Genomic DNA, 48725 nt, shown 5'->3' with positions numbered 1-48725 from the left:
AGCGTTCATCCTGAGCCAGGATCAAACTCTCCAATAAAGTTAGTTTGTCTAGCATCTAAAATAAAAATTGACGTTTCACGTTGTTTGTTTCGTTCAGTTTTCAAAGAACTAAAAGCGGGTGAAGAGAATCGAACTCTCGACCAGAGCTTGGAAGGCTCTTGTTTTACCACTAAACTACACCCGCGTGGTCGGGAAGACAGGATTTGAACCTGCGACCCCCTGGTCCCAAACCAGGTGCTCTACCAAGCTGAGCCACTTCCCGTAATTGGCGCGCCCGAGAGGAGTCGAACCCCTAACCTCTTGATCCGTAGTCAAACGCTCTATCCAATTGAGCTACGGGCGCTTATTCATGATGTTTTTTCGTCGTTGTGTTTTGGCGACTCAATTATCTTATCATACTACATTTTCAAATGCAAGTACTTTTTAAAAGATTTTTTCGATGCGGCCGAGAGGACTTGAACCTCCACGGGGTTTCCCCCACTAGGCCCTCAACCTAGCGCGTCTGCCGTTCCGCCACGACCGCGCGGAAAAAACAAAAGTGAGCCATGAAGGACTCGAACCTTCGACCCTCTGATTAAAAGTCAGATGCTCTACCAACTGAGCTAATGGCTCGTAAATGGCTGGGCTAGCTGGATTCGAACCAGCGCATGACGGAGTCAAAGTCCGTTGCCTTACCGCTTGGCTATAGCCCATCGAAATGCTTATCTTATTTTCAAAGACAAATGTTATTGTACCATAATGACCAATAAAAAACAACTGCCAATTAGCAGAAGTTAAAATGGCGGTCCCGACCGGGGTCGAACCGGCGATCTCCTGCGTGACAGGCAGGCATGTTAACCACTACACCACGGGACCATTTAATCTTTACATTAATGTCATTTTACTTTTCATTATAATATTATGGTGGAGGATGACGGGATCGAACCGCCGACCCCCTGCTTGTAAGGCAGGTGCTCTCCCAGCTGAGCTAATCCTCCGAAGTGGTGACCCGTACGGGATTCGAACCCGTGTTACCGCCGTGAAAGGGCGGTGTCTTAACCACTTGACCAACGGGCCAATATGAATGGCAGAGAAGAAGGGATTCGAACCCTCGCACCGCGTTCGCGATCTACTCCCTTAGCAGGGGAGCCCCTTGAGCCACTTGGGTACTTCTCTGTATGGCTCCGCAGGTAGGACTCGAACCTACGACCGATCGGTTAACAGCCGATAGCTCTACCACTGAGCTACTGCGGAATAATAAAGACAATTTGTATCTTATAAAAATTCTCATCGTAAGTCAAGAAGTTTTTTCACAACATCTTGTACAAACGTGACATGTTTATAATATACTGGATTGCGTTTTCACTGTCAAGATGTTTTCTTTATCAAGATTAGTTTCCCTTTACACTTTCCGCAGACATATCTTTTTGTATTTATTTGACGCCTCCTTACATATTGAAGTGAGCATTCCATACATTCATACATATAAACCTTTTTTCCCTTCTCTTCATTTATCATTCGTTTACAAAAGCGTGGTGCATCAACTGCCTTTAATAATTCTCGAAAATCCTTATCCCGATGCTTATACCCTCTTCCCGCAATATGTAAGTGATAATGACAAAGTTCATGTTTAACAATCCCAACTAATTCTTCTTTCCCATACATTTCATAATATCGATAATTCAGTTCAATATTATGTGTATTCAACAGATAACGTCCACCAGTTGTACGCAACCTACTATTAAACATTGCTTTATGTAAAAACGGCATTCCGAAATATTGTAGTGATACTTCTTCCACTAGCCGCTGTATTTCTTGCTCATCCATTTTCATTCCTCCTAAACAAAAAAATATTTTTACACTTTTCTCCTCTCTTATACATATATTAAATAGTACATATACCCATCCTCATTCAAGAAGCGTGGTTTCTAAAAACATAGCAAAAATAGAAATCCACTCACCAACCTCTCATCAATAGTACTTTACATTTATGAGAGTAGGATTAAACAAGGAGGGATTCCTATGCCTACATGGCTCAAAAAACAAATGCAACGCGCATATTTTGAAAAAAACCGGTATCAAATTAAATTACTAAATGAATGCTGGTTTTATTATAGCAAAATACATCAAAGTTCCTAATCCATTACACGTTTTATCCTATAAAAAAAGAGCAGTTTCATCTGCTCTCTTCTCTTACTATTCAATCGGCAACATAGATAATGCAACGCGACCTTTTTTCGTATCAATATCATCTACCCATACTTTGACGATTTGTCCGACAGATACAACATCTAACGGATGCTTCACGTATTGTTTGCTTAGTTTAGAAATATGTACTAAACCATCTTGTTTCACACCTACATCAACAAAAGCACCGAAATCAACAACGTTACGAACTGTTCCTTCCAGTTCCATACCACGTTTTAAATCTTCTAACTTCAAAATCCCTTTTTTCAGAAGCGGTTTAGGCAACTCATCCCTCATGTCTCGCTCTGGACTAATGAGTGCATCTATAATATCAACTAATGTTGGTTCTCCAACTCCCGTTTCTTGCGACAACTTAGAAATCTCTACTTCTTCTAAACTCTTTTGTAATTGCGGTTGCCCTACGTCATCTTTCGATAATCCTAGACTCTTCAATAACAATTCAACATTTTTATATTGTTCTGGATGAATACCTGTACGGTCTAACGGATTTGCCCCTTCTAATATACGTAAGAAACCTATACATTGTTCATATGTCTTCGCACCTAGACGTGGTATTTTCTTTAAGTCTGTTCGTTTTGTAAATTTCCCTTCTTCTTCACGCTTTGCTACAATATTTTTCGCAACAGTTTTTGATAAGCCTGAAACATATTGCAGCAACGCAACTGAAGCTGTATTTACATTCACACCGACCTGGTTAACTGCTGTCTCTACTACAAACGTTAATGATTCATTTAATCTTTTTTGAGACACATCATGTTGATATTGTCCAACCCCAACTGATTTAGGATCAATCTTTACAAGTTCAGCAAGTGGATCTTGCAGACGTCTACCGATAGAAACCGCACTTCTTTCTTCAACCTGTAAATCTGGGAATTCCTCGCGGGCTAAATCAGAAGCCGAATACACACTCGCACCAGCTTCGTTCACAATAATATAGAAGACTTCTCGTTTCACATTTTGTAATACATCAACTATAAATTCTTCCGATTCTCTAGAAGCTGTACCATTCCCAATCGCAATCATTTCAACTTGATATTTATCTATAATAGAAAGAACTTTCGCTTTTGCATCTTCATATTTACGCACTGGTGGATGCGGATAAATAACATCAATATATAGAACTTTCCCCGTATCGTCTACGATAGCTAATTTACAACCCGTTCTATATGCAGGGTCTACAGCTAACACAACCTTTCCTTTCATTGGAGGTTGTAATAACAAATTACGTAAGTTCTCAGAGAAAATATGTATTGCTTGTTCCTCAGCTGTTTCTGTTAATTCTTTTCGAATCTCCCTTTCAATAGAGGATTGAATTAATCGTTTATAACCATCCTCAATTGCTAACTTTACATACTGTGCACTTTTTGAATCGTTATCACGAATTACTTTCTTATATAAGAAAGTTACTATCTCATCTACTGGCGGAACAACAGAAACTCTCAATATATCTTCTTTCTCACCGCGATTCATCGCTAATACACGATGCGGCACGACTTTCTGCAACGGTTCTTCATAATCGTAATACATTTCATATATATTTTTTTCATCTTTCTCTTCATCTTTTACAGCCGAAGACATAACACCTTTTCTAAAAGTAACATTCCGAATCCAACTACGATATGCTGCTTCATCTGAAACGATTTCTGCAATAATGTCTTGAGCACCTTGTAATGCCTCTTCTGCAGATTGCACTTCTTTCTCGGCATTTATAAACTCCATTGCCTTCTGATTCGGATCTTCTTTTGTATATAACAATAACCATTCAGCTAATGGCTCTAGTCCTTTTTCTTTTGCAATCGTTGCTTTCGTTCTTCTCTTCTCTTTATATGGACGATATAAATCTTCTACTTCTTGCAACTTTGTAGCTTTCACAATTTGCTGACGTAATTCTCCTGTCAGTTTCCCCTTCTCATCAATAAGACGAAGAACCTCTTCTTTTCTATCTTCAAGCTGCATTATATATTGCCATCTCTCTAAAATTGTACGAATTTGCACTTCATCTAAAGAGCCTGTCCATTCTTTTCGGTAACGAGCAATAAATGGAACTGTGTTACCTTCTTCTGTTAATTGAATAACATGACGAACTTGCTTTTCGGTAAAGCCTAATTCCTTCACTAACATTTTCATTAACGCTTGTCGATTATCTACCATTTCCATATACAACCGCAACCTCCTCTATAATAAAAAAAGTTGCCCTTCAAAGAGAGCAACTTAAACTGCCGATTTAAAAATCTATTAGTCCTAAACTAATTTGTAGCGCTTCATCTACACGAATCATCATCACTTCATCTAAGTGAGTGATTTTGTCCGTTAAGCGCTGCTTATCGATTGTTCGAATCTGCTCAAGTAAAATAACAGAATCTCTCTCAAAACCGTACTTTTTCGCATCAATTTCCACATGAGTGGGTAATTTCGCTTTTTGAATCTGTGCAGTAATAGCCGCTACAATCACCGTTGGACTAAAACGATTTCCGATGTCATTTTGAATGACAAGAACCGGACGAACGCCTCCTTGCTCAGAACCAACAACTGGGGAAAGGTCTGCAAAATACACGTCGCCGCGTTTTACAATCAAAATATTACCCCCCGCTAACTAAGCGTTCTACTGTATGAGCTGCTTCATACTCTGCTAAGAAAGCTTCAGATGCAATACCAAGATTAATTTTTCCCATTTCAATGTACCCACGTCGCATTGATTCATGTTGGTAGCGTTTCTTCGTCTTATGTTGACGCAATAACAGTTGTGTTGCCTGGCAAATTAGTTCATGGCGATTCTTATTCTCTTGTTTTCCAATTCCGTCCAATTCCGTTACCATTTGCTTTGGCAACCGAACCACGATTTCAGTAGTTACACTTGATTCGGACACAAAAATACACCTCCACCGTCAACTACACACCCAAATATATATATGACACCTATTGTAATAATACCATTGTATGGAGCCTGTTGCAAAGACTTCCTTATTCCTTGCTTATGTTTTCCAATTCACAAACAAAACATTCATATTCTTTTATTTTTTATCTCATTACAACAAGAAACGGAAGAGTTTCACGTTAAATTATGTTAAAAGTAATGATAAGTAAAAAGCTTCTCGTCAAAAAACGAACTTATTCTTAGCCAACGAAAAGTCCTCTCACATGACAAGAAGCAAATCATACTACCTTCTATATATCATTCAAATAATTGATTACTTCCACAACTTTACCGTTCCGTATAAATATTCTCGGCACACGGAAACTAATCGTTGTAATAATTTCATAATTAATAGTCCCTGAATATTCCGCAACCTCTGTAGCGCTAATATATTCATCTCCTTGCCTTCCAATGAGTGTAACTTTCGTACCAAGAGGCACTTTACAAGGAAGGTGAATCATGAATTGATCCATTGTTACTCGCCCTACAATCGGTACCCTTTTACCATTTACAAGCACTTCAAATCCTTGTAATCTTCTAAGCCAGCCATCTGCATAACCAATTGCAACGGTCGCAATCCATTCTTCCGTCTTCGTTCGATAAGTGACGTTATAACTAATTCCATCCCCTTTAATCACCTCTTTAATATGAGCAACTTTCGTATGCAATGATAGCGCTGGTTCTAATTTAAACGGTAAAAAAGGGCGTATTTCTACAGATGGAGATAACCCATACATCGCAATACCAATTCGTACTGCATTAAATGTAATCCCTTGAAAACGTAGCGTTGCAGCACTATTAGCTGTATGAACAAACTTAGGATCCACTCCGAATTCTTTCAACCAACTTAACTGCTCCAAAAATGTGTTATATTGCTTATCAAAGTAAGAAGTCTCCACCTCATCTGCCGTTGCAAAATGCGTATAAACTCCTTCCAATTCTAAGAATGGTGCACCTTCTAAGCTTTTTAAAAATCCTTTTAATTCTTTACGTTCACGTATTCCAATTCTCCCCATACCACTATCGAAATTAATATGGTATTTCATCGTAGACGAACCATCCCAAAGTTTGATTGCTTCATCTACCCATTCCTTTTGAAAAACAGTTAATGCTACATCATTTTCAGCAGCTACATTTATATCACGAGGAGGAGAAGGACCTAACACTAAAATCGGCGCAGTAATACCAGCTCTTCGAAGCACTAAAGCTTCATCTAAGAACGCAACTGCTAACCTTGTCGCCCCCGCTTCTAATGCTGTTTTAGCCACCGGTACATAATCGTGCCCATATGCATTCCCTTTAACAACGGCAAAAATTTCTACATCACTCGGGATAAATTCTTTAATATGTGTAACGTTGTTATAAATGGCATCTAAATCCACTTCCACCCAAGTGTCACGGTAAAATGGCGCTTCTTCCATAAACACACTTCCTTATACACGATATGCGAAGCTTATTCTTTTATATGCTTCTTTTATGAAATCCACCCTTCAAACTAAGAAAAGACGTGGTGCACATATATCACCACGTCTAAGAAGTTTACTTCACTTGCTTCTCTGTAACTGAACGAGCAACCATTAACAGCTCCTTCGGCTCTAAACCTTTAGACACGAGCATATATTCTACTCCGTTATGCGACCACGTTAAAGAGTCTTTCGTCAATGCTCCAATTGTAAAGCCAAGATCAACCAATTCCCCGCTCACACTTATCGCTGACGAAGCCTCTGCAACTTTTGCCTTTTCTTGTATTAAAGTAAAGGATTTCTTACTTCCAGTGTATGTGAGTATCGCACGCTTGCCACTGTCTGTCTTCAACTCTTTTTCATCTTTCAAAGTCATACCTTGCGGCGTATCACGCGGATACAAAATAGCAAATGGTTTGTCTTCTTTCGCTGTCGTTTGAACATCTACTTGCGCTCTAGACATATTTTGTTTCGTATCAAATGCACCTTTATCAAATTTCGCATCAAATTTCACTTTAGAGAAATCTACTTTCACAAGAACATTTTGATCATTATCCATTAACTTCACCGAAACTGGTGTTAAATCACTTTTCTTCAATGTAATCTCTTGTCTCGGCAACATGTTTTGATGCTGATAGTTTGTTTTTGTTTTAAAGATATAATACTTATCTGTTTTTTCAAAAGTAAGGTTTTTCTTATCCTGCAAAATATCCCTCACAAGAGATTCGTATAAATAAGCCTGGCTACTATTTTGCGGCCAATCACTTTGGAAACGGAAACTCTTATTAAGCGCTGGCGTTAATACAAATACACCTTCTTCATTCCTTAAAATAATTTGACTTTGATCTTTTTTCGCATTCTGCAAATTCACACGATAAAAAGAAGGTTCCTTATGCCATATTTCTACCTTATACTCCTGAGGCTCATTCCCTGTTTTAATAGATAATTTCGCTTCAGCTTGATAGCTTTTCAACCCTTTTACTTTCGCTTCTAAATCTCTCACAACATCATCTTGTTTCTTTTCCATACAACCGGCCAACACAAAAACGGTTAATAAACCGACAAGAACTAAAAACAGACGCCTTTTCATCACTTCAGCCCCTTTGCCCCTATAAATGAATGGAAGATGTACCTTCCTTATCGCTACCACAAATATATGAGACAAAGATATAAAATATGCAGACTAGCGTGACGAGCTTTCTAAAACAACTTGAGCAACAGCAAATTCCTTACTATGACTAATTGATAAATGAACAATATGCTCTGTACTTGTAATAAGAATCGGCTTCCCTCTATCATCATTTCTTACTTCAACATCTAAAAAACTCACTTCTTTCCCAATACCAGTTCCTACCGCTTTTGAATACGCCTCTTTCGCTGCAAATCTTCCAGCTACAAACTCTGTAAGGCGGCTTCCCTTCAGCCCCTTAGCAACATTACGTTCACTTTCAGTTAAAATACGTTCCATAAATTTAAGCTTTCCATCTATCATTTTTTCAATTCGATTCAATTCAATAATATCGATTCCAATCCCTACAATCATTTCAAAATCCCCTTCTTCTATTTAGCTTTCTTTTTTCATATTGTAAGAATAACAGAGAATCTTTCTGATGCAAAAGGAGTGATACTCACAATATGCTAATACCATCCGCCCGCATTTCCTTACAACCAATCGTCATCGCTTTACTTCTCGTACAATTAATCATGATTATATTAGGCGATTTTTTCCTCTTTCCTATGGCAGCTTCTAATGAATATATCGCTAAAGGAGAATGGTGGCGTCTCATAACTTCCCTACTCGTACATGTAGACTTACCACATTTTCTTTCTAATAGTATTTGTTTATTCGTCCTTGGCTCTTCTATTGAAAAACAACTAGGCCACTTTTCTTTCATCATTATTTTTTTCCTTTCTGGCATTCTCGGAAATATTTTCTCTTATCTTATTATGCCCCATGAATATATTCATACCGGGGCATCTGGTGGTATCTTCGGATTGCTAGGTGCACAGTTATTTCTAATGTATAGCCGCTATCGTTCTTCCAATCCAAGAGACATCGCTATTTTTTCAATCATGATATGTATATTACTACTATTCACTTTCTTCAATCCCTCTGCCAACCCTATCAGCCATTTAACAGGATTGATCATTGGTGGTATTTGCACCCCTTTATTAATAAAAAAACTCGATGGTGCAGAGCTCATTTAATATAAAAGCTCGCACCATCGATAATTTCCACATCTGTTTGTTCACTTAAATCCCTCATGAGTTGAAATAAAGACTCATCCTTCATCTTCGCTTCAATCATACAATCAATTTGCGGAACACTTCCCTTTATCTTTTTTAAAAAAGATAAAAAAGTATCTACATCAATAAAGTCCGCATGTGCTCTCGGGTCTTTTCCCTCTCTAGGACTAGAAATGTGCATTTTCACTGGTAACAAAGACGATTCCCACGTATGTACGACACGCGCCCAATCTTCATGCCAATCTTCTCGATCATGATTCATCATATGGTGATGTAAATCAAATACAACGGGAATGTCCAATTTTTCTCCTAAATATAATGTGTCCTCGAGCGTAAAAGTTGTATCATCATTTTCTAACATAATCATTTCCTGAATACCTCTTGGGACATTAGACCAATTCTCTATAAAACGCTCTAATGCAAGCTCTTTATCTTTATATCCGCCACCAACATGCATTACACATCGTTGCTTATGTTCAATCCCCATACCTTTTAATAATTTTCTATGCATCTGTAACGTCTTTACAGATTGTTTAAAAATATTCTCCTCGGGTGAATTAAGTACAACAAAATGATCTGGATGAAAATCAATACGCATATTCATTCGAATAGCGTAATCACCTAGCACTTTTAAATTTTCTTTTAAAGGGCGAATATAATTCCAATCTAACAACTCCTCATGATTCGCTAAAGGAATCAGCTTGGAACTAAGTCGAAAGAACGATATGTCATGTCCTTTATTATGTTTTAATAATCGTAAACAGTTTTCCAAATTCGAATTAGCAATTCTTTCAAGTTTACGAATCGCCGCTTCCCGATCATCTATTTTTTGAAACTGCGCGTACGTCATCGTTTGAGATGGAGATGCATTTTTCAAATGTACACTCATCGCGACATAGCCAAGCCTTACAAGCATGCGGCACCTCATTTCTACATAAGTTATTATGTAGTATGTACAATTACAAAAATAAAAAAAGAGAATGCCGGCAAAGGGCATTCTCTTTTTCATTATTAAGCTTGTGGCTTACGGCTATGATGTTTTCTTTCGCCGCGTCCGTTTGAAGATCCTGGGCGTCCTTGACCTTCGCCACGACGACCACGGTTGCCGCCATCACGATTGCGATCACGGTTACCGTCACGATTACGACCATCGCGATTGCGGTCACGGTTACGACCATCGCCACCGCGTCCATCACGACTACGATTACGGTTACCATCACGGTATCCGCCTCCGTTACCGCCGCGTTTTTTAGAACCGCCACCTCTTGCAACAACTGGTGGTTCTGATGTTAAAGCGATTGGAGTTGTATCTGGCTCTTTTGTCATCATTTTTAAAGCAGCAGCTACTACTGTTACAGAGTCGTTCTCTTCTAACATTTCTTCCGCAATACGCTTGTAGTATGCTAAGTTTTCATTTTCAATTGTGTTTTGAAGTTTTTCAGCGATTAAACGTTGTTGACCTTCTAGTGCCTCGTCAAGTGTTGGTGCATCCATGCGGTCCATTTTACGTTTTGTTGTACGCTCGATATTTTTTAATTGTCCAGATTCACGTGGTGTTACAAATAGCATTGCAATACCTTTTTTACCTGCACGACCAGTACGGCCAATACGGTGAACGTATGATTCTGGATCTTGTGGAATATCGAAGTTGTATACGTGTGTTACACCCGAAATATCAAGACCACGTGCAGCAACGTCTGTTGCAACAAGAACTTCAATAGAACCTTCTTTGAACTTACGTAATACAGACATACGTTTCGCCTGAGTTAAATCACCATGGATACCTTCCGCAGCATAACCACGTAAATTTAATGCTTCTGATAATTCATCAACACGACGCTTTGTACGACCGAATACAATCGCAAGCTCTGGAGATTGAATGTCTAATAAGCGTGTCAATACATCAAACTTTTTCTTTTCTTGCACTTCTAAATAGAACTGCTGAATGTTTGGCATTGTTACTTCTTTTGCTTTTACTTTAATGTGTTGAGGCTCAGTCATGAAACGCTCAGCAATACGACGGATTGGATCCGGCATTGTCGCTGAGAATAGTAATGTTTGGTGTGTTTCTGGCACATCTGTTAAAATTGCTTCAATATCTTCAATGAAGCCCATGTTTAACATTTCATCCGCTTCGTCAAGAACAACTGTCTCTACGTTTTGTAAGCGAAGTGTTTTACGGTTAATATGATCTAAAATACGACCCGGCGTACCAACAATAATGTGTGGGTGTTTTTTTAGAGCACGAATTTGGCGGTTAATATCTTGACCACCGTAAATTGGTAAGATACGAACGCGTTTATGTTTACCAATTTTGTATAGCTCTTCTCCAACTTGAATTGCTAATTCACGCGTTGGCGCGATAACAATACCTTGAACCGATTCTTTATGTGTATCCACTTTATCTAATAGTGGTAATCCGAATGCTGCTGTTTTCCCTGTACCTGTTTGTGCTTGCCCAATAATATCCTTACCTTGCAATGCATGTGGAATTGTTTCAGCTTGAATTGGCGTAGCCTCTTCAAAGCCCATACTTTCAACAGATTGCAGTAAAGAATCACTTAATCCTAATTCTCGAAATGTTGTCAATGTTACTTCTCCTTTTCTATCCTATACTTATCATTTAAAAAAAGGCGTTTTCCGAATTTGCGGAAAAGCCCTTTTCCTGAATGCTCACGTATATAAACGGGCGTATATTCTTCACGAAAATACTTCTAAACGTTATTACACTTTATCAATTATAAGTTTTGTATGTGTAAAAAGCAAACCCAACTGTTACCTTATTTTCATATTAAGAGTTTTTTTCTTCACTTTTATTTTTTTATATTTACTGTAAGCGCTTATTATAAGTTTCTTCTTTTTTCGTTGCTATCATCCCTATTTATATACACCAATTATTTCAACATCGTAATTACTTCTTCCAATTTCATACCGCGAGATGCTTTGACTAATACAACATCTTTCGCATCGACTACTGCTTGCAACTCTTTTACTAACTCTTCTTTATTATCATAAGCCTTTACACGTTCGTTAGGGAAATTAATTTTTGCTCCTTCAGCAATTTGAGCTCCTAATTGACCATATGTGAACACATAGGAGATTTTTGCTGGATCGATTAATTTACCTACCTCATAATGAAACTGTACTTCTTGATCTCCAAGCTCTAACATATCGCCGAGAACAACAATTTTTTTAGAGAATCCATCTAAACCATTCATTAGGTGGAATGCTGCTTCCATAGCTGTTGGACTTGCATTATAAGCATCGTTGATAATTGTTAATCCACTATTTGTTTTTACAATTTCCATACGCATGCCTGTCATTTGAAGTGTTACTAAACCTTCTTTCATCTCTTCCCACGTTACACCAAAATGTTTCGCAATTGCCATAGAAGCAAGCGTATTATACACATTGTGTTTCCCTAATACCGGTAGATAGAATGAAATGTTTTCTTCTCTATTCATTTTAAAGTGTGTCCCAGTTGCTTGTAACGTTACAGTCGTTGGATAGTAATCATTTGCTCTAGCATCACCAAACGTAACTGTTTCAGCTATTAAATTCATTTCAGGAACACGATTCGTTAATAATGGCTCATCTCCGTTATATACGAACACTCCACCTTCTTGTAATCCTGTCACAATTTCTAATTTCGCTTCAGCAATTGCCTCGCGAGAGCCTAAGTCCATTAAATGCGCTTCACCAATGTTCGTAATGATAGCTGCATTTGGACGAGCTAACTTAGATAAGAATTCAATTTCCCCACGGCTTGACATTCCCATTTCTAATACAGCTACTTCTGTATTTTCTTCTAAGTTTAAAATAGTAAGAGGTAGCCCGATATGATTATTGAAGTTTCCTTCTGTTTTTTGAACTTTGAATTTAGTCGCAAGAAGACTTGTTACAATATCTTTTGTAGATGTTTTACCGTTACTACCTGTCACACCAATCACTTTAACATCCAATTGGTCACGATAGTTTTTTGCTAACATTTGTAATGCTGATAGCGTGTCTTCTACAAAAATAACCGGAAGATTCTCAGGTGGATTTGCTACATCTTTCATCCATAATGTCGCCACAGCTCCATTTTCAACAGCTTTATCTACAAAAGCATGTCCATCGAAACGTTCACCTTGAATCGGAACATATAAGTTTCCTTTTTCGATTTTTCTCGTATCAATAGACACTCCTTGTATAGTAATTCCCTCATACTGCTCTGCTAATCCCGTACCATTTGTCATTTGTTCTACTTGTTTTAACGTTCGATTTATCATAAAAACACTCCTTACATAGAGGAAGCACTATTCCTTCGAATAGTGCCTCCTCCTTTTTTTTGTTAGATTGTATATTTAATTTTTTGTTTTTCTTCGTGACGCTCCATTGCTAAACGAATTAGCTCTTCAATTAATTCCGGATACGGTAATCCAGTATGTTGCCATAGTAGAGGGAACATACTAAACGGCGTAAATCCTGGCATCGTATTCACTTCGTTAATGTATACTTCTCCATCTTTCGTTAAGAAGAAATCAGCTCGCGTTAAGCCAGCACCATCTAACGATTGGAATGCAACAATCGCATCTCGCTTAATAACATTAGACTCTTCTTCTGTCATTTCAGCTGGAATAATTAACGCTGTATCACCATCGATGTATTTCGACTTATAATCATAGAAGTCTTTTTTAGGTACGATTTCACCTACAACTGAACATTTCGGTTCATCATTACCTAGTACACCAACTTCTACTTCACGTCCAACGATATTTTCTTCCACAATAATTTTACGGTCAAATTGGAATGCCTCTTCAAATGCATTCTCAAGTTCTTCACGATTTTTACACTTATTAATCCCAACACTTGAACCAAGGTTTGCTGGTTTTACGAAGCAAGGGTATCCTAATACTTCTTCTACTTTTTCATATGCTGTTTCACGATCTTTTTCCCATCCGCTACGAATGAATGATGCATATTTCGCTTGTTTTAATCCAGCTTCTGCGAAAATGTTTTTCATAACAACCTTATCCATACCAGCAGCAGATGCTAGAACACCATTTCCTACATAAGGAATATTCATTAATTCTAATAATCCTTGTACCGTTCCATCTTCACCATTTGGTCCATGTAGTAATGGGAAAATAACGTCGATAGCATTTTCCTCAGCATTTGCAGATGGAATGATTTCTGTGCTTAATGATAGCGGAGAAATCGCATTTTCTGCACCGCTCATTTTTAGAACTTCAACATCTGTTACTTCACCTTCAATACGCTCACCGCGTACCCATTGACCTTGTTCTGTAATATAAATTGGATGAATCTCGAATTTATCTTGATTTAATGCTTTAATAGCAGCAAGAGCCGTTTGTAGCGAAACTTGATGCTCAGCTGATTTTCCACCATATAATAAACCTAATTTAATTTTTGTCACTGAAATCACCCTAACCAATTGTTTTCATTTTTCTATTTTAGCACTTTTTATAAAAATAGGTAGTTCCTATTTGAAATAAAATGCAACTTCCACAAATAATTAAATGACACCACTTATTGGTTTTCTATACTTTTTCCACTTAACTTTCTTGATAAATATATAAAGTGAAACTTTAATCAGTGGGGGGCTTCATCCCCTACTGATTATTAGTTGAACCAATCGGACTTTAATGGGCAGCCCGACCCCCACCTAAATTCCTTGCTTTCGCTGAATTTTGAGGTGGGGGTCTTACTGCCCATTAAAGTGGGATAAAATTGCAATCCAACCTGGTTATTTACCTAAAATATGTAGAAATCCCCTTTTTGTGTATGTCATCTAATTATTAAGAAGATTGTTTGGTTAGTGTGCTTTTTTGCCTTTGTTCAACGAGACGGTCTAAAGAAATATATACAATACCTGCAACTACACAACCGACAGCTAAAATTGTAAATAAAAAGTGGCCAAGTAATCGGTCTAATAAAAAACCTCCAAGAAGTGGGCCGAATGCACTTCCTGTAATCCACTGCAAACTTGCAGCTCCCATATAAGTCCCCCTCAAATGCTCAGGAGCCAAATTCGCTACAAACGTCATCTGTACAGGCGACATAATCATCTCACCTAACGTATATATGGCATATATAAACAGTAACGTTATTAAAATAATCGTAGCATTTGTATCAAGTCCTCCAAACCACTTCGGTAACCACCCTATAAAAAATAACCCAATCCCAAACAAACATGCACCATATAACATCGTCTTTCCAACAGGTTTATCTGTGACCCATTTTGAAATTTGAAATTGGAACAACACAACTAATAGTCCATTTAAAGCCATTAAATATGGATATGGATTGTTAGTTCCAAAAATACCTTTCATTTCATTGTCAAAGTGCAGTGGCAACATGCCTTCTGTTTGAGAAAATCCCATCGAAATAATGATACCTGCTAATAAATAAATCATGAGTGCCTTATCTCGCAATACAATTTTCCACACTGCTCCTGATTCTTTTTCTGTATCACCTTCTTTATTCGTACTCTTTGGCATTGTCTCTTGAATAAGGACGAATACAAGCAATGCATAAAATAACATCGTAGATGCGGCAATAATAAACACAAGGTTCTTCGATAACATAACTACTGAAGCCCCCATTATCGGACCAATTGCAGCACCTATATTGTGCCCCATTCGCAATAAACCATATGCTTCTGTTCTTTTTTCTGGCGCCGTTACATCCGCAACCATCGCTGATGCAGCTGGATGAAATAACGAATTACTTAATCCTAAAAAAACAGATAAAATCGCATATGGAATAAATCCTTCTATAAATAAAAAACCGAGCATGAATACTGCATTGCTCGCCATCGAAAATATCATAATCGGTTTTCTTCCATATATATCAGCAATTCTTCCCCCTATAATTGATCCAAAGCTTGCAGCAATTGGAGACAGTGCCATAATCACTCCGACCTGTAATAATGAATCTACCTTATCTTTTAAATATAATGCAAAAAAAGGCATCAACATCATCATTGCAATTCCATTTAACGTCTCACCAATAAACCGAATCCATACGTTACGGTCCATCTCCCTTAACTCACGCCACGTATTTTTCATTATTTCACCCCTTTTGTTCAACAATAATTATCTTATAACAAGTTCAGAAGAATGTAAATTTTCAAAATTAAAAATCCATTCTAACAGAATTAGAATGGATTTTTCTACTTATAAATTGGCTGCGTCGTCTTCTTCTTTACTATTATTTAAAGCACTATGTTTTCGGCTATATAAGAAGTAAACCGCAATACCGATAATCATCCATACACCAAAACTAATCCAAGCCGTCCCGGATAATTGAAGCATTAAGTATAAACAAAAAATTACCGTTAACGCTGGTAAAAATGGTACAAGCGGCGCCTTAAATGCTCTTGGTAAATCAGGATGCGTTCTTCTCATTACAATAACAGCAACAGCTACAAGTGCAAAGGCTGATAAAGTCCCCATATTTACAAGATGCGCTAACACATTTAAATCTATTAATCCTGAAATAAGTGCTGCAATAATTCCCGTTGTCCACGTATTTAAAAACGGTGTTTTAAATTTCGGGTGAACTTTAGCAAGACGTTTCGGCAATAATCCATCTCTACTCATTGCATATGAAACTCGTACTTGCCCATACATCATAACTAACATTACTGTTGTGATTCCTGTAATTGCGCCTACTGAAATTACTCCCGCTAAACTATCTTGTCCAATAAATTGAAGTGCAAAAGCGACTGGATCTGATATATTCAACTGCCCGTATGGAACAATTCCTGTCAAAATAAGCGAAACGATAATATAAAGAGCCGTACAAATTAATAAAGATGCAATAATACCAATTGGTAAATCACGTTGTGGACGTTTCACTTCTTCTGCTGCCGTTGAAACTGCATCAAACCCTATAAATGCAAAGAACACTGTAGCAGCTCCAGCCATTACACCATCTAAGCCAAATGGCATAAAAGGCGTCCAGTTTTCAGGTTTCACATAATTAAAACCAGCAAAGATAAAAATAAGAACAACCGCTAGTTTAATAAATACCATAATATTATTTACACGTGCACTTTCACGAACACCTCTAGATAAAAGAACCGTCATCACTAAAATAATTAGAACTGCTGGCAAATCAATTATTCCACCCTTTCCTGTACCAGGGGCTGAGGAAAGAATGGTAGGAATATGAATTCCAAATCCCTTTAATAAAGATTGGAAGTACGCGGACCAACCATTTGCCACAGCAGAGGTTGCAAGTAAATACTCAAGCATTAAGTCCCATCCAATTAAAAATGCGAATACTTCTCCCATCGTCGCATATGTGTACGTGTACACACTGCCTGAGACAGGAACTGAAGAAGCAAATTCAGCATAACAAAATGCAGCAAAGGCACATGCTAACGCGGCTATCGCAAATGATAATATAATAGCTGGTCCAGAATGTTTCGCTGCTACCACGCCCGTTAGAACAAAAATACCCGTTCCAACAATTGCCCCGATTCCAAGCATCGTTAAATCTAGTGCGCCCAATGTTCTTGCTAACGTCTTTTGTTTACTCTCTTGCATTAACTTTGCAATAGGCTTCTTTTGAAAAATTTGCTTCATAGCATGCTCCTCCAAGTTTTAAATTTTCTGAAAATTTTTAATTCGCTTTTTCATTTTACTCATAGTACTTTTTCCAGTCAATACTTTTGTCGAAATAAGTAGAAACTCTTATGAATATGCACGATTTTTATCATTCTTTCTATATATCTTTCTATAACTTTTTTTGGTATTATTATACATGTCGATTCCATGAAAAAGGCATGCTCTGTTATTGAGCATGCCTTTTTTACTTATTTCACAGTATATGATCCCTCTTCAATCCAGCTATACATATATTTTTCATCTTCTGTTTCATGTGCTTGTTTTACAATACGAAGCGGACGGAATGTGTCTATCATAACAGCTAATTCAAGCGTTTCTTTTTTCCCTATACTCGCCTCTGTTTTCCCAGGATGTGGCCCGTGAGGAATGCCGCTCGGATGAAGTGTAATAGACCCTTCCTCCACACCTTTTCGGCTCATAAAGTTACCTTCTACATAGTACAGTACTTCATCACTATTCACGTTACTATGATAATACGGTGCCGGAATAGATTCTGGATGATAGTCATATAAACGTGGTACGAAAGAACAAATAACAAAATTGTGACCCTCGAACGTTTGATGTACTGGAGGTGGCTGATGAATACGACCTGTGATTGGCTCAAAGTCCTCAACATTAAAGACCCACGGATATAAATAACCATCCCAACCAACAACGTCTAACGGATGATGTCCTAAAACATGTTTATGCATATATCCCCTCGACTTTGTCATTACGACAAATTCACCTTTTTCATCATACGTCTCTAATTTTTCAGGACCACGAATATCTCTCTCACAAAACGGGCTATGCTCTAACAATTGTCCATATTCATTACGATAGCGACGCGGTGTTGTAATTTGACTATTTGCCTCTACAACAAGAAACTTAGTCTCTCCTTCATCTGGAATAACACGATAGATCGTTCCAATTGGAATTGTTACATAATCGCCCTTTCGATAATGAATCGTTCCAAACATCGTTTCAATTTTTCCTGTTCCGTAATGGACAAACAACATTTCATCGCCATCACCATTACGGTAGAAATAGTCCATTTTTTCTGTTGGGCTCACTACTCCGATTAATAAATCCTCATTCCCAAGTATAAAGTTTCTTCCGCTTACTGCATCACCACTTTTTTTATTTTCTTTCGTGCGAAAGTGACGATGAGAAAGAGCAACATCTTCTTCATACTGCAACTGACAAGAATGAGATAATGCCGCATGCCCTACTTCCGTTGGCATATAATGATGATACAAAATAGATTGCGTACCAGAAAAACCTTTTGTTCCCATTACCTGTTCACGATAAAGTGATCCATCTTTTTTACGGAATTGTACATGTCGTTTATGAGGTAGCTCCCCCATGTGACGATAAAACATGCTCATCACCTGCTTCCTTTTCTTTTTTGACCGTATTACGTAATGTACCTAAACCAGTAATCGTAAGCTCTACCACATCACCATCTTGCAGCCACTCTTCTGTACCCAGTTCTAAAATACAACCTGTTCCTACTGTTCCAGAACCAATCACATCGCCTGGATATAACGTAACATCTTCCGAAGCACGTTCAATCATTTCAGCAAATGTATAGTAAATATCTCGAAAGTTCCCTTTTGATAATAGCTTTCCATTTACATGAGCAGTCATCTCTAACTCATAACGGTCACCATTACGATAAATATCTAGTTCCTCTTTCGTAACAAGGTACGCTCCTAATGAAGTTGCAAAATCTTTTCCTTTCGCTGGACCAAGTCCTACCTTCATTTCTGTTGCTTGTAAGTCCCTTGCACTCCAATCATTCATAATACAATAACCAAAAATGTATTCCTCTGCTTGCTCACGAGAAATATTTCTTCCTTCTTTCCCAATTACGCAAGCAATCTCTAACTCATAATCAAGTTTTTTAGATTTCTTCGGACTAATTACAACATCATCTGGACCAATTACAGCACGATGGTTCGTAAAATAAAAAACCGGGATATCGTACCATTCAGGTACAACATCTAACCCTCTTCGGCTACGTGCCGTTTTTACGTGCTGTTCAAATGCATAAAAATCCCTAATACTACTCGGATTAGGAATCGCTGCTGCTAATTGCACTTCCTCTAAAGAATATATGCCCTTTTCCGGATTATTAATATTACGCAACACTTCTACATACTCATCCGCTTTCTCTAAAAAGGCGAACATAGAAGAAGGTAATTTTCCACCACTAGCAAGATTCATATCGATTACTTTGTCACCTTCAAGCCATCCAGCTCGCATTTCTTTTGAAGGAAGACGAAATGTAACGAATTTCATCCTAATTCCTCCTTATGAAAATGAAATTTCCACCAGCAAAAGAATGATTGCTGGTGGATATAAATTTTATAAATTCCCGCGACGCTCTTGTTCTCTTTCAATTGATTCGAATAACGCTTTAAAGTTTCCTTCTCCAAATCCACGAGAACCTTTACGCTGAATGATTTCAATAAATAAAGTTGGACGATCTACAATTGGTTTCGTAAAGATTTGTAGTAAGTATCCTTCATCATCGCGATCTACTAAAATCTTTAATTCTTTCAACTTATCAATTTCCTCATCAATTTTTCCAACTCGTGCAGTTAATTCATCATAATAAGTATCTGGTGTATCTAAAAACTCCACACCATTTGCACGTAGCGCTTCTACTGTTTTAACAATGTCATTTGTTAGTAAAGCAAGATGCTGTACACCTGCTCCATTATAGAACTCTAGATATTCTTGAATTTGTGATTTTCTCTTTCCATCCGCTGGCTCGTTAATAGGGAACTTAATACGACTTCCATTTGTCATAACCTTCGACATTAATGCTGAATACTCTGTACTAATATCATCATCATCAAAATGGATCATTTGTTTAAAGCCCATAACGTTCTCGTAATAACTAACCCACTCTTCCATCTTTTCAACATTACCAACTACATGGTCTACAGCAATTAAACCTGACTCTTCAAATGGAATATCAAACTCAGCCTTTTGGAATCCTGGCATAAATGTCCCTTTATAATTTTTACGCTCTACAAGCGTATGAATTGTATCACCATACGTACCAATAACTGCTTTTTTCAATGTACCGTTCTCATCTGTTAACTCTACAGGCGGAGCAATTGCGACGGCACCACGTTTCACCGCTTCTGAGTATGCTTTATCAACATCGTCAACAAGTAATGCCACATCTTTCACGCCATCACCATGAGTCTTTACAAACTCTGCAATACGATTGTCACTACTTAAAGCCCCAGACACAACGAAACGCATATTTTTTTGCACAAGAACATAAGATACTTTTTCACGATTACCAGTTTCTAATCCAGAGTAAGCCACAATTTTGAATCCGAATGCTCTCGCAAGATAGTAACTTGATTGCTTTGCATTTCCTACGTAAAATTCCAAATGATCTACATCACGTACTGGAAAAAAGTCCTCCATTTGTGCAGCTAGCGTATCCATAGATTTTTGTTTCATAAAATCCTCATCCCCCTGTAAATAGATTAAATGGTTCATACTTAAAACCAACCGAAAACGCTTCCAACATCAATTGATAGAAATTAGTTAGCAAGCTAACAAATTCTGACCTTTAAAATTTTCTATCTTTTCTGTCAAATTCCTCTTTTTTTCTTACATATAAAATTCGACTTTTTTCTCTTTAAAATAAAGGGGGCTATTCATACTTGAAGGGATATATAGAAGAAAAATAAAAAAGACTCCAACATATTAATTACTTACTAATATGCTAGAGTCTTTATTTTTTTTGAATGATTGTATTTATATGTCTCATACTAATACTTTTGCAAGGAATAGAATAAATGATGTTAATACTACTGCTCCACCTAATGATCCTAATAAATCTGTTTTTGTTACTTGTAACACTTGCTCACCGTTCATATTCCTCATTCTCCTTTCATTTTGTATAATGTAAAACTTCTATTATACTAATACACTTGATAGAAATACGATTAATGCTGTTAATACTACCGCTCCACTTGCTGATCCTACGAAGTCACCTTTTGTTACTTGTAATACTTGCTCTTTCATTTTGCATTCTCCTCTCTTTTTCTTTTTACAAAACCTCTATTATACTAATACGCTTGATAAGAATACGATTAATGCTGTTAATACTACTGCTCCACTTGCTGATCCTACGAAGTCACCTTTTGTTACTTGTAATACTTGCTCTCTCATTTTGCATTCTCCCTTCTTTTTTCCTTTGTTACAAAACTTCTATTATACTAATACGCTTGATAGGAATACGATTAACGCTGTTAATACTACTGCTCCACTTGCTGATCCTACGAAGTCACCTTTTGTTACTTGTAATACTTGCTCTTTCATTTTGCATTCTCCTCTCTTTTTCTTTTTACAAAACTTCTATTATACTAATACGCTTGATAAGAATACGATTAATGCTGTTAATACTACTGCTCCACTTGCTGATCCTACGAAGTCACCTTTTGTTACTTGTAATACTTGCTCTTTCATATTATGTATCCTCCTTTTTAATAAGTTATCTATATGTAATTTCTAAGAAATGTTTATTTCATAGTTTTTATGTTGACGTTACATTAAATTTAATAACGTAACGTTTGTAACATTAATGTAACATAACTATTGTTACGTTGCAATATAATTACGTAAATTTTATTACACTTTTTTTACGTTTTTTTATAAACACCTTCAAAAACCTTGATTTAATGCATTTTCTACTAAATCCATATTTGTAACATTCATGTAATATTACAGTCATATAACGAAACATCCCTATACCTACCTCTACTTTTGTTACAAAGTAAGATAAATCTTTCATTAATAAAGTGGAATCTATCAAATTCTTACTGATAGTTCATGAGAGATAAAATACAATCTTTCCAAGATAAGTTTATATGTTTCCTTTATATAACTATGTATAATAAGAACAAAGAGGTGGTCATTTTGAAATTAATCGCATTAGATATGGATGGTACACTACTATCATCTAATCTTGAAATCTCCAAAGAGAACTTACAAGCTATCCAAACTGCAAAAGAGGCTGGTCATATTGTCATGATTTGTTCTGGCCGTGCAAAAGAGGATGCTTTGAAATTATTGGAAGAGTATAAACTATCTCTTCCAGTTGGAGCAAGCAATGGGGCAATTGTTTATGTGGATGGAGAAGTAATTAACTCGCGTTGTATACAAAACGACAAAGTGTACAAACTTGCAAAATTACTAGAATCTGAAGGCTTTCCTTATAAGCTATATACAAATAAAGGAGTTTATTCTCCATATACATGGCAAGATCAAGTTATGCAAGCGTTCGAAGAAAATAAGCATGCACTAGATGTTACGCTTGAGGAACTTGAAAGAATTACAGAAAAACAAAAGAAATCAAACTTAATTACTGATTTCCAAAAAATAGAAGATGTTGTAAATAATCCAGAATTAGAAATATCTAAATTCTTTATTTTGACATTTAACGCAGGGCATCGCGCACAGCTATTAAGTATGTTACAAGAAGATACTGATATTATGGTTACAGCATCTGCTCCTACTAATTTAGAAATTATGGACAAGAATGGACATAAAGGAAATGGACTGAAACAAATGGCAGCCCATTTTAATATACCAATTGAAGATACAGTTGCTATCGGTGACAATTTTAACGATGTACCCATGTTAGAAGCAGCTGGTTTATCAGTTGCAATGGGAAACGCTGAAGAAGATGTAAAAAAACTATGTGATGTTGTAACATTAACAAACAATGAACATGGTGTTGCTCATGCAATCGAACAATTTGTATTGAAACAAACTTCATCTAGTAAATAAAAAAAGGACTCTTTCTATTTGAAAGAGTCTTTTTCTTTTATACATGATGACAAGCAACAAAATGCTCCTCACCAACATTACGAAATTCAGGTACCGTTTGTTTACAAATATCTGTTGCAAACGGGCAACGTGTATGAAAACGACACCCCGAAGGTGGATTCGCTGGACTTGGAATGTCACCCTCTAGTATGATTCTCTCTCGCTTCACTGTTGGATCTGGTATTGGAACAGCGGATAACAATGCTTTCGTATACGGATGAAGTGGATTCGTAAATAACTCATCACGCGGCGCTGTTTCCACAATCGTTCCTAAATACATAATTCCAATCTTCGTACATAAGTGCTCTACTACGCTTAAATCATGTGAAATGAACAAATAAGATAATCCCTTTTTCTCCTGTAGCTCACTAAATAAATTAATGATCTGTGCTTGAATAGATACATCTAATGCTGCCACAGGTTCGTCAGCTACAATAAATTCTGGGTTTAATACCATAGCTCTTGCAATAACGATACGTTGGCGTTGTCCACCCGAAAATTCATGAGGGTACCGATCAATATGATATGGGGCTAAGCCACATAACTCTAATACTTCTGTCACTTTTTCACGAACATTTTCTTTCGTCGCTAATCCGTGAGCTAACATCGGTTCACCAAGCGCTTCCCCAATTCTCATTCTCGGATTTAATGAGCTAAATGGATCTTGGAAGACAAGTTGCATATTAGGACGATGTTTTCTCAATTCTTCCTTAGATAAAGAGTGAACATCTTGCCCTTTAAACTTCACTTCCCCTTCCGTTTTTTGGACGAGACGTAAAATTGTTTTTCCTATCGTTGTTTTTCCGCTTCCCGATTCACCAACGAGGCCGAATACTTCACCTTTATTAATAGTAAAACTTACTCCATCAACTGCTTTTACATGTCCAACCGTTCTACTAAATATGCCGCCTTTAATTGGAAAATATGTTTTTAAGTTTTTTACTTCTAATAATGGTTCACTCATTGTTTCGCACGCTCCTCATATAACCAGCAAGCAACTTTATGATTCTCATCATGTACATTCAAACTTGGCGCTTCTTCTTTACATATTTCCATACAATGCTCACAACGGCCGCTAAAGTAGCAAAACTCATCCAAACCAACTAAATTAGGAACTTGCCCTGGAATAGAATATAGTTTATCTATTCGTTTTCCCATCACTGGTTTTGATTTTAACAAACCTTTCGTATACGGGTGTTTCGGATTTTGGAATATTTCTAGTACCGGTGCTTCTTCAATAACTTTCCCGCCATACATAACGACAACATAATCAGCCATTTCCGCTACGACACCTAAGTCATGTGTAATTAATAAAATGGATGTTTTAAATTCCTTTTTTATTTGCCTTAATAAATCTAATATTTGAGCTTGAATCGTAACATCAAGAGCCGTTGTCGGTTCATCAGCAATTAATAACTTCGGATTACAACTAAGTGCAACAGCAATCATAATACGTTGTAACATACCACCGCTCAGTTCGTGTGGATAAGAATGGACGATTTCATCCGCGCGAGCTATACCGACTTTACGAATTAACTCAATTGCCTTCTTATATGCTTCATTTTTACTAAGTAATTCATGCTCCCTTAACGTCTCTACAATTTGTTCCCCTACAGTAAAGACTGGATTTAGCGATGTCATCGGTTCTTGGAAAATCATCGCAATATCATTCCCTCGTAAACTACGAAGCTCTTTCTCTTTCATTCCTAAAAGACTTTTTCCTTCATATAAAATATCTCCACCTACTACACTACCTGATTCAGCAATAAGTCCCATAATAGATAAAGCCGTTACACTTTTCCCGCAACCAGATTCACCTACAACACAAACAGTTTCACCTTCTCGAACAGAAAAACTAACATGATTCACAGCTTTTACTGTTCCTTCTTCTGTCTGAAAGTGTGTTTGTAAATCTTTTAGCTCTACTACTGCTTTACTCATATTCCCTCACCTACCGTCTCATCTTTGGATCTAACGCATCACGAAGTGCATCACCAAGTAAATTAATGGATACAACTGTTATAAAGATTGCAAAACCAGGCGGAATCCATAACCATGGGCGCTTTTGAAAATCAATTAATGAGTTCGCTGCACTAATCATATTCCCCCATGATGGTGTAGGTGGGACAACGCCGAGACCTAAGTAGCTTAGTGCGGACTCTCCTAAAATAGAACCTGCAACGCCTAATGTGGATACAACAATTAATATTGGTAAAACATTAGGAATTAAGTGATAGATAATTTTCCGGTAATCTTTTATCCCTAACACATCAGCAGCTTGCATAAACGCTTGCTCTCTAAGTGATAAAATTTGACCTCTTACAAGACGCGCAAGCCCCGGCCAACCTACTAAACTTAAAATAATCATAATGACATATAGACGATAATCAGATGGTACTTTCCACTCTGATAAAATCGCTCCCATTATAATAAGTAACGGTAATCCTGGCATCGACATTAAAATATCGGCAAGACGCATAATAATATTATCAACGATGCCGCGATAAAATCCTGCAATAGCCCCTAATACAGCTCCTAATATCACTGATAAAACCATAGAAGCCAGGCCAATCGTTAATGAGATTCGTCCTGCTTGCATAAGCCTCGTTAAAATATCTCTTCCCAATTGATCTGTACCGAGCCAATGAGAAAAACTAGGTGGTTTGTTAATTAACGTAACTTGTATTTTTCCTGATGCATACGGCGAAAAAAATGGTCCTATAAAACAAAATAAAAACATAAAAATTAATGCATACAATCCTACTAGTGCCATCTTATTTTTCTTTATTTTTTTAAGAGCTTGTCGCCACGGTGATGATTCATTTTTTCTTCTCTTTTTCTCCTTTTTTTCTGTAATCACTGTAATAGTTTCCATCCCATTCCCCTCCTTACTTCAACCGAATACGTGGATCAACAACTGCATATACAATGTCCGCTAAAAAGTTTGAAACAATTGTTAAACAAGAAAGAAACATCGTAAATGCCATTAATACTGTATAATCACGGAAATTAAGTGCCTCTAATTGAATGTTACCAATACCTGGCCAGTTAAAGATTTGTTCAATAATAATCGCTCCTGAAAATAAACCTGGTAATTCAAATGCTAATAAAGTAATCGCCGGTAAAATCGCATTTTTTAATGCATGCTTATAAATAACGGTCTTCTCTTTTAAACCTTTTGCTCGTGCGGTTCGTATGTAATCTTGCCTTACAACTTCTAACATACTAGTTCTAAAATAACGAGTTAATGAACCTACACCTAGAAGAGTCAAGATAAATACTGGTAAGATCATATGCTTTGCTACCTCTATTACATAAGCAAACCCTGTTGAATTACTACCAACATCAATCATCCCACCTATCGGTAATAACTTAAAATCAACTGCAAACACTTTAATTAAAAACAAACCGATAAAAAAAGAAGGAAACGACATTGCTGCAAAAACACCAATTGTTACAAGTTTATCGAATAAAGAATGTTGTTTCGTCGCCGAGAATACGCCAATAATAAGTGCAATTAGCCAAATGAAAAATAATGCAATAACTGCCACACTAAACGAATTCCAAATAAACTTATTTAATAGTGACGTTACAGGTTCTTGGTATTGAAGCGAAAAACCAAAGTCTCCTTGCAACGCATTACCTAACCAATGAAAATAGCGTTCGACAATTGGTTTATTCAATCCATACAATTCCCTAAGCTCAGCCGCCCTTTCCGGTGTAATCTTTGGATTTGAATCAATATAATCACCCGGAAGAAGCGCGAACAGGAAGAAGATAATAATTGATGTTCCAAACAGTGTAGGAATCATTTGTAGCAACCTGCGAACAATATATGTTTTCACCCTTTTTCTCTCCAATCTAATGCTTAAAATAGAAGAACATTTTTTCAAATCGGCACATTTCTAACCGAATGAAAAAATGTCTTCTACTTTCACATTCTTCTCGTTATTTTTCAAATGATAATACTGGTAAATTTGCGCTAATACTATTGTATTTCTCAGGATCAATTCCTTTTATATTCCCGTTATAACCAGTAATTGTTCTACGATAGTTTAATAAAATTACTGGTGGATCATCACTTAATTCTTTATAAAGTTCTTTATAGATTGGTTTACGTTTTTCAATATCTACAGTTTCAATACCTTTTTGAATTAACTCATCTACTTTTGCATTTTTATAACCAAGACTCTTCTCATTAGCACCTGATAAATATTCACCAACTGTTTCACTTGGATCACTTGTAATTGGTGTAGCAACAGAGGCTAAATCATAATCACCTTTATTAACTTTTGAAAGCATCGTATTAAAGTCCATAAATTCAGGATTAAACTCTACACCTATCTCTTTATAATTCTCTTTCGCAATCGGAATTAATAAATCACTATCTTTAGCCGAACTTGGGCCAAAATAAGAAAGCTTTAATTTTTGACCATCTTTTTCACGAATTCCATCCGAGCCAACTTTCCATCCTGCCTCATCTAATAACTTTTTCGCTTTTTCTTTGTCATACTCATATTTATTAACACCTTCTTCCGTATAAGCCCAAGAAGTCGGATGGATTGGTACATTGGCTACTGTACCGTATCCTTTTAACGCTGTATCAACATATTTTTTACGATCTAATCCGTAAATAAGTGCCTGGCGGACCTTCTTATCCTTTAAGTACGGCTTATTATTATTCATATAAATATAACTAAATGACGGTGCTGTTTCAATTTGGATATTTGCAAATTCTAAAGCCTTTGCCTGTTCAAGAACTTCGTCACCAGTACCTAAGCCAGTATGGTCTACTTCACCTGTTTGGAATAGTTGAAGTTTCGTATCGCCAGAAGTAATTTTATAAATGAAGTTTTGAATTTTTGGTTTACCCGCATAGTAATTTTCATTTGCTACAAAACGAACTTCTTGACCTGGGATATACTTTTCAAATTTATATGGACCCGCAGCTAGCGGTTTTCCATACAACTCTTTTAAATAATCCAAACTTGTATTTTGTTTGTAATCTTTTCCGTAATAAGCCTTTGATAGCACAGTACCACCTAAAACAAATATAGCTTGTGAATTAACTTTTTCAGTCGTAACCTTAATTGTTTGTGGATCAACAACTTGAATGCCTTCAATTGAAGTTGCTGTTCCTTCTTTATATGCCTTACCACCTTTAACCGCATATTGAGAGATGTCTACTTCACCCTCATACGCCTTATCATGTAAAAGCGTCAATGTGAACGCTACATCATCCGCTGTTAATGGTGATCCATCGCTAAATTTTAAATCTTTACGTAAATGGAATGTATATGTTAACTGATCAGAAGAAATGTCCCACTTCTCAGCTAATTCTGGAATTGGTTTCCCTTGTTTATCGGTTGATACAAGAGATGCAAAAATAACTGAAGTGACATTTCCATCCCAACCATTTTGTTGGAAATATGGTAAAAATACGCCGCCTGGTTTATTAATCCCAACTACTAACGTATCCTTTCGATTTTTCGCTTTATCTGGCACTTTCGTTTTATCTTTCGCAGCAATCTTTTCAATTTTTATATTTTTCAAATCTTGCTGTTTAACCGGTTCCGTAGAAGCAGTATCTTCCTGTCCCCCACAAGCAGATAACACAAGCGAACTACTCAGTAATACCGAAAATACACCAGCCCATTTTTTTGTCTTTTTCTTCATTGTCCCCACCCTAACTTTTTAATAGTGATACCCTTTGAACTTATTACCTTATGTATGCCTCCCACAGCAACATTTATAGCCAATCGGAAAAGTCGGTTTTAATCGTAAAAAAATAGATGTTTTTGAGGGGTAACAATCCTATTCCGACCTTTCCGGTAGACTTTATGGTTATTAGCTTATATCTTCCGTTATATTTTGTCAATTCTTTCTAAATAAATATTTTTAAAATTTTTCAAAAATTATTATTCTATCTTTAATTTAGGTAAACTTAACAAAATACCGTTATAGTTATCTTCTTGCAATCCTTGAATGCGCGCATGATGTGCAGACACAACTTTACTATTATTTAAGAAGATTACAGGTGGATCTTCACTTAACTCCTGGTACAACTTTTTATAAATTTCTTTTCGTTTTTCAATATCTAATGTTTCTAGTGCCTGCTTCGCTAATTCATCTACTTTCGGATTATGGTATCCATCATAGTTTCGTTTACTTGTTGAAACAAACTCTTCAATCGTTCCACTCGGATCATCAATCATTGGCGTAGATACCATCGCTAAATCATAATCACCTTTTATCACTTTTGAAATCATCGTATTAAAGTCCATATATTCTGGATTAAACTCTACACCAAGCTTTTTATAATCCTCTTTCATCACCGGGATCATTACATCATTTATTTTACTTGCAGAAGAAGCAAAATAACTTACCTTCAATTTTTGGCCATCTTTTTCGCGAATTCCATCTGGACCAGCTTTCCATCCAGCCTCATCCAATAATTTCTTTGCTTTCTCTAAGTTATACTCATATTTATTAATCCCTTCTTCTGTATACGCCCAAGAAACTGGCGTAATCGGTACATTAACGAGTGAAGCATAACCTTGGAAATACGTATCAATAACTTTTTGACGCTCTAATCCGTAAATAAATGCTTGGCGGACACGCTTATCTTTAAAGTATGGTTTCTTATAATTCATTTTAATGTAACCATAAGAGCTTCCCGTATATACATTAATATTGGCAAAACCTAAATCCTTTAACTGTTCAATCGTCTCCGTGTTTGTCGTAAAACCATCATAATCTACTTCCCCGGCTTGAAATTGTTGTAGCTTTGTATCACCTTTTGAAATTTTATAAATAAAGTGCTCAATCTTCGGTTTTCCTTCAAAATAATTTTCATTAGCTACAAATCGAACCTCTTGACCAGGAATATATTTATCTAACTTATAAGCTCCTGCTCCCATCGGTTTTCCATACAACTCTTTTAAATACTCTAGGTGCCCTTGTTTATACTCTTTCCCGTAATAAGCTTTAGATATAACTTCTCCACCGATTAATGATAGTGTTTGAGCATTTACCTTTTCAGTCGTAATCGTAATTGTTTTCGGATCAATGACTTGAATTCCCTCAATAAAGGTTGCCTTTCCTTCTTTATACGCTTGCCCACCCTTTATTGCTGTTTGACTTATATCAGTCGCTCCACTATAAGTTGGATCGTGTAATAGCGTTAATGTAAATGCTACGTCATCTGCAGTTAGTGGTGATCCATCACTAAACTTTAAACCATCTTTCAAATAGAACGTGTATGTAAGCTGATCCTCCGAAATATCCCACTTCTTCGCTAAAATTGGAATTGGTTTTCCTTCCTTATCGAGTCCAACAAGAGGTGCAAAGATAGCTTGCGTTATATTACCATCCCATCCATTCTCCATAAAGTGCGGAAGGAATATCCCTCCAGGACTCGGCATTCCAACTACAAAAGTATCTTTTCTTTCTTTTGCTTTTACGGGACTTTTTGCTTTGTCGCTTGCCTGAATAAATTCATCTTTTACTTTCGGGACGTTCCTGGCCTCGTTTGTACTCGCTTCCTCTTGACCACATCCGGCTAGTAATACTGATACACTCAAAAATGTAGCAATTGCTCCTTTAAAAACATTTTTCATTGCACTATCACCTTTACCTTCCTAATTTTTAACGATGTAGGAACATAGGACTCCTTCCTGCAACTATATTTATTATTCCTATAAAAATAGTATGAATTAATTTCAAGATTATTCCTTTCCTTTAAACATGTCAACCGTTCTTTTTTATTTCGTATTAAAAAATTAAAAATTCACTTCTATTCGTTCCGTATGAAACATAGAATACTAATAACCAATTACCAAAAAGGGGGCGAAAACATGGACAACCTATTCCAATACGTCCTTCACTACGTATTATTAACAATTATGATAGTTGGGGCGCTATTACTATTCCCGTTCTTCCCAAAGTTCGTCCTCTTTTTAGCTTTTTTTATTATGCTCGGGATCGCTATTATCATTTCAACAAAGGAAGATACCACACAAAAAGAAAACAGAGTTCAGCGTGTAAAGCTGTAACTCTGTTTTTTTCAGTCGTAACGTATTCTTGTTAAACTAATTATGAAAAAGACTCCTGCAAATAAAATGAGTATACCAATATATCCTCCTATATCAGCCAATGTACCTCCCCTTACAATTAACTCCGTAAAGCCACGCATCGCCCAAGTTTGCGGAACAAAATTTGCTGCTGTCTGCATCCATGCTGGTTCAATTTCAATTGGCCAATACAGGCCACCAATCATGCATGTTGAAATCACAACGATATTACCTAATGCAGACTGTTGTTCTGTTGTTTTCACGATACTTGCTAATAATAAGGCTAGACCAATGACAGCTAATAATAATACGGAAACGAGTATAATAACCCCTAACAAATTTCCCCACTGCACATTAAATAAGGAATTCGTTAATATCATTAGAACACCAAATTGAATCCATCCTATTAAGAAGAATGAAAGGATATATCCCGTTAGTATTTGAACTTTTGAAACTGGTGCTTCTAATAAACGAGACCAAACACCAAGTTGTCTAGCTTTCAAAATAGTCCCCGTCGCACTTAACATAACAATCATAACGAATAGAATTGAAAATCCCGCTGCTCGCCCTGTAACGTTATTTAACTTTTGATCATCATGTGAAATTGATTCTTTTTGAATCGAAGCAGGTTCTACTTTTGTATAGATTTCTTTATACATAGGTTCCCACGAAGCGTTACTTTTCTTCTCAAAATCTCTCGCTGCACTAACTTCTATCTCCATTTTTTTTAATGCACTTGCCAATACTTGCTCTACAGAAGTTCCACCAGTAAAATCAGCACTAGCTTGAAACTGAATATTTTCTACCCTTCCATCTAACATATTCTTTTGAAAGTCTTTCGGAATAAGAACTATGCCGGATGATTTTTTGTTTTCAATCTTCTGTTTGCCTTCCTTATACGTTACCTTCTCTATAGAAATTAAGTCACTTTTCTGTATGTCCTCGTAATACTTGCTAGATAATACAGAACCATCTTCATCTACTAAGCTAACATTTACTTTCTTATTCCCACTTCCACCTAAAAGTCCGCCGAAAATGAGTGTAAAAATAATAGGCATTCCAAACATAAGTATATAACTTTGTGGTTTTATTAAAATTTGTTTTAACTCTAGCCAACAAAGTGCCCAAACCTTCTTCATCATTTCTCCCTCCTATCTCGTACGTAAACGTAATGTCCCTATCATAACGGAGACAATTCCTGCACCACATAAACTAAAAATAACAGGGAGTAACACATCCCAAGATGTTCCCGACATAATATTTAAAAAGCTTGTAAGTGCCCATTTATTCGGAGCAACATTCGCAATGGTTTGAAGTGTATCAGGGAATACGTAAATTGGTAACATCGATCCTCCTAATATAGCGAGTATTTGAATACCGATTCCTCCCATTACATCTGCCGTTTTTTCCTCACGAATAAAAGCGGCAATTAACATAGATAAACCCGAAACACAAATTGCATAAGACATTCCCACCGCTACTATTTGAGATAAGTCTCCGCCCCATTCCACATGAAACATAAAGTGTGTAGCAACTATAAATATCCCAAATTGTATACAAGCAAATAATAATGTACCTAAAAACTTCCCGAATAAAATTGAAAATGAACTCGTCGGTGTACTGAACAAACGCGCCAACGTCTCAGTTCGTTGCTCTGTTACAACTGACTTTGCACCTACTGTTATGTTATATAGTAAAAACATGACTAACATCGCTGCGGCATAATATTGCATCGCTGCAACTGTTTTTTTACCTATCGTTCCTTTTTCAATGTTATCTGCACCCGAAGTTGCTACTGTTTGTAAATCTCCACTTACTTCTTTTGCAACTTGTTCCACATTACTATGCTGAGAATTTGCTAATTCCGTCACAACACTTTTAGTAGATACCGCAACTGTTTGAACACGCTCTGAAAAAGAGCGGACCATTGATTCAGCGATTTTCGCTTGTATATCTTTTGATGGGTCTATAAACACCTTTGGTTCTTTTAATTTTCCATCTTGTACTTGTTCGCTCCATTTATTCGGGATGACGATTCCCACATCGATTTTCTTTTCCTTTAACATATCTTCAAGCTCTTCCTGAGAATTAACTATCTTTACTTTCACATCATCTTTTAATTCTTTAGATTGCAATACGTCTTTTTGAAAGACATCTGCAAACTCATCATTTCCTACTTGATAATAGCCAATCACTGTTTTGGGTAGTCCACCATTATCAAATATATTACTTAACGCTGAACCTAAAATCGCTGTTAATAAAAGCGGCATAATTAACATCATCATAAATCCGCGCCGATCAATTAAACGTATTTTTAAATCTTTCCATGCAATAATAAAACTTTTCATCTCGCACTAACCTCCTTAATCACGAAGTGAACGTCCTGTTAATTGTAAAAAGAGTGCCTCTAAATTCGGTTCTTGCACTTCAAGCTTTAAAATTTGAGCGTTGTTCTCCACAACTACTGACACAACTGTACCAATGGACTCACCACCATTTAGCCCAATATCAATCGTACTATTATCTTCATCAAAAATAATTCGTTCAACAACAGAGAGTGCTTTCAACTTTTGTAGCAGTTCCGTACTATAACGATTTAATTGCAATCTCACTATAAACCCATCCGCCAGGCGATTACATAGTTCCCTTTTCGTTCCTAATGCAATTACCTTTCCATGATCAACAATTGCAATTCTTTCACATAAATACTCTACTTCTTCCATGTAATGACTCGTATAAATAACTGTCATCCCTTTTTCATTTAACTTTTTAACAGTCTCTAAAATATGGTTTCTCGATTGCGGATCAATCCCAACTGTCGGTTCATCCATAATTAACAACTCTGGCTCATGCATAAGTGCTGCACCAATATTAATACGCCTTTTCATTCCACCTGAAAATGTTTCAATTTTATCTTTTCCACGGTCCTGTAAACCGACGTAAGCTAATACTTCCTCCGCTCGTTCTTTTGCAATTTTCCCATTTAAACCGTACATTTTTCCCCAAAAAACCAAATTTTCCTTCGCTGAAAGTGTTGGATAGAGCGCAATGTCTTGTGGAACAATACCAATTTTCTTTTTCGCCTCTAATGGATATTCTTTTACTGATTTCCCACCAACTTTTATATCACCACTGTCGTATGAAATTAACCCGCAAATCATTGATATCGTCGTTGATTTTCCCGCACCATTTGGACCAAGTAATCCAAATGTTTCCCCTTTCTTCACCTCAAAAGAAACATTCTTTATAATTTCCTTCTTACCAAATGATTTCGTAATATGATCTATGACTAACATACTGATTCAGCCCCTTTGCATTCATCTACACTTTCATTGTAGAAAAATTTCTTCTTCTCTCCATCATCCTTGAGATAGAAATACAAAATAAAAAAGCAGCAAATTCTGCTGCTTTTTCACACTTATATATGCCAAAAGTCATGTGTACATCGTGATGCCATACCTTACTGCGTATATGGCTGCTTGCGTTCGATCTCTCAGTTCTAACTTACTAATTAAATTAGAAACATGATTCTTAACAGTTCCCTCTGTAATAAATAACTTTTCCGCAATCTCTTTATTATTTAACCCAAGTCCAATTTCCCTTAAAACATCTACTTCTCGCTCAGTTAATTGTGCTAATTGTTCTGGTGTGGTGCACTCTACTGCTACTTTTGTCTTTTTTAATTCTTTTATAATTTGCGCTGTTATATCCTGAGGAAGCACAGCCCCTCCACTATGCACCGTTAAAATTGCTTGAGCGATTGCATCTGTCTCCATGTCCTTCAATAAATAACCACTTGCTCCTTGCTCCAATGCTTCAAAGATAAGCTTACTATCACTAAAAGTCGTCAACATAAGTACCTTTATATGAGGGAACTGTTCTCTAACTAAACGTGTTCCTTCAACACCATTCATACGGGGCATCCGAATATCCATCAAAATAATTTCAGGATGTAACTCTTTCACCTTTTGTATCACTTCGTCTCCATCTGTAGCAGTTCCCACTACTTCAAGTTCCTGACGTAAATTTAATAACATCGCTAAGCCATCACGAATGAGTGATTGATCATCAACAATCATAATCCGAATCATACAGTCCCCCCTATTAACCACGTTTTCTCCTGAAGTGGAAATTCAATCTGTAACCGAAAGCCTTTTTCTATCTCACTCTCAAATTGAATAGTTCCACCATGTTCCTCTACTCGTTCTCTCATATTAAGTAAACCAAAACCTGGGCTTACCTCGTTAACTCCCACGCCATTATCCAAAATACATAGTTTAACTTGTTTCGCCGAACAAGTTAAACTCACTTCACATAAGCTCGCCTTGCCATGCCGCTTTGCATTTGTTAAAGACTCTTGCATAACCCGGAGCAGTGTAGGTTGTAGTGACAGCGGAATCACAACCGGATCTCCTTGTAATTGAAACGATACTTGTACTTTCGTCGCTTTAGAATATCCATGTAACATTTCACGCATATTCTCTATTATGTTCCCTAGTTTACCTTCTTCTTTTAAGGCATGTACAGACGCTCTCACCTCTTGAAGTGATTTCCTGGCTAGCCCATGACATGTATGTAAAACCTCTTCCGTAGCGTCCGACTTTTGTTTCCACAAAGCCTCTGCCAGTTGTAATTGGACAAGTAAGGCTGTCATATTATGACCGACAGTATCATGAATTTCTCGGGCAATATCATTTCGCTCTCGAACGGCTGTCAATTCTTCTACCTCTTTGGCATATAGACGTAATTGTTCATGCGCTTCTTTTAGAGCTGTATGAGACAATGTCAATTCCTCATATTGTTCATCTACCATTTTCCGAGCAGCTGTAAGTTTTTTTATTAAGCTTCCAGCTAAAGCACTAAAAACGATGAACATAAAATTAATGGAATTACTCTCCAATTCTAAACTACCTGTATGTTGATACGCATGTAATATATTTATAAACCAACAAAGAAAGAAAAAAGTAATAAAAAAGTACGTCATGCTTCTACGAAACTCATGAATAAATAGCCCTACTGCATCAATTCCAAATATAATTAAATATAAACATGTCTCGGGAAATAAAAAACCTAATAAAGCTGTGACTATCCCATTTGCTAATAGTGTATAAAAACCAAGTTTTTTACCTCCATTCACTTTTACTAGCAAAATATGATTCACAATATAAATAAAAAGTGCTGTACCTACAAAAAATTGCAAATATGCTGTTTCACGTGAAACATGGTTTGCATAAACAAAACAAATCATGACGATTGTAATAATTCGCGCGTATCCTAACATAAAATTCTCCTCACATTTTAATAACCTAAAGTGCATCTCTTCATTATAATAACAAGAAAATTATACCAATTACTTCTCTTTCCTTACACACAAAAAAAAGCAAGCCCCCCTCAAAACATGAGAAAACAACTTGCTCTTTCATTCTAATCTCTTTACTCCATGATATTCTCTAAAGCATTATATAAATCCGCTCGTAACAACTCTTTCTTCGTTTTTTCTTCATACAACTGTTCAAGCATTTCAACATCAACTACATGTTCCATCTTACACTCAAGCGTATATATATCTTCTTCAACATGCATTAATTCGGTTTCAATCTCCTCAATATTCCTAACTTCTTTCTTTTTTACAGAGACTGTTTCAACACTTTTTCTTCCTTGGCGTTGCTGCTTTATTACTTGTGTCTCGAGCTTTTCCTCCCACTTTTGACGCGCCCATGCATAGTTCCCTGCAAACTCAAATAATTTACACTCATCAATCCAATACGTCTTTTCAAATAACTTATTTAAAAAATAACGATCATGTGAAACAGCTAAAATCGTCCCATTATATTGTTCAAGAGCTTCCTCTAAAACTTCCCTTGATTCAATGTCGAGATGATTTGTCGGCTCATCTAAAATTAAAAAATTGATATCTTGATACATAAGTTGTGCAAGTCTTAACCTCATTTTTTCTCCACCGCTCAGTTGCGTTACTTTCTTAAACACCGCTGGACCATAAAATAAAAATTTAGCTAATATATGTCTCGCTTCTCCCTCTGTTACAGCTACACATTCCCTGAAAGCCTCCAATACATTACTCTTCATATTTCCGTACGCATGCTGGGATAAATAACCGATTTTCACACTACTTCCAATTCGAATTTCTCCAGCGTCTGGTTCTATTTCTTCTAATAATAACTTTAATAGCGTTGTCTTTCCTGTACCATTACGACCAACGATAGCCGCACGCTCTTGAAAACGAACATGTAAATTTGCTTCGTTAAATAAAAGATGTTCAGCAAATCCTTTACTCACTTCTTTCATTACAACAACATCTTTCCCACTTCTCTCTTGCCCTTCAAACTGAAGTCCCATTTGTTTTCGTTCTAAAATAGGTTTTTTTAGTTTCTCCATACGTTCCAGTGCACGTTCCATACTTCTTGCTCTCTTATGCAATCCTTCATTCGGAGGATTCGCCTGATTTGCCCATTCACGTAATCGCTTAATTGCTTCTTTCATTTTCTTTATTTTCTTTTGCTGTTCTTGATAAGCCTGAAACTCCTGAAGTAACCTTTCTTCCTTCTCTTCAACAAACCCAGAATAGTTTGTATGATACACGTGAATCTCTCCATCTTCTAAATCAAAAATCTTCGTTACAACTTCATCAAGGAAATAACGATCATGTGAAATAACCACAACCGTTCCATTGTATTCTTTCAAAAATTGCTCTAACCATTCGACTGCAAATAAATCTAAATGATTGGTTGGTTCATCTAATAAAAGTAAATCTGGTTTCTGCAACAGCATGTATGCAAGGCTTACTTTTGTTTGCTCCCCACCACTTATCTCCACAAATGATCGTGGGAATAGTTCTGTCACCTGTAAACCATTTGCTACCTTCATAATGTTCGCTTCGATTTCATAACCACCAAGAAACGCAAACTTTTCTTGGATGATTCCGTATCTTTCCATTAATTTTTGTAAAACAGAAGATTCCTGTTCTTCCGCCATATGTTTTTCTAAAGTACGCATTTCTCTTTCTAATTCCTTTTCTATTTTAAAAGCGGAACTCAATACTTCATATACAGTCATACTCTCATCAAATTTCGGAATTTGTGCCACATGACCAATACGTGTACCTTTCTTCATATGAATGGCCCCTGCATCCAAACTTTCCATTCCAGTTAAAAGCTGAAAGATTGTTGTCTTCCCACTACCGTTACGACCAACTAATCCAACACGTTCACCATTCTTTATTTCAAGCGATATATTTTCAAATATGATGTTTCCACCAAAAGATTTCGTTACATTATTTACACTACAAATTGTCATTTTCCGTACTCCTTTCAATATAAAAAACCATAGGAAAGAAACATTCCCCATGGTTTTCGGCATAGAAAAAGGAAGCTAAATAGCTCCCTTTTCACACGTTTATTAAAAATGGGTGAAGAGATTTCTATCGTTCTATAGCTACTATGCAATTGTTAAAAAAGGACAGACGTATCCCGTTAACAACTACATCATGAAAAATCGCACGACAAAAATAGATAAAATCTAAAAATTTGGCACGTGCAGCTAAAGAACGTTTCATCTCATTCACCTCTTTCGTACGGAATTTAATACTTACTTCTTTATTATACTTTCCCATTTCATGTTTGAATAGTCATTTTTCTGAAAATAATGAAGATAGACTAAACATTTCAATAAGTGACATCAAATCTTACAAAACTGTTATGTTCACGTAATGGAAAGCGATAGTACGAAAAGATGCCTCCCTATACAATAAAGATGTAAACAAGAGAGACAACAAAAGGAGGAAACAATCATGATGAAAGAAATCGTAAAAGCAATCTTTGAGGTATTAGTGAACGGACAAGCAGTTGTAAAAGAACTAAATGAACTATAAAAAGGAGTGAAAGAATATGATGAACATGGTAAAAATGATTTTACACGCTCTAGTTGATGCAAAAGCAGTTAGCCAAGAATTAAACCAACAATAAAAAGGGGTATGTGAATATGAAGAAAGCCATTTTTGTAATCGCAAGTACAGCAATTGCCTTATACACAATAAAAAATAGAGAAAAGAAGTATAATAAAAACAATCTATATTATCCATACACATTATTAAAGAAAAAATAAAAGACAAGGTACCCTATCTTAATGAGGATATCTTGTCTTTTATTTTTTATATTCCCTTTAAAGGATTTTCTTCTCCTTATCCCGAATGTATTAAGCGGGATTTTTACACATATTTTAAAGGGGCATATATACAAATGGATACACAACAACTATACTTTTTAAACGATATTGGCAAACAAAAACCAGAAAGCATCCGGAATAGAAGCGCTGCATGTCCTTTTTGTGACAGAGAAAGTTTAACGGATATTTTAGCAATTGAGGGCTCAATTATTTGGCTAAAAAACAAATTTCCTACATTAAAAGATACATTTCAAACGGTGCTAATCGAAACAGATAATTGTGAAGACCATATTGCGACATATACAGAAGAACATATGAAATCGCTAATTCGTTTCTCCATTAAACATTGGTTAGATTTACAGAAGAATGAAGAATTCACATCTGTAATTTTATACAAAAATCATGGTCCATTCTCAGGTGGAAGTTTGCATCATGCACACATGCAGATTATTGGAATGAAATATGTAAACTACCTCGATAACGTAGAACACGACAACTTCCAAGGCGTAATTGTTCAAAAGAACGAACACATTGAACTCAATATCTCAGATCGTCCTATTATCGGTTTTACTGAATTTAATATCATTATCGAAGATATTGGATGCATAGATGAACTAGCAACTTATATTCAGCAAACTGTACGTTACATACTGACAGATTTCCATAAAGGATGTAGTAGTTATAACTTATTCTTCTATTACTTAAACGGAAAAATCATTTGTAAAGTTGTTCCTAGATTTGTCGTTTCACCGTTATATGTAGGATATAAAATACCGCAAGTTTCCACCAAACTAGAAGACGTAAAAATACAACTAGCAGCGTATTTCACAAAACAAAACGACGCGATTATCCACAAAAAAATAGAGTAGGTATCAAAAACCTACTCTTTAATTACACCTTTATTTCGATAGTACACATCTTCTAATCCGATGTTATACTTCATATTATTATCCGTCCACTCTGGCCCTAAATTCCCTGGCCATCCAGATGTATTTGCTATATATTTTAATAATGCAAAATCCGTCAAACCTTTTTGCACCCCGCGCTTATATCCTTTCATTAAATGCGGCATTGCAATTTGCGCATTTGTACGTGGATCTTTCAGCTCGTCATCCGTTAAATGATCCGGTGCAAGTCCACCACCGCGATGCAATTGAAACAATCCGAATGAAGTTCCGTTATCTCCAACACTTCTTGGATTTAATCGACTTTCATGTTCGGCAATTGTAAGAGGTATCCATTCTGGAAGATTGACTTTCTTTGCTTCCTCTATAATAATTTGTTTCATCTGTTTTGCTTCTTCTGAGTCAACATAGCTTGTCTCATTTACTAATTTGCCCATTCCTTCAGACTTTCCTTGGAAGTATAAGTACACCCCAAGAACAACTAAAAATCCTACAAAGAATTTCTTCACTACCTCTACCTCTTTCTCCGCTGAAATTTGTCCCCTTTCAGCCTTCTTCCCTTTACAATTACCCACATTCTATCATTCTCTTACTCTTTTATCATAGCAAATAACTATACATATTATCATCATGCTTTAGACCGATTTTGTGAAAAAACAGCTGGTAAATACGTGAAAAAATGTAACTTTCATAGACTGAAACATATTTTTTGTATATAATTGTAAACTGAATTCTAAATATAAACTAGGAGAATAATAATATGAAAAAATGGTTGCTACTCTTATTTAGTTTACTACTATTAATTCCTGTCCCTATTTCCGCACAAAAAAACGAAAATCCAAAAGTCCTTATTTTATACAGTTCGAGCGATGATCAAATTACAAGTGATACCCAAATACTTAATACACAAGTAGGACATTTTACTAATAACATAACAATAAAAAACATAAAACAGTTAGCTGAAATAACTGATAAATCTTCATATACACATGTTATTTACATAGGTGAAAAACAAGAAGAACTTCCCACTGAAACAAAAGAATTTCTAGAAAATTTCTCAGGACCACTACTCGTTTTAGGTCAAAATATAGAACAATTATCCAAACGTTTTTCATTTATTATACTTAAAAATGAAGATATAAACTCTGATACAATTGAATATCCAACACGTAAACTAAAGAATACATTAGAGGACGAACGATCCATTAAAAACCTTGATACAAATGGAACAATTCTTGCCAATGCTTTAAAAGGAAATACTACTTACCCATTAATTGTACAACAAAATAATTCTTATTATGTTGCAACTTCTAACCTCTTTGATTGGATATCTTATTATATTGGCGAAAGCCTATTTTCTTACTTTGAACAAAAGCCAACGAAAAATAAAGTGGAAGCTTATTTACGTCTTGAAGACGTTCATCCAGCCGCAGATATAAATCAATTAAAAGAAATTGCTGAATTATTAAAAGAGAAAAAGATGCCATACATGATCACTGTTATTCCTGTATATACGGATCCAGAAACAGGTAAAACACTACATTTAAAAGATAAACCCGAACTAGTCGATCTTTTACGCTCTATGCAAGATGATGGTGCAGCAATTATTATGCATGGTTATACTCACCAATTTTATGATAGTGAAACTGGTGAAGGTTTTGAATTTTGGGACGTAAAAACAGACCAACCAATTCGTCAACCGAAGCATGAAAAACCAAAAACAAAAGATGATTTCCCTAATATAGAGGCATATAATACATACGTAAAAAAAGGGGAAGAATTTGAAGAAAAATATACGACTGATCATATTGAAAAAGGCATTCAAGAACTTGTAGATGCCAAACTGTATCCGGTCGCATTTGAAGCACCTCATTACACGATGTCTCAAAAAGGATATGAAATATTATCAAGATACTTTTCAACTTATGTAGGACAACTACAGTTAAGTGACACAACTTGGAAATCTATGCACTCTCCGGCATACAGAAGTACACCATCATTTTTACATGGCATGAAATTAATGCCTGAAACAGTTGGATTTATCGAAGAAGATAAACCACACGCTATTGCTAAAATGAAAGCAAATGCTGTATCTGTTGCCAAATTATCCGATGGAGTTATTGGTGCATTCTATCATCCTTACTTAGGTGTAAAACCATTAAAAGAAGTACTAAAGGATCTAGAAAGTATTCCAAATATAGAATGGATTGATTTACAAAAAGAAACAAATGAAGTGAAAATGAAAGATATTCATATCACTACTAATAAAGACGGCATTCACGTTGAAAAACCAACAAGCGCAAGTGACATAATAGATTATATAAAACAATATGGATTCTTCCTTATACTCGGTTTCCTCGTCATTGTCTTTCTCTTATTATTAAGACGTGCGAAAAAATTAGAATCCTAATACAAAACCACCAAGCAAAATGCTTGGTGGTTTTTTTAACTTAAACCAAAACGTGGCATATTATTAATAACCCATTGATTATGTTCATAAATAAATTCAACTTCTATTTCTCTATAATAAGAAGGGCTAAAATAACAATTCTATCCTTTCAAATAAAATTGAATCGTATTTTCATATATCGTTTCTGCAACCTTATCAACAGCTACGTTTTTTATAACACTAATTTCCTTTAATACCTCTCGAATCATTCTCGGATGTGTCATAACACCCTCTTGAAATTCCCACGGTCCATCTGTTTCTACCATCATATATTCAAGAGGATAATACGAAACAATTTTTCTAATCTTCTCCTTATGTAAAACATCTGGCGTGATAGAAATGTAATAACCATTCCTCATCATCCGTTTCATTGTTGTTTCACTTCCTTTAAACCAATGAAAGTGTGCACGTGAAACTTTATATTTCTCCAGTAAATCACATACAATATCAGCGTCTTCATACACTGCATGTAATATAATTGGTAAATCATATTTACTAGCTAGTTCAACAAACCGTTGTAACACTGATATATACGAATTGATAGCAATGCGCTCATCTTCTTTTCTTAAATAATACGGTAAGCCAACTTCACCAATCGCAACTATATCATCTACATGCTCTTCAATTAATTTATAAATTTGCTCACATTCTTCTTTATGAATCGGTTGCTCCGGATGAAAACCTATTGCTGGATGTACAAAAGGATATAGTTTTGCTAAAGATAAAGTTTCTTTACATGATTGATAATTCATAGATACTGCAATAAGCCCATTTATCTCTTTACTATGCTCCACATCTTTAAGTAATTTACTTTTCTCTTCATCCTTATATTGGTCAACATGTATATGACTATCAATCCACTTCACCTTTATTCCCCCATAAAAAAACAAGAAAGGATCTCCTTTCTTGTTTTATCATCTATGTTATTTAACAATTAAGTTTGTTATGATATCAAATAATCCAATACATACTACGGCAACAGTAAAGTAGCTACAGAAATCTTTAATTGGAAACTTCACTACTTCTTCTTTACGCATCCCATTCTTCTCCCTTCTTACTATATCCCTAATTATTTTTATCTATTTGTATCTATTATGCAAAAAATATGACAAATTTACTATCGAATTAACTTACGTAAACCTTACAATGTTGTAAGGTTTATAAAAAAGGCCCCATCTACATACAGATGAGGGCTATTAAAAAGTAGTTGGTTTTTCATTCTTCATTACATTACAAACAGAAAGTAATATAGTGAGACTTTCTAATTACACTATATGAAATTCAATAGCTTTTAACTATCGAATTACATTACAGAAGACTTACATGTTTGTAAGCTAGGTGTAATGTAATTCGATAGTTTCCCTTATCAATATTTCGTATAATAAATTTAGAAAGTAAGCCAAATAAGAAGAACACTCACATAACCAAATTGCATTGTTAGTAGCCACTCTTCTTATACCTTTCACTCATGCTACTACAATGTACCCCCTTCCCCTTTATATAATAAAAAAAGCCTTGGTCCATATGGACCAAGGCTTTTTCACATACACTAAAATACCCCTACCTAGTATTTTTATTTTCGACAAAAAATAGGTGGGGGTATAATCCGCTATCTCATCGCTAAAAGTTTACTCTTTGCATTAATAGGAATATTTACAGCTTCAATTTCTTCAATCGACTCGCCGTAGCGTCCTTTTGCGTACACCTTTAATGTTTCATCTCTCTTTAACATATGCTTAACAGTCTTCTTTATTTTTTGTTCTCTTCCACGTTCGTCAAATGCAATAAATTCATATTCATACCACTCATCGCCAATATGCTGACCAATTGTATTCACAACCGTATAGTATTCTTTCGTCTTATAAAATGGATTATATTTATCGATAACCGGTCCAAGTTTCGTAGGTAGTAACATTATTACTATGACTATCATCGCTATTATAGTAGTGATCATTTTTTTCTTCATAATAAACATTCCTCCTCTGCAGGATATATATACATCCATTTTAAAAAGAAGGAATACAATCTACTATTGAATCTCATTACATTACACTTACATTTTTGTAAGAATTAAAAAAAGGTGAACGAATTTACTCGTTCACCTTTTAGCTCGCTTTAAAGCCCCCACCAAGTACATCACGTACATCATGGATAACGACGAAAGCATCGTCATCTACTCGACTAATAACTTGCTTTAACTTAACAAGCTCTTGTTTATTAATAACAACATATAAAACTTCTTTATTTTTACCAGTATATCCACCGCGCCCTTCTAATACAGTAACGCCGCGTGTCATGTTTTTCGTAATAGCCTCACGTATTAACTCTGGTTGATTTGAAATAATTGTAACAGCCGTTTTTGTGTCCATTCCTTCTACAATGAAATCAATTACTTTCGCTCCGATGAATACTGCAACAAGTGTGTACATCGCTTTTTCTTGCCCTATTATAAATACGGAACCAGCAATTACAACGATATCAATAATAAGTACACCTTTACCGACGCTCCAACCTAAATATTGATTTGCTAACCGTGCTAAAATTGCCGATCCCCCTGATGTACCTCCAGCTTTGAACATACAGCCTAATCCGATACCGACAAATACACCAGCAAATAGTGCCGCTAATAAAGTATCACTATTTACATGATACTCAATATGTTCCGTAACATATAAAAACAAAGATGTTTCTACAATCCCTAAAATTGTATAAACCATCGTTTTCTTATCAAAAAATTTATAACCAACAGCTAGTAAAATTGCATTTATAGCAAAGTTCACAACCCCTGGTGACCAATCAAATAAGTAGTACGTAACAACCGTTAAACCAATAATTCCACCTTCCGATAAACGGTTTGGAATTGCAAAGTAATTAATACCAATTGCGAATAATAATGAACCAATTGTAATTAGTGTTATTTCCTTTATACGTTGATTAACCATAGTTCATACCCTCCCCCCATTTGACATTGTATCACTATCTCCTAGAGGTTTAGAAGTTGTTTTTATTCCGCATTTTACCTCATAAAGACCAGGATATTATGTTTAAACAGAGGGGTGATTAATTATTCACATTTGCTCTAACTATACGGACAAATTGCTCCACATTCCCCTTCTGAATATACTTAGCTCGGATGGTTTCATGATTACAAATAAATTCGAAATACGGGCGAAAAACTATGCTATCTATATGCAAATATGAGTACTCTTTAAATGTTGAAGGATAGTATGGAAATTTTCCGTAAAACAGGAGACGTCTAGTAGTCGCAACAAAAATCCCATGTTGATAACATAACGTGAAATGATCCTTCTCAAAAACCCCCACCACAAAGGCTAAAACATTTTCGTCATTCCCTAAAAACTTTTTTATACTTAATAAAAGTTCATTCATGCATTTCCCTCCAAATACTATTTTTGAAAAGAATCCATGGATTATTACAAACCGGTTTAACCCCTTTATAAAGTATGAAACGCGTTTCCTGTCAAAGGTATTTCAAAAAATAATCCGTTATGCACTTATACACATAACGGATTAAAACTACACTGTAGATCGCTCCACAAGTTCATATGGAATTTCCACCTTTTCTTGTTTAGAACTTTCAGCATTTGTTTGCCGATAAAACATTTCAAAGGCTTTTTTACCTATTTCCTTTAAATTTTGATCAATAGTTGTAAGTTGTAACACTTGCGAAATAGGTTGGTTATCAAATCCAATAATCGCTAAGTCTTCAGGAACTTGAATACCTAATTTTTCAGCTTCTGTCATAACCCCAATCGCAACTTCATCTCCTGCTACTATTAATGCTTCAGGAAGATGCTGCATCTCCTTTAATTTATGAGCCACTCTCACACCATCTTCTAACGTAAAACATTCTGTGAAAATCCATTCTTCATTCACTTCTTCATCTATAGATTGCAATTGACGCTTATACACATCAAAACGCTTTTGACTACTCGGTCCTAGCTTTCTCCCCGTGCAATAACCAATTTTTTTATAACCTTTTTCAATAAGATGATTCATTCCTAGCTGGAAAGCTGCCGAATGATTTGTATATACACTTGAGATATTTGAAATATCATTGTCTTCACAAGCAATGATTGTGCCGTATGAAGCATACGGTTCTATCATTTCCCAATCATTTGCACGTGAACAAATAATAAGGCCATCTAATTGTTTCGTTTTTAACATATGTAAACTTTTCATTTCTTCTTTTTTATTATAGTTTGTTTGGCAAAGTAGCACCTTGTAGTTATGAGTTAACGCTCCCTCCATCATTCCCCCTACCATTGCATCGAAGCTCGGGTGATTAATGTAAGGGAGAATTACACCAACAATATTCGTCTTTCCTTTTGATAAATGAACAGCATTTGCGTTTTGTGAGTAATTCAACTTCTCAACTATCTCTATAACCGCTTTCCTTTTTTCTTCACTTACATACGGATGATCATTCAATACTCTCGAAACAGTCGTAACTGAAACTCCCGCCATCTTTGCAATATCTTTAATATTAGCCATACATTCACCTCTACTTTTAAATTAATAAATTCCATGAACATATGTCAAACCTTCTCATCATTACACCTTCATTCATTTTCCTTACAAAAGTGTAATTTCCCTGTAAGCTAATTCGATAGTTACTCTCTGCTATTTTTCATACAATTAAGTCAGAAACAGGGCAACCATTATTCGAAAAGGAGCGGATTTATATGATGAACAAAATGAAATCAAACAATTTTTTAAATACAATGAGCATGGTATTTTCCGCTCTTATCGATGCAAAAGCTGTTGCTTCTACATTAAACAAGTAAGGAGAATATATTATGAATAACATCACTTTTAACAAATTAGATTTTTTAGGACTGGCTAGTGGCTCGATTCTTCTTACTGCTTTTATTTACGCCACTACGCTTGTATAAATTTTGTGTCCCCTTTCCCCTTTATCCCACTTTAATGGGCAGTAAGACCCCCACCTCAAAATTCAACGAAAGCAAAGAAGTTAGGTAGGGGATCAACTGCCCATAAAAGTCCGATTGGTGAGGGCTAATAATCAGCGGGGGATGAAGACCCCCCACTGATTAAAGTTTCACTTTATTATAAATAGTAATAGAAAAGACGACCGTCTATGCCCGGTCGTCTTTTCTTACTTTTGATTTGATTCCAAAGCCTCCTTTAGCTCCTCAAACTTCTCATTTAATTGGTCGGTCATCATTTTCATAGCTGTTTTCCGATCTATTTGTTCTTCAGCATCAATTTGAATCGGATCTCCAAAAATCAATTGTGCCTTTTTCCCCTTTATTAATTCTTTTACACTTGATGGACCAACATAAGCTGCTGGTATTAATGGAACGTTAGAACGCATCGCAATTGTCACAGCACCAGCTTTTAACGAAACATCTTCTGTCGATCTCGTTCCACTTGGGAAAATCCCTACCACTTTTCCTTCTTTTAATAAACGCGATGGAATTTTAAGTGTACTCGGTCCTGGATTTGCACGATCTACAGGGAATGCATTTACATTTTTAAAGAACCAATTTTTGAATTTCCCTTCAAATAATTCTTTTTTGGCCATGTAATGAATCTCTGTTGGGTACATCCCTGTAGCTAACATTAATACATCCATAAAACTTGTATGTGTACACGCAACAACATACGGGCCACCTTCTGGTAGCTTTTCTCTTCCTTGCACTTCTACTTTCCCAGCTGTTTTAAATATATATTTCAACAAAAATGTAATTGGTTTATACATTGGTTTCGTTCCTTTCTGAACATCCGAAGTATAGTCATTTTCTCACCTCAATTATAACACTAAGTTATAGGAGTTGGT

Annotated in this window: 49 protein-coding genes and 11 tRNA genes; 8 read left to right on the top strand and 52 right to left on the bottom strand. The window is 35.9% G+C overall.

The window, feature by feature from the left end; genetic code table 11:
* Positions 1 to 113: 113 nt before the first annotated feature.
* The 12 genes from ACTFR9_RS26160 to ACTFR9_RS26105 all read right to left on the bottom strand — a co-directional run bounded on the left by ACTFR9_RS26160 (position 114) and on the right by ACTFR9_RS26105 (position 1806).
* Positions 114 to 184: transfer RNA gene (locus tag ACTFR9_RS26160), tRNA-Gly, on the bottom strand.
* A gap of 1 nt (position 185) precedes the next feature.
* A tRNA-Pro gene (locus ACTFR9_RS26155) sits at positions 186 to 262 on the bottom strand.
* Positions 263 to 266: 4 nt separating this feature from the next.
* Positions 267 to 343: transfer RNA gene (locus ACTFR9_RS26150), tRNA-Arg, on the bottom strand.
* Positions 344 to 440: 97 nt separating this feature from the next.
* Positions 441 to 523: transfer RNA gene (locus ACTFR9_RS26145), tRNA-Leu, on the bottom strand.
* A gap of 16 nt (positions 524 to 539) precedes the next feature.
* Positions 540 to 612: transfer RNA gene (locus tag ACTFR9_RS26140), tRNA-Lys, on the bottom strand.
* A gap of 5 nt (positions 613 to 617) precedes the next feature.
* Positions 618 to 692, bottom strand: a tRNA-Gln gene (locus ACTFR9_RS26135).
* 87 nt (positions 693 to 779) lie between these two features.
* Positions 780 to 855, bottom strand: a tRNA-Asp gene (locus ACTFR9_RS26130).
* Between the two features lie 46 nt (positions 856 to 901).
* A tRNA-Val gene (locus ACTFR9_RS26125) sits at positions 902 to 977 on the bottom strand.
* 4 nt (positions 978 to 981) lie between these two features.
* Positions 982 to 1056 (bottom strand) — tRNA-Glu (locus ACTFR9_RS26120).
* Between the two features lie 8 nt (positions 1057 to 1064).
* Positions 1065 to 1155, bottom strand: a tRNA-Ser gene (locus ACTFR9_RS26115).
* 3 nt (positions 1156 to 1158) lie between these two features.
* Positions 1159 to 1233, bottom strand: a tRNA-Asn gene (locus ACTFR9_RS26110).
* Between the two features lie 114 nt (positions 1234 to 1347).
* Positions 1348 to 1806, bottom strand: coding sequence for a SprT family protein (locus ACTFR9_RS26105; protein ID WP_000344246.1), 459 nt, complete (start codon positions 1804 to 1806; stop codon positions 1348 to 1350).
* A 195-nt stretch (positions 1807 to 2001) separates the two neighbouring features.
* Between ACTFR9_RS26105 and cmpA the strand changes: the two genes are divergently transcribed.
* Positions 2002 to 2118 (top strand): cortex morphogenetic protein CmpA, encoded by a 117-nt coding sequence (cmpA, locus tag ACTFR9_RS26100; protein WP_001143642.1) that lies wholly within the window; start codon positions 2002 to 2004, stop codon positions 2116 to 2118.
* 57 nt (positions 2119 to 2175) lie between these two features.
* On the opposite strand, the gene ACTFR9_RS26095 is transcribed toward cmpA, so the two are convergent.
* The 6 genes from ACTFR9_RS26095 to acpS form a co-directional block, all read right to left on the bottom strand.
* Positions 2176 to 4344 carry a Tex family protein gene (locus tag ACTFR9_RS26095; protein ID WP_000426229.1) on the bottom strand — a complete coding sequence of 723 codons (2169 nt, stop codon included), beginning with the start codon at positions 4342 to 4344 and terminating at the stop codon, positions 2176 to 2178.
* Positions 4345 to 4411: 67 nt separating this feature from the next.
* The gene (gene ndoA / locus ACTFR9_RS26090; protein WP_000635963.1) at positions 4412 to 4762 is read right to left on the bottom strand and encodes a type II toxin-antitoxin system endoribonuclease NdoA; all 351 of its coding nucleotides are present in this window, start codon (positions 4760 to 4762) and stop codon (positions 4412 to 4414) included.
* A gap of 4 nt (positions 4763 to 4766) precedes the next feature.
* Positions 4767 to 5054, bottom strand: coding sequence for an antitoxin EndoAI (locus tag ACTFR9_RS26085; protein ID WP_000004570.1), 288 nt, complete (start codon positions 5052 to 5054; stop codon positions 4767 to 4769).
* A 298-nt stretch (positions 5055 to 5352) separates the two neighbouring features.
* On the bottom strand, positions 5353 to 6522 hold the full coding sequence (alr, locus tag ACTFR9_RS26080) for an alanine racemase (protein WP_000390599.1): 1170 nt from the start codon (positions 6520 to 6522) through the stop codon (positions 5353 to 5355).
* A 118-nt stretch (positions 6523 to 6640) separates the two neighbouring features.
* On the bottom strand, positions 6641 to 7591 hold the full coding sequence (locus ACTFR9_RS26075) for a LolA family protein (RefSeq protein ID WP_025991724.1): 951 nt from the start codon (positions 7589 to 7591) through the stop codon (positions 6641 to 6643).
* 156 nt (positions 7592 to 7747) lie between these two features.
* Entirely contained in the window at positions 7748 to 8107 is a 360-nt protein-coding gene (acpS, locus tag ACTFR9_RS26070) for a holo-ACP synthase (RefSeq protein WP_000635038.1), read from the bottom strand.
* Between the two features lie 92 nt (positions 8108 to 8199).
* Here acpS and ACTFR9_RS26065 point away from each other — a divergent pair, with 92 nt between their 5' ends.
* Positions 8200 to 8772, top strand: a complete 573-nt coding sequence (locus ACTFR9_RS26065) for a rhomboid family intramembrane serine protease (protein WP_000906924.1) — start codon at positions 8200 to 8202, stop codon at positions 8770 to 8772.
* Here the strand turns inward: ACTFR9_RS26065 and uvsE are convergent.
* The 14 genes from uvsE to ACTFR9_RS25995 form a co-directional block, all read right to left on the bottom strand.
* Positions 8765 to 9727 carry a UV DNA damage repair endonuclease UvsE gene (uvsE, locus tag ACTFR9_RS26060; protein WP_000961149.1) on the bottom strand — a complete coding sequence of 321 codons (963 nt, stop codon included), beginning with the start codon at positions 9725 to 9727 and terminating at the stop codon, positions 8765 to 8767. The genes ACTFR9_RS26065 and uvsE overlap by 8 nt on opposite strands.
* Before the next feature lie 95 nt (positions 9728 to 9822).
* Complete coding sequence (locus ACTFR9_RS26055) at positions 9823 to 11400, bottom strand: DEAD/DEAH box helicase (protein WP_000206582.1); 1578 nt, start codon at positions 11398 to 11400, stop codon at positions 9823 to 9825.
* A gap of 305 nt (positions 11401 to 11705) precedes the next feature.
* Positions 11706 to 13082: a UDP-N-acetylmuramoyl-tripeptide--D-alanyl-D-alanine ligase gene (murF, locus tag ACTFR9_RS26050; RefSeq protein WP_098487042.1), complete on the bottom strand. Its 1377-nt coding sequence runs from the start codon at positions 13080 to 13082 to the stop codon at positions 11706 to 11708.
* A gap of 62 nt (positions 13083 to 13144) precedes the next feature.
* Complete coding sequence (locus tag ACTFR9_RS26045; RefSeq protein WP_000161445.1) at positions 13145 to 14230, bottom strand: D-alanine--D-alanine ligase; 1086 nt, start codon at positions 14228 to 14230, stop codon at positions 13145 to 13147.
* Positions 14231 to 14612: 382 nt separating this feature from the next.
* Entirely contained in the window at positions 14613 to 15884 is a 1272-nt protein-coding gene (locus ACTFR9_RS26040) for an MDR family MFS transporter (RefSeq protein WP_074543891.1), read from the bottom strand.
* A 108-nt stretch (positions 15885 to 15992) separates the two neighbouring features.
* Positions 15993 to 17408 carry an amino acid permease gene (locus tag ACTFR9_RS26035; RefSeq protein WP_000809368.1) on the bottom strand — a complete coding sequence of 472 codons (1416 nt, stop codon included), beginning with the start codon at positions 17406 to 17408 and terminating at the stop codon, positions 15993 to 15995.
* Between the two features lie 230 nt (positions 17409 to 17638).
* Positions 17639 to 18811, bottom strand: a complete 1173-nt coding sequence (locus ACTFR9_RS26030; RefSeq protein ID WP_000499916.1) for a homogentisate 1,2-dioxygenase — start codon at positions 18809 to 18811, stop codon at positions 17639 to 17641.
* Entirely contained in the window at positions 18777 to 19733 is a 957-nt protein-coding gene (locus tag ACTFR9_RS26025; RefSeq protein ID WP_000674031.1) for a fumarylacetoacetate hydrolase family protein, read from the bottom strand. Before ACTFR9_RS26025 ends, ACTFR9_RS26030 begins: the two co-directional genes overlap by 35 nt.
* Before the next feature lie 66 nt (positions 19734 to 19799).
* Positions 19800 to 20918 (bottom strand): 4-hydroxyphenylpyruvate dioxygenase, encoded by a 1119-nt coding sequence (hppD, locus tag ACTFR9_RS26020; protein WP_000810913.1) that lies wholly within the window; start codon positions 20916 to 20918, stop codon positions 19800 to 19802.
* 309 nt (positions 20919 to 21227) lie between these two features.
* Entirely contained in the window at positions 21228 to 21347 is a 120-nt protein-coding gene (locus ACTFR9_RS26015) for a DUF3948 family protein (RefSeq protein ID WP_001993573.1), read from the bottom strand.
* Between the two features lie 33 nt (positions 21348 to 21380).
* Positions 21381 to 21488 (bottom strand): DUF3948 family protein, encoded by a 108-nt coding sequence (locus ACTFR9_RS26010; protein ID WP_000664237.1) that lies wholly within the window; start codon positions 21486 to 21488, stop codon positions 21381 to 21383.
* A 39-nt stretch (positions 21489 to 21527) separates the two neighbouring features.
* The gene (locus ACTFR9_RS26005) at positions 21528 to 21635 is read right to left on the bottom strand and encodes a DUF3948 family protein (RefSeq protein ID WP_048520051.1); all 108 of its coding nucleotides are present in this window, start codon (positions 21633 to 21635) and stop codon (positions 21528 to 21530) included.
* A 42-nt stretch (positions 21636 to 21677) separates the two neighbouring features.
* Positions 21678 to 21785: a DUF3948 family protein gene (locus ACTFR9_RS26000; protein WP_000664237.1), complete on the bottom strand. Its 108-nt coding sequence runs from the start codon at positions 21783 to 21785 to the stop codon at positions 21678 to 21680.
* Positions 21786 to 21824: 39 nt separating this feature from the next.
* Positions 21825 to 21932, bottom strand: coding sequence for a DUF3948 family protein (locus ACTFR9_RS25995; protein ID WP_000664237.1), 108 nt, complete (start codon positions 21930 to 21932; stop codon positions 21825 to 21827).
* 450 nt (positions 21933 to 22382) lie between these two features.
* Between ACTFR9_RS25995 and ACTFR9_RS25990 the strand changes: the two genes are divergently transcribed.
* The gene (locus tag ACTFR9_RS25990; RefSeq protein ID WP_000766404.1) at positions 22383 to 23255 is read left to right on the top strand and encodes a Cof-type HAD-IIB family hydrolase; all 873 of its coding nucleotides are present in this window, start codon (positions 22383 to 22385) and stop codon (positions 23253 to 23255) included.
* A gap of 37 nt (positions 23256 to 23292) precedes the next feature.
* Here the strand turns inward: ACTFR9_RS25990 and ACTFR9_RS25985 are convergent, their stop codons facing one another.
* From ACTFR9_RS25985 to ACTFR9_RS25960, 6 genes are all read right to left on the bottom strand, one after another.
* Positions 23293 to 24258 (bottom strand): ABC transporter ATP-binding protein, encoded by a 966-nt coding sequence (locus ACTFR9_RS25985; RefSeq protein ID WP_001294512.1) that lies wholly within the window; start codon positions 24256 to 24258, stop codon positions 23293 to 23295.
* Positions 24255 to 25235 carry an ABC transporter ATP-binding protein gene (locus tag ACTFR9_RS25980; protein ID WP_000030784.1) on the bottom strand — a complete coding sequence of 327 codons (981 nt, stop codon included), beginning with the start codon at positions 25233 to 25235 and terminating at the stop codon, positions 24255 to 24257. Before ACTFR9_RS25980 ends, ACTFR9_RS25985 begins: the two co-directional genes overlap by 4 nt.
* A 10-nt stretch (positions 25236 to 25245) precedes the next feature.
* Positions 25246 to 26169 (bottom strand): oligopeptide ABC transporter permease, encoded by a 924-nt coding sequence (gene opp4C / locus ACTFR9_RS25975; RefSeq protein WP_000447986.1) that lies wholly within the window; start codon positions 26167 to 26169, stop codon positions 25246 to 25248.
* 13 nt (positions 26170 to 26182) lie between these two features.
* Positions 26183 to 27139, bottom strand: coding sequence for an ABC transporter permease (locus ACTFR9_RS25970; RefSeq protein ID WP_061185329.1), 957 nt, complete (start codon positions 27137 to 27139; stop codon positions 26183 to 26185).
* 103 nt (positions 27140 to 27242) lie between these two features.
* Positions 27243 to 28970, bottom strand: coding sequence for an ABC transporter substrate-binding protein (locus ACTFR9_RS25965; RefSeq protein ID WP_061185328.1), 1728 nt, complete (start codon positions 28968 to 28970; stop codon positions 27243 to 27245).
* Positions 28971 to 29212: 242 nt separating this feature from the next.
* Positions 29213 to 30913: an ABC transporter substrate-binding protein gene (locus tag ACTFR9_RS25960; RefSeq protein WP_061536079.1), complete on the bottom strand. Its 1701-nt coding sequence runs from the start codon at positions 30911 to 30913 to the stop codon at positions 29213 to 29215.
* 237 nt (positions 30914 to 31150) lie between these two features.
* Here ACTFR9_RS25960 and ACTFR9_RS25955 point away from each other — a divergent pair, with 237 nt between their 5' ends.
* Positions 31151 to 31348 carry a hypothetical protein gene (locus ACTFR9_RS25955; RefSeq protein ID WP_000369249.1) on the top strand — a complete coding sequence of 66 codons (198 nt, stop codon included), beginning with the start codon at positions 31151 to 31153 and terminating at the stop codon, positions 31346 to 31348.
* Positions 31349 to 31359: 11 nt separating this feature from the next.
* On the opposite strand, the gene ACTFR9_RS25950 is transcribed toward ACTFR9_RS25955, so the two are convergent.
* The 7 genes from ACTFR9_RS25950 to ACTFR9_RS25920 all read right to left on the bottom strand — a co-directional run bounded on the left by ACTFR9_RS25950 (position 31360) and on the right by ACTFR9_RS25920 (position 38939).
* Positions 31360 to 32505, bottom strand: a complete 1146-nt coding sequence (locus ACTFR9_RS25950) for an ABC transporter permease (RefSeq protein ID WP_061185326.1) — start codon at positions 32503 to 32505, stop codon at positions 31360 to 31362.
* A 12-nt stretch (positions 32506 to 32517) separates the two neighbouring features.
* Positions 32518 to 33714, bottom strand: coding sequence for an ABC transporter permease (locus ACTFR9_RS25945; RefSeq protein ID WP_000834534.1), 1197 nt, complete (start codon positions 33712 to 33714; stop codon positions 32518 to 32520).
* A gap of 15 nt (positions 33715 to 33729) precedes the next feature.
* Positions 33730 to 34662, bottom strand: coding sequence for an ABC transporter ATP-binding protein (locus ACTFR9_RS25940; RefSeq protein ID WP_000960160.1), 933 nt, complete (start codon positions 34660 to 34662; stop codon positions 33730 to 33732).
* 138 nt (positions 34663 to 34800) lie between these two features.
* A complete protein-coding gene (locus ACTFR9_RS25935) occupies positions 34801 to 35457 on the bottom strand; it encodes a response regulator (protein WP_061185324.1) in 657 nt (218 codons plus the stop codon).
* Positions 35454 to 36647, bottom strand: a complete 1194-nt coding sequence (locus ACTFR9_RS25930) for a sensor histidine kinase (RefSeq protein ID WP_061130865.1) — start codon at positions 36645 to 36647, stop codon at positions 35454 to 35456. The genes ACTFR9_RS25935 and ACTFR9_RS25930 overlap by 4 nt, the downstream gene beginning before the upstream one ends.
* Before the next feature lie 152 nt (positions 36648 to 36799).
* Positions 36800 to 38680: a ribosomal protection-like ABC-F family protein gene (abc-f, locus tag ACTFR9_RS25925; protein WP_229136829.1), complete on the bottom strand. Its 1881-nt coding sequence runs from the start codon at positions 38678 to 38680 to the stop codon at positions 36800 to 36802.
* 124 nt (positions 38681 to 38804) lie between these two features.
* Positions 38805 to 38939 (bottom strand): RAxF-45 family protein, encoded by a 135-nt coding sequence (locus ACTFR9_RS25920; protein ID WP_000830642.1) that lies wholly within the window; start codon positions 38937 to 38939, stop codon positions 38805 to 38807.
* 419 nt (positions 38940 to 39358) lie between these two features.
* On the opposite strand from ACTFR9_RS25920, the gene ACTFR9_RS25915 reads away from it, so the two are divergent.
* Complete coding sequence (locus tag ACTFR9_RS25915; RefSeq protein ID WP_025991723.1) at positions 39359 to 39487, top strand: hypothetical protein; 129 nt, start codon at positions 39359 to 39361, stop codon at positions 39485 to 39487.
* Between the two features lie 134 nt (positions 39488 to 39621).
* Positions 39622 to 40416 carry a DUF4931 domain-containing protein gene (locus tag ACTFR9_RS25910; RefSeq protein ID WP_000381055.1) on the top strand — a complete coding sequence of 265 codons (795 nt, stop codon included), beginning with the start codon at positions 39622 to 39624 and terminating at the stop codon, positions 40414 to 40416.
* Positions 40417 to 40427: 11 nt separating this feature from the next.
* Here the strand turns inward: ACTFR9_RS25910 and ACTFR9_RS25905 are convergent, their stop codons facing one another.
* The gene (locus ACTFR9_RS25905; protein ID WP_000713259.1) at positions 40428 to 40961 is read right to left on the bottom strand and encodes a transglycosylase SLT domain-containing protein; all 534 of its coding nucleotides are present in this window, start codon (positions 40959 to 40961) and stop codon (positions 40428 to 40430) included.
* 251 nt (positions 40962 to 41212) lie between these two features.
* On the opposite strand from ACTFR9_RS25905, the gene ACTFR9_RS25900 reads away from it, so the two are divergent.
* Positions 41213 to 42862 (top strand): DUF2334 domain-containing protein, encoded by a 1650-nt coding sequence (locus ACTFR9_RS25900; RefSeq protein WP_000759019.1) that lies wholly within the window; start codon positions 41213 to 41215, stop codon positions 42860 to 42862.
* A 140-nt stretch (positions 42863 to 43002) separates the two neighbouring features.
* Here the strand turns inward: ACTFR9_RS25900 and ACTFR9_RS25895 are convergent, their stop codons facing one another.
* From ACTFR9_RS25895 to ACTFR9_RS25875, 5 genes are all read right to left on the bottom strand, one after another.
* Positions 43003 to 43767 carry a TatD family hydrolase gene (locus ACTFR9_RS25895; protein WP_033672009.1) on the bottom strand — a complete coding sequence of 255 codons (765 nt, stop codon included), beginning with the start codon at positions 43765 to 43767 and terminating at the stop codon, positions 43003 to 43005.
* A gap of 743 nt (positions 43768 to 44510) precedes the next feature.
* A complete protein-coding gene (locus ACTFR9_RS25890) occupies positions 44511 to 44867 on the bottom strand; it encodes a YxeA family protein (protein WP_000728419.1) in 357 nt (118 codons plus the stop codon).
* Between the two features lie 139 nt (positions 44868 to 45006).
* On the bottom strand, positions 45007 to 45843 hold the full coding sequence (locus ACTFR9_RS25885; protein WP_000248051.1) for a YitT family protein: 837 nt from the start codon (positions 45841 to 45843) through the stop codon (positions 45007 to 45009).
* Positions 45844 to 45961: 118 nt separating this feature from the next.
* Positions 45962 to 46291, bottom strand: a complete 330-nt coding sequence (locus tag ACTFR9_RS25880; RefSeq protein WP_001004212.1) for a PH domain-containing protein — start codon at positions 46289 to 46291, stop codon at positions 45962 to 45964.
* Between the two features lie 147 nt (positions 46292 to 46438).
* Positions 46439 to 47416 carry a LacI family DNA-binding transcriptional regulator gene (locus ACTFR9_RS25875; RefSeq protein ID WP_001273908.1) on the bottom strand — a complete coding sequence of 326 codons (978 nt, stop codon included), beginning with the start codon at positions 47414 to 47416 and terminating at the stop codon, positions 46439 to 46441.
* A gap of 305 nt (positions 47417 to 47721) precedes the next feature.
* Between ACTFR9_RS25875 and ACTFR9_RS25870 the strand changes: the two genes are divergently transcribed.
* On the top strand, positions 47722 to 47817 hold the full coding sequence (locus tag ACTFR9_RS25870; RefSeq protein WP_001060001.1) for a DUF3948 family protein: 96 nt from the start codon (positions 47722 to 47724) through the stop codon (positions 47815 to 47817).
* Between the two features lie 224 nt (positions 47818 to 48041).
* On the opposite strand, the gene ACTFR9_RS25865 is transcribed toward ACTFR9_RS25870, so the two are convergent.
* Positions 48042 to 48647 carry a lysophospholipid acyltransferase family protein gene (locus ACTFR9_RS25865; RefSeq protein WP_000277774.1) on the bottom strand — a complete coding sequence of 202 codons (606 nt, stop codon included), beginning with the start codon at positions 48645 to 48647 and terminating at the stop codon, positions 48042 to 48044.
* Positions 48648 to 48725 lie beyond the last annotated feature (78 nt).

The sequence above is a fragment of the Bacillus cereus group sp. MYBK222-1 genome (assembly GCF_051916425.1).
Lineage (GTDB): Bacteria > Bacillota > Bacilli > Bacillales > Bacillaceae_G > Bacillus_A > Bacillus_A paranthracis.
The sequence above is the reverse complement of the archived record's forward strand: the minus strand, read 5'-3'. Positions and strand labels throughout refer to the sequence as shown.

Excerpts from the sequence above, each read along its gene's own strand:
- acpS (WP_000635038.1), bottom strand. The coding sequence starts at position 8,107 with ATGATTGTAGGGATTGGAATCGATATTATTGAATTGAATCGAATTGAA.
- ACTFR9_RS26065 (WP_000906924.1), top strand. The coding sequence starts at position 8,200 with ATGCTAATACCATCCGCCCGCATTTCCTTACAACCAATCGTCATCGCT.
- ACTFR9_RS25945 (WP_000834534.1), bottom strand. The coding sequence starts at position 33,714 with ATGAAAAGTTTTATTATTGCATGGAAAGATTTAAAAATACGTTTAATT.
- ACTFR9_RS25890 (WP_000728419.1), bottom strand. The coding sequence starts at position 44,867 with ATGAAGAAAAAAATGATCACTACTATAATAGCGATGATAGTCATAGTA.
- ACTFR9_RS25870 (WP_001060001.1), top strand. The coding sequence starts at position 47,722 with ATGAATAACATCACTTTTAACAAATTAGATTTTTTAGGACTGGCTAGT.
- ACTFR9_RS25920 (WP_000830642.1), bottom strand. The coding sequence starts at position 38,939 with ATGAAACGTTCTTTAGCTGCACGTGCCAAATTTTTAGATTTTATCTAT.
- ACTFR9_RS26105 (WP_000344246.1), bottom strand. The coding sequence starts at position 1,806 with ATGGATGAGCAAGAAATACAGCGGCTAGTGGAAGAAGTATCACTACAA.
- ACTFR9_RS26075 (WP_025991724.1), bottom strand. The coding sequence starts at position 7,591 with ATGGAAAAGAAACAAGATGATGTTGTGAGAGATTTAGAAGCGAAAGTA.
- ACTFR9_RS25865 (WP_000277774.1), bottom strand. The coding sequence starts at position 48,647 with ATGTATAAACCAATTACATTTTTGTTGAAATATATATTTAAAACAGCT.
- ACTFR9_RS25955 (WP_000369249.1), top strand. The coding sequence starts at position 31,151 with ATGGACAACCTATTCCAATACGTCCTTCACTACGTATTATTAACAATT.
- alr (WP_000390599.1), bottom strand. The coding sequence starts at position 6,522 with ATGGAAGAAGCGCCATTTTACCGTGACACTTGGGTGGAAGTGGATTTA.
- ACTFR9_RS25910 (WP_000381055.1), top strand. The coding sequence starts at position 39,622 with ATGGATACACAACAACTATACTTTTTAAACGATATTGGCAAACAAAAA.
- ACTFR9_RS26015 (WP_001993573.1), bottom strand. The coding sequence starts at position 21,347 with ATGAGGAATATGAACGGTGAGCAAGTGTTACAAGTAACAAAAACAGAT.
- ACTFR9_RS26010 (WP_000664237.1), bottom strand. The coding sequence starts at position 21,488 with ATGAAAGAGCAAGTATTACAAGTAACAAAAGGTGACTTCGTAGGATCA.
- ACTFR9_RS25880 (WP_001004212.1), bottom strand. The coding sequence starts at position 46,291 with ATGAATGAACTTTTATTAAGTATAAAAAAGTTTTTAGGGAATGACGAA.
- ACTFR9_RS25935 (WP_061185324.1), bottom strand. The coding sequence starts at position 35,457 with ATGATTCGGATTATGATTGTTGATGATCAATCACTCATTCGTGATGGC.
- ACTFR9_RS25940 (WP_000960160.1), bottom strand. The coding sequence starts at position 34,662 with ATGTTAGTCATAGATCATATTACGAAATCATTTGGTAAGAAGGAAATT.
- ACTFR9_RS25950 (WP_061185326.1), bottom strand. The coding sequence starts at position 32,505 with ATGAAGAAGGTTTGGGCACTTTGTTGGCTAGAGTTAAAACAAATTTTA.
- ACTFR9_RS25885 (WP_000248051.1), bottom strand. The coding sequence starts at position 45,843 with ATGGTTAATCAACGTATAAAGGAAATAACACTAATTACAATTGGTTCA.
- murF (WP_098487042.1), bottom strand. The coding sequence starts at position 13,082 with ATGATAAATCGAACGTTAAAACAAGTAGAACAAATGACAAATGGTACG.
- ACTFR9_RS26095 (WP_000426229.1), bottom strand. The coding sequence starts at position 4,344 with ATGGAAATGGTAGATAATCGACAAGCGTTAATGAAAATGTTAGTGAAG.
- uvsE (WP_000961149.1), bottom strand. The coding sequence starts at position 9,727 with ATGCTTGTAAGGCTTGGCTATGTCGCGATGAGTGTACATTTGAAAAAT.
- ACTFR9_RS25965 (WP_061185328.1), bottom strand. The coding sequence starts at position 28,970 with ATGAAGAAAAAGACAAAAAAATGGGCTGGTGTATTTTCGGTATTACTG.
- ACTFR9_RS25980 (WP_000030784.1), bottom strand. The coding sequence starts at position 25,235 with ATGAGTAAAGCAGTAGTAGAGCTAAAAGATTTACAAACACACTTTCAG.
- ACTFR9_RS26030 (WP_000499916.1), bottom strand. The coding sequence starts at position 18,811 with ATGTTTTATCGTCACATGGGGGAGCTACCTCATAAACGACATGTACAA.
- ACTFR9_RS26000 (WP_000664237.1), bottom strand. The coding sequence starts at position 21,785 with ATGAAAGAGCAAGTATTACAAGTAACAAAAGGTGACTTCGTAGGATCA.
- abc-f (WP_229136829.1), bottom strand. The coding sequence starts at position 38,680 with ATGACAATTTGTAGTGTAAATAATGTAACGAAATCTTTTGGTGGAAAC.
- ACTFR9_RS26040 (WP_074543891.1), bottom strand. The coding sequence starts at position 15,884 with ATGAAAAATACGTGGCGTGAGTTAAGGGAGATGGACCGTAACGTATGG.
- ACTFR9_RS25995 (WP_000664237.1), bottom strand. The coding sequence starts at position 21,932 with ATGAAAGAGCAAGTATTACAAGTAACAAAAGGTGACTTCGTAGGATCA.
- opp4C (WP_000447986.1), bottom strand. The coding sequence starts at position 26,169 with ATGGAAACTATTACAGTGATTACAGAAAAAAAGGAGAAAAAGAGAAGA.
- hppD (WP_000810913.1), bottom strand. The coding sequence starts at position 20,918 with ATGAAACAAAAATCTATGGATACGCTAGCTGCACAAATGGAGGACTTT.
- ACTFR9_RS25985 (WP_001294512.1), bottom strand. The coding sequence starts at position 24,258 with ATGAGTGAACCATTATTAGAAGTAAAAAACTTAAAAACATATTTTCCA.
- ACTFR9_RS26025 (WP_000674031.1), bottom strand. The coding sequence starts at position 19,733 with ATGAAATTCGTTACATTTCGTCTTCCTTCAAAAGAAATGCGAGCTGGA.
- ACTFR9_RS26005 (WP_048520051.1), bottom strand. The coding sequence starts at position 21,635 with ATGAGAGAGCAAGTATTACAAGTAACAAAAGGTGACTTCGTAGGATCA.
- ACTFR9_RS26035 (WP_000809368.1), bottom strand. The coding sequence starts at position 17,408 with ATGAAGCAAATTTTTCAAAAGAAGCCTATTGCAAAGTTAATGCAAGAG.
- ACTFR9_RS25930 (WP_061130865.1), bottom strand. The coding sequence starts at position 36,647 with ATGTTAGGATACGCGCGAATTATTACAATCGTCATGATTTGTTTTGTT.
- cmpA (WP_001143642.1), top strand. The coding sequence starts at position 2,002 with ATGCCTACATGGCTCAAAAAACAAATGCAACGCGCATATTTTGAAAAA.
- ACTFR9_RS25960 (WP_061536079.1), bottom strand. The coding sequence starts at position 30,913 with ATGAAAAATGTTTTTAAAGGAGCAATTGCTACATTTTTGAGTGTATCA.
- ACTFR9_RS25900 (WP_000759019.1), top strand. The coding sequence starts at position 41,213 with ATGAAAAAATGGTTGCTACTCTTATTTAGTTTACTACTATTAATTCCT.
- ACTFR9_RS25875 (WP_001273908.1), bottom strand. The coding sequence starts at position 47,416 with ATGGCTAATATTAAAGATATTGCAAAGATGGCGGGAGTTTCAGTTACG.